Annotated in this window: 54 protein-coding genes, 1 tRNA gene, 1 riboswitch and 3 other annotated features (1 of these 59 cut by a window edge); of the genes, 5 read left to right on the forward strand and 50 right to left on the reverse strand. The window is 40.5% G+C overall.

The window, feature by feature from the left end; genetic code table 11:
• Positions 1-267: 267 nt before the first annotated feature.
• The 6 genes from hemL to hemA form a co-directional block, all read right to left on the reverse strand.
• Entirely contained in the window at positions 268-1,554 is a 1,287-nt protein-coding gene (gene hemL, locus IE222_RS03710) for a glutamate-1-semialdehyde 2,1-aminomutase (RefSeq protein ID WP_191269797.1), read from the reverse strand.
• A 21-nt stretch (positions 1,555-1,575) separates the two neighbouring features.
• Positions 1,576-2,553 carry a porphobilinogen synthase gene (hemB, locus tag IE222_RS03715; protein ID WP_191269799.1) on the reverse strand — a complete coding sequence of 326 codons (978 nt, stop codon included), beginning with the start codon at positions 2,551-2,553 and terminating at the stop codon, positions 1,576-1,578.
• Between the two features lie 191 nt (positions 2,554-2,744).
• Entirely contained in the window at positions 2,745-3,551 is an 807-nt protein-coding gene (locus tag IE222_RS03720) for a uroporphyrinogen-III synthase (RefSeq protein WP_191269801.1), read from the reverse strand.
• Positions 3,548-4,483, reverse strand: coding sequence for a hydroxymethylbilane synthase (hemC, locus tag IE222_RS03725; protein ID WP_191269803.1), 936 nt, complete (start codon positions 4,481-4,483; stop codon positions 3,548-3,550). Before hemC ends, IE222_RS03720 begins: the two co-directional genes overlap by 4 nt.
• A gap of 9 nt (positions 4,484-4,492) precedes the next feature.
• Positions 4,493-5,326: a cytochrome C assembly family protein gene (locus IE222_RS03730; protein ID WP_191269813.1), complete on the reverse strand. Its 834-nt coding sequence runs from the start codon at positions 5,324-5,326 to the stop codon at positions 4,493-4,495.
• A 14-nt stretch (positions 5,327-5,340) separates the two neighbouring features.
• Positions 5,341-6,684 (reverse strand): glutamyl-tRNA reductase, encoded by a 1,344-nt coding sequence (hemA, locus tag IE222_RS03735; protein ID WP_191269815.1) that lies wholly within the window; start codon positions 6,682-6,684, stop codon positions 5,341-5,343.
• Between the two features lie 214 nt (positions 6,685-6,898).
• Here hemA and IE222_RS03740 point away from each other — a divergent pair, with 214 nt between their 5' ends.
• Positions 6,899-7,387, forward strand: coding sequence for a LiaI-LiaF-like domain-containing protein (locus IE222_RS03740; RefSeq protein ID WP_191269817.1), 489 nt, complete (start codon positions 6,899-6,901; stop codon positions 7,385-7,387).
• Positions 7,388-7,455: 68 nt separating this feature from the next.
• Here IE222_RS03740 and yihA read toward each other — a convergent pair whose 3' ends face one another.
• The 17 genes from yihA to IE222_RS03825 form a co-directional block, all read right to left on the reverse strand.
• The gene (gene yihA, locus IE222_RS03745) at positions 7,456-8,037 is read right to left on the reverse strand and encodes a ribosome biogenesis GTP-binding protein YihA/YsxC (RefSeq protein ID WP_191269819.1); all 582 of its coding nucleotides are present in this window, start codon (positions 8,035-8,037) and stop codon (positions 7,456-7,458) included.
• Positions 8,034-10,343, reverse strand: a complete 2,310-nt coding sequence (gene lon / locus IE222_RS03750) for an endopeptidase La (RefSeq protein WP_191270213.1) — start codon at positions 10,341-10,343, stop codon at positions 8,034-8,036. Before lon ends, yihA begins: the two co-directional genes overlap by 4 nt.
• A 187-nt stretch (positions 10,344-10,530) precedes the next feature.
• Positions 10,531-12,198, reverse strand: a complete 1,668-nt coding sequence (lonB, locus tag IE222_RS03755; RefSeq protein ID WP_191269821.1) for an ATP-dependent protease LonB — start codon at positions 12,196-12,198, stop codon at positions 10,531-10,533.
• Positions 12,199-12,313: 115 nt separating this feature from the next.
• Entirely contained in the window at positions 12,314-13,573 is a 1,260-nt protein-coding gene (clpX, locus tag IE222_RS03760; protein WP_191269823.1) for an ATP-dependent protease ATP-binding subunit ClpX, read from the reverse strand.
• A 360-nt stretch (positions 13,574-13,933) separates the two neighbouring features.
• A complete protein-coding gene (tig, locus tag IE222_RS03765; protein ID WP_191269825.1) occupies positions 13,934-15,211 on the reverse strand; it encodes a trigger factor in 1,278 nt (425 codons plus the stop codon).
• Positions 15,212-15,376: 165 nt separating this feature from the next.
• Positions 15,377-16,402: a tetratricopeptide repeat protein gene (locus tag IE222_RS03770; protein WP_191269827.1), complete on the reverse strand. Its 1,026-nt coding sequence runs from the start codon at positions 16,400-16,402 to the stop codon at positions 15,377-15,379.
• A gap of 193 nt (positions 16,403-16,595) precedes the next feature.
• Positions 16,596-16,672, reverse strand: a tRNA-Arg gene (locus IE222_RS03775).
• 107 nt (positions 16,673-16,779) lie between these two features.
• Positions 16,780-17,295, reverse strand: a complete 516-nt coding sequence (locus IE222_RS03780; protein WP_191269829.1) for a metallophosphoesterase family protein — start codon at positions 17,293-17,295, stop codon at positions 16,780-16,782.
• Positions 17,292-17,903 carry an XTP/dITP diphosphatase gene (locus IE222_RS03785; RefSeq protein WP_191269831.1) on the reverse strand — a complete coding sequence of 204 codons (612 nt, stop codon included), beginning with the start codon at positions 17,901-17,903 and terminating at the stop codon, positions 17,292-17,294. Before IE222_RS03785 ends, IE222_RS03780 begins: the two co-directional genes overlap by 4 nt.
• A gap of 173 nt (positions 17,904-18,076) precedes the next feature.
• The gene (gene rph / locus IE222_RS03790; protein WP_191270214.1) at positions 18,077-18,832 is read right to left on the reverse strand and encodes a ribonuclease PH; all 756 of its coding nucleotides are present in this window, start codon (positions 18,830-18,832) and stop codon (positions 18,077-18,079) included.
• A 107-nt stretch (positions 18,833-18,939) separates the two neighbouring features.
• Entirely contained in the window at positions 18,940-19,980 is a 1,041-nt protein-coding gene (locus IE222_RS03795; RefSeq protein ID WP_191269833.1) for a GerMN domain-containing protein, read from the reverse strand.
• A gap of 132 nt (positions 19,981-20,112) precedes the next feature.
• Positions 20,113-20,916: a glutamate racemase gene (racE, locus tag IE222_RS03800; protein WP_275671431.1), complete on the reverse strand. Its 804-nt coding sequence runs from the start codon at positions 20,914-20,916 to the stop codon at positions 20,113-20,115.
• Between the two features lie 78 nt (positions 20,917-20,994).
• Positions 20,995-21,444 (reverse strand): MarR family winged helix-turn-helix transcriptional regulator, encoded by a 450-nt coding sequence (locus tag IE222_RS03805; RefSeq protein ID WP_191269837.1) that lies wholly within the window; start codon positions 21,442-21,444, stop codon positions 20,995-20,997.
• Positions 21,445-21,650: 206 nt separating this feature from the next.
• Positions 21,651-21,875 carry a spore germination transcription factor GerE gene (gene gerE, locus IE222_RS03810; protein ID WP_009796032.1) on the reverse strand — a complete coding sequence of 75 codons (225 nt, stop codon included), beginning with the start codon at positions 21,873-21,875 and terminating at the stop codon, positions 21,651-21,653.
• A 186-nt stretch (positions 21,876-22,061) separates the two neighbouring features.
• Positions 22,062-22,823, reverse strand: coding sequence for a succinate dehydrogenase iron-sulfur subunit (gene sdhB / locus IE222_RS03815; protein WP_191269839.1), 762 nt, complete (start codon positions 22,821-22,823; stop codon positions 22,062-22,064).
• A gap of 21 nt (positions 22,824-22,844) precedes the next feature.
• Entirely contained in the window at positions 22,845-24,596 is a 1,752-nt protein-coding gene (gene sdhA, locus IE222_RS03820) for a succinate dehydrogenase flavoprotein subunit (protein WP_191269840.1), read from the reverse strand.
• A 53-nt stretch (positions 24,597-24,649) separates the two neighbouring features.
• Positions 24,650-25,258: a succinate dehydrogenase cytochrome b558 subunit gene (locus tag IE222_RS03825; RefSeq protein ID WP_191269842.1), complete on the reverse strand. Its 609-nt coding sequence runs from the start codon at positions 25,256-25,258 to the stop codon at positions 24,650-24,652.
• Positions 25,259-25,691: 433 nt separating this feature from the next.
• Here IE222_RS03825 and IE222_RS03830 point away from each other — a divergent pair, with 433 nt between their 5' ends.
• A complete protein-coding gene (locus IE222_RS03830) occupies positions 25,692-26,156 on the forward strand; it encodes a YslB family protein (RefSeq protein ID WP_223282570.1) in 465 nt (154 codons plus the stop codon).
• A 45-nt stretch (positions 26,157-26,201) separates the two neighbouring features.
• On the opposite strand, the gene IE222_RS03835 is transcribed toward IE222_RS03830, so the two are convergent.
• The 13 genes from IE222_RS03835 to zapA all read right to left on the reverse strand — a co-directional run bounded on the left by IE222_RS03835 (position 26,202) and on the right by zapA (position 41,289).
• Positions 26,202-27,416 carry an aspartate kinase gene (locus tag IE222_RS03835; protein WP_191269844.1) on the reverse strand — a complete coding sequence of 405 codons (1,215 nt, stop codon included), beginning with the start codon at positions 27,414-27,416 and terminating at the stop codon, positions 26,202-26,204.
• Positions 27,417-27,529: 113 nt separating this feature from the next.
• Positions 27,530-27,707: riboswitch (Lysine riboswitch) on the reverse strand.
• A gap of 70 nt (positions 27,708-27,777) precedes the next feature.
• Complete coding sequence (gene uvrC, locus IE222_RS03840) at positions 27,778-29,550, reverse strand: excinuclease ABC subunit UvrC (RefSeq protein ID WP_191269846.1); 1,773 nt, start codon at positions 29,548-29,550, stop codon at positions 27,778-27,780.
• A gap of 136 nt (positions 29,551-29,686) precedes the next feature.
• Entirely contained in the window at positions 29,687-30,001 is a 315-nt protein-coding gene (trxA, locus tag IE222_RS03845; RefSeq protein WP_066386004.1) for a thioredoxin, read from the reverse strand.
• 162 nt (positions 30,002-30,163) lie between these two features.
• On the reverse strand, positions 30,164-31,141 hold the full coding sequence (locus IE222_RS03850) for an electron transfer flavoprotein subunit alpha/FixB family protein (RefSeq protein ID WP_191269848.1): 978 nt from the start codon (positions 31,139-31,141) through the stop codon (positions 30,164-30,166).
• 41 nt (positions 31,142-31,182) lie between these two features.
• The gene (locus IE222_RS03855; RefSeq protein WP_191269850.1) at positions 31,183-31,956 is read right to left on the reverse strand and encodes an electron transfer flavoprotein subunit beta/FixA family protein; all 774 of its coding nucleotides are present in this window, start codon (positions 31,954-31,956) and stop codon (positions 31,183-31,185) included.
• A 108-nt stretch (positions 31,957-32,064) separates the two neighbouring features.
• Entirely contained in the window at positions 32,065-32,838 is a 774-nt protein-coding gene (locus tag IE222_RS03860; protein WP_191269852.1) for an enoyl-CoA hydratase, read from the reverse strand.
• A 36-nt stretch (positions 32,839-32,874) separates the two neighbouring features.
• Complete coding sequence (gene fadR, locus IE222_RS03865; protein WP_191269854.1) at positions 32,875-33,459, reverse strand: fatty acid metabolism transcriptional regulator FadR; 585 nt, start codon at positions 33,457-33,459, stop codon at positions 32,875-32,877.
• 191 nt (positions 33,460-33,650) lie between these two features.
• Positions 33,651-35,357, reverse strand: coding sequence for an AMP-binding protein (locus IE222_RS03870; protein ID WP_191269856.1), 1,707 nt, complete (start codon positions 35,355-35,357; stop codon positions 33,651-33,653).
• Between the two features lie 392 nt (positions 35,358-35,749).
• Positions 35,750-36,157 (reverse strand): DUF350 domain-containing protein, encoded by a 408-nt coding sequence (locus IE222_RS03875; protein ID WP_191269858.1) that lies wholly within the window; start codon positions 36,155-36,157, stop codon positions 35,750-35,752.
• A gap of 19 nt (positions 36,158-36,176) precedes the next feature.
• Entirely contained in the window at positions 36,177-38,537 is a 2,361-nt protein-coding gene (locus IE222_RS03880; protein WP_191269860.1) for an endonuclease MutS2, read from the reverse strand.
• A 15-nt stretch (positions 38,538-38,552) separates the two neighbouring features.
• A complete protein-coding gene (gene polX, locus IE222_RS03885) occupies positions 38,553-40,277 on the reverse strand; it encodes a DNA polymerase/3'-5' exonuclease PolX (protein WP_191269862.1) in 1,725 nt (574 codons plus the stop codon).
• 202 nt (positions 40,278-40,479) lie between these two features.
• The gene (locus IE222_RS03890; RefSeq protein WP_191269864.1) at positions 40,480-41,022 is read right to left on the reverse strand and encodes a CvpA family protein; all 543 of its coding nucleotides are present in this window, start codon (positions 41,020-41,022) and stop codon (positions 40,480-40,482) included.
• Positions 41,023-41,025: 3 nt separating this feature from the next.
• On the reverse strand, positions 41,026-41,289 hold the full coding sequence (gene zapA, locus IE222_RS03895; RefSeq protein WP_191269866.1) for a cell division protein ZapA: 264 nt from the start codon (positions 41,287-41,289) through the stop codon (positions 41,026-41,028).
• An 89-nt stretch (positions 41,290-41,378) separates the two neighbouring features.
• Between zapA and rnhC the strand changes: the two genes are divergently transcribed.
• Both rnhC and IE222_RS03905 read left to right on the forward strand, forming a co-directional pair.
• Positions 41,379-42,338, forward strand: coding sequence for a ribonuclease HIII (gene rnhC, locus IE222_RS03900; RefSeq protein WP_191269868.1), 960 nt, complete (start codon positions 41,379-41,381; stop codon positions 42,336-42,338).
• A gap of 12 nt (positions 42,339-42,350) precedes the next feature.
• Positions 42,351-42,644 carry a 4a-hydroxytetrahydrobiopterin dehydratase gene (locus tag IE222_RS03905; protein WP_191269870.1) on the forward strand — a complete coding sequence of 98 codons (294 nt, stop codon included), beginning with the start codon at positions 42,351-42,353 and terminating at the stop codon, positions 42,642-42,644.
• A gap of 186 nt (positions 42,645-42,830) precedes the next feature.
• Here IE222_RS03905 and IE222_RS03910 read toward each other — a convergent pair whose 3' ends face one another.
• From IE222_RS03910 to IE222_RS03925, 4 genes are all read right to left on the reverse strand, one after another.
• The gene (locus IE222_RS03910; protein WP_191269872.1) at positions 42,831-43,805 is read right to left on the reverse strand and encodes a nuclease-related domain-containing protein; all 975 of its coding nucleotides are present in this window, start codon (positions 43,803-43,805) and stop codon (positions 42,831-42,833) included.
• Between the two features lie 275 nt (positions 43,806-44,080).
• Entirely contained in the window at positions 44,081-46,495 is a 2,415-nt protein-coding gene (pheT, locus tag IE222_RS03915) for a phenylalanine--tRNA ligase subunit beta (protein WP_191269874.1), read from the reverse strand.
• Between the two features lie 140 nt (positions 46,496-46,635).
• Positions 46,636-47,673 carry a phenylalanine--tRNA ligase subunit alpha gene (gene pheS / locus IE222_RS03920; RefSeq protein ID WP_191269876.1) on the reverse strand — a complete coding sequence of 346 codons (1,038 nt, stop codon included), beginning with the start codon at positions 47,671-47,673 and terminating at the stop codon, positions 46,636-46,638.
• A 106-nt stretch (positions 47,674-47,779) separates the two neighbouring features.
• Positions 47,780-48,028, reverse strand: a binding site (T-box leader).
• 61 nt (positions 48,029-48,089) lie between these two features.
• Positions 48,090-48,842 carry a TrmH family RNA methyltransferase gene (locus IE222_RS03925; RefSeq protein WP_191269878.1) on the reverse strand — a complete coding sequence of 251 codons (753 nt, stop codon included), beginning with the start codon at positions 48,840-48,842 and terminating at the stop codon, positions 48,090-48,092.
• 115 nt (positions 48,843-48,957) lie between these two features.
• Here IE222_RS03925 and sspI point away from each other — a divergent pair, with 115 nt between their 5' ends.
• Positions 48,958-49,167, forward strand: a complete 210-nt coding sequence (sspI, locus tag IE222_RS03930; RefSeq protein ID WP_191269880.1) for a small acid-soluble spore protein SspI — start codon at positions 48,958-48,960, stop codon at positions 49,165-49,167.
• A 152-nt stretch (positions 49,168-49,319) separates the two neighbouring features.
• Here sspI and IE222_RS03935 read toward each other — a convergent pair whose 3' ends face one another.
• From IE222_RS03935 to dnaI, 10 genes are all read right to left on the reverse strand, one after another.
• Entirely contained in the window at positions 49,320-50,405 is a 1,086-nt protein-coding gene (locus IE222_RS03935) for a M42 family metallopeptidase (RefSeq protein ID WP_191269882.1), read from the reverse strand.
• A 144-nt stretch (positions 50,406-50,549) separates the two neighbouring features.
• Complete coding sequence (locus tag IE222_RS03940) at positions 50,550-50,981, reverse strand: universal stress protein (RefSeq protein ID WP_191269884.1); 432 nt, start codon at positions 50,979-50,981, stop codon at positions 50,550-50,552.
• A 308-nt stretch (positions 50,982-51,289) separates the two neighbouring features.
• Positions 51,290-51,727, reverse strand: a complete 438-nt coding sequence (gene dut, locus IE222_RS03945) for a dUTP diphosphatase (protein ID WP_191269885.1) — start codon at positions 51,725-51,727, stop codon at positions 51,290-51,292.
• Positions 51,728-51,729: 2 nt separating this feature from the next.
• Positions 51,730-52,005, reverse strand: coding sequence for a DUF1294 domain-containing protein (locus IE222_RS03950; protein ID WP_191269887.1), 276 nt, complete (start codon positions 52,003-52,005; stop codon positions 51,730-51,732).
• An 87-nt stretch (positions 52,006-52,092) separates the two neighbouring features.
• A complete protein-coding gene (rplT, locus tag IE222_RS03955; protein WP_191269889.1) occupies positions 52,093-52,452 on the reverse strand; it encodes a 50S ribosomal protein L20 in 360 nt (119 codons plus the stop codon).
• Positions 52,453-52,486: 34 nt separating this feature from the next.
• Positions 52,487-52,687: a 50S ribosomal protein L35 gene (rpmI, locus tag IE222_RS03960; RefSeq protein ID WP_191269891.1), complete on the reverse strand. Its 201-nt coding sequence runs from the start codon at positions 52,685-52,687 to the stop codon at positions 52,487-52,489.
• A 16-nt stretch (positions 52,688-52,703) separates the two neighbouring features.
• Complete coding sequence (gene infC, locus IE222_RS03965; RefSeq protein ID WP_191269893.1) at positions 52,704-53,207, reverse strand: translation initiation factor IF-3; 504 nt, start codon at positions 53,205-53,207, stop codon at positions 52,704-52,706.
• Positions 53,208-53,357: 150 nt separating this feature from the next.
• Positions 53,358-53,490 (reverse strand) — a sequence feature (ribosomal protein L20 leader region).
• Between the two features lie 161 nt (positions 53,491-53,651).
• The gene (gene thrS, locus IE222_RS03970; protein ID WP_191269895.1) at positions 53,652-55,586 is read right to left on the reverse strand and encodes a threonine--tRNA ligase; all 1,935 of its coding nucleotides are present in this window, start codon (positions 55,584-55,586) and stop codon (positions 53,652-53,654) included.
• A 65-nt stretch (positions 55,587-55,651) separates the two neighbouring features.
• Positions 55,652-55,903 (reverse strand) — a binding site (T-box leader).
• Between the two features lie 96 nt (positions 55,904-55,999).
• On the reverse strand, positions 56,000-56,878 hold the full coding sequence (ytxC, locus tag IE222_RS03975; RefSeq protein ID WP_191269897.1) for a putative sporulation protein YtxC: 879 nt from the start codon (positions 56,876-56,878) through the stop codon (positions 56,000-56,002).
• A gap of 125 nt (positions 56,879-57,003) precedes the next feature.
• On the reverse strand, positions 57,004-57,671 hold the 3' portion of the coding sequence (gene dnaI, locus IE222_RS03980; RefSeq protein WP_191269899.1) for a primosomal protein DnaI. It continues 262 nt past the right edge of the window; the window shows 668 of its 930 coding nt (coding positions 263-930); its start codon lies beyond the right edge, outside the window; the stop codon is at positions 57,004-57,006.

Genomic DNA, 57,671 nt, shown 5'->3' on the forward strand with positions numbered 1-57,671 from the left:
TTGAATTTATTTCGCGGGTTTTAAAAATAATTCCGCCGACTTTCATGTTTTTTACCGCGACACATAATTCCTTCCGTAAAAAAATGCGTTTACCCGTCGAATTTGGGAATTTACCCGCCAAAACTCCACAATTACCAGTCACTTTTTTAAAATACCCGTAAAATTTTCTTAGTTACCCGTCAGTTTTCAAATTTTACCCGCTAAACGTTCAACCATCACAAAAAAATATAAAGACACCCGCCAAACATGACGGGTGCCGAATAAATATTATTTAAGCTTCGAGAACGCCACTTCTGCTGCTTTAATTGTCTTTTCAATATCCTCATCAGAGTGTTCTGTAGACAGGAATAACCCTTCGAACTGTGAAGGCGGCAGGAATACGCCTTGATCGGCCATTTGACGGTAGTACTCTGCAAAGAATTCTAAATTCGATGTTTTGGCTTTTTCATAGTTGATGACATCTTCGTTAGTGAAGAAGAAGCCAATCATAGAGCCTGCACGGTTAAAGGTAATTGGAATATCATACTTCTCAGCCGCAGCCTTATAGCCCTTTTCAAGGACATCGCCTTTGCGGATAAATTCCTCATAATGAGCTGGAGTAAGCTGGCTTAATGTTTCATAACCAGCAGTCATTGCAAGCGGGTTACCGGATAATGTACCAGCCTGATAGATTGGACCGCTTGGTGCAATGCGTTCCATGATTTCAGCCTTACCACCGTATGCTCCTACAGGAAGCCCGCCGCCGATTACTTTTCCAAGGCAAGTAATGTCAGGAGTGATACCGAAGTATCCTTGGGCACAGTTATAGCCTACACGGAAGCCTGTCATTACTTCATCAAAGATCAACAATGCCCCGTATTCGGTCGTAATATCACGAAGTCCTTGTAAGAAACCTGGCAGCGGCGGCACAAGACCCATGTTGCCTGCAACTGGTTCAACGATGATACATGCGATATCTTCACCAAATTGTTCAAACGCATATTTTACTCCTTCAAGGTCATTGTATTGTACCGTTATCGTATTAGAAGCAACGCCTTCAGGGACACCTGGGCTGTCAGGCAGTCCAAGTGTAGCGACGCCGGAACCAGCTTTAATTAATAACGAATCACCATGACCATGATAACAGCCTTCAAATTTTAAAATCTTGTTACGGCCTGTGTAGCCTCGTGCCAGCCTTAAGGCACTCATGGTTGCTTCAGTTCCTGAGTTGACCATTCTGACAATTTCAATCGATGGTACACGTTCTTGTACAAGCTTGGCTAATTTGTTTTCCATTAACGTTGGAGCACCGAAGCTTGTACCCTGCTCGGCAGTTTTTTTCAATCCCTCAACAACTTGATCATTGGAGTGGCCCAGAATCAGCGGACCCCAAGATAATACGTAGTCGATATATTCATTGCCATCAATATCATAGATTTTCGAGCCTTTTCCTCGCTCCATGAAGATTGGATCCATGTTGACTGACCTAAAGGCACGGACCGGGCTGTTTACACCGCCGGGCATTAGTTTTTGGGCTTCTTTAAATGCTTCAATCGATTTTGTATACGAACGCATCCTATTCCCTCATTTCAGAAATTATTGTTCATTAAGCCAGCGAATGGCATCTTTTGCATGATAAGTAATTATGAGATCCGCACCAGCACGCTTCATGCCTACCAGCATTTCAAGAACGGTGCTTTTTTCATCAATCCAGCCATTTTGAGCAGCCGCTTTAATCATCGAATATTCGCCGCTGACATTATAAATCACAACTGGCAGGTTGAAGTTATTTTTAATATCCCGAACGATATCAAGGTATGGCATTCCAGGCTTCACAATTAGGAAATCTGCGCCTTCTGCTGCATCAGATTCTGCTTCTCTAAATGCTTCCATACGGTTTGCCGGGTCCATTTGGTAGGTCTTGCGGTCACCGAATTGTGGTGCGCCTTCTGCTGCTTCACGGAATGGTCCGTAGAATGCGGAGGCGTATTTAACAGCATATGACATGATTGGAATCTCTTTAAAACCTGCTTCATCTAATCCTGCACGGATTGCTGTAACAAAGCCATCCATCATGTTGGAAGGTGCAATGATATCTGCGCCTGCTTTTGCTTGGCTTACGGCAGTTTTAACAAGCAGCTCAAGAGACTCGTCGTTTAAAACCTGCTCGCCTTCTACAACACCGCAGTGGCCATGGCTTGTGTATTCACATAAGCACGTGTCGGCCACTACAAGAATCTCTGGGAAGTGTTGTTTAATATAGCGAGTTGCTTCTTGGACGATCCCATGGTCATGGTATGCCTGACCGCCGCACTCATCTTTTGTGGCCGGGATGCCGAATAATAATACAGCTTTAATACCGTGCGCTTCGATGTCTTCCATTTCTGCTTGAAGATTGTCCATTGATACTTGGAATACTCCAGGCATGGATGATACTTCGTTGCGAATGTTTTCGCCTTCATAAATAAACAATGGATAAATAAAGTCTTCTGCTCTTAAGTGATTCTCTCTCACAAGTGCGCGCATACTGGCACTTGACCGCAGGCGGCGATGACGTGAAAATTGAAGTTCCATTTTTACATACCTCCAAGGTGATTTAACATGTATATTAAAAGCTTTTTAGCTTACTTATTTGACTGATTTCTAGTTGGTTTGATGGACGCCTTTTTAATTATAGGGTACTAACTTCTGCTCCAATGACCAAAGAAGTACTTTTTTCCTCTTTTCAGGCAATGAAATCTCGAACCACAGACCACAAAAGAAGTTTACCCCTGTTCTTCCTCTAGAAACCTCACCAGACTCGCCAGCATTGCCTTCACCGTATACTCTTCAGGCAATGCATGTATCGGCAGCCCAAACTCTCGCAGCCGATTCTCGGTAATCGGACCAATGCAGCCAATAATGCAGCCGCTTAGCCGATCAGCAAGGTCGTATTCACGAACCACGGCCATCAAATGGTCTACGGTCGACGGACTTGTAAACGTCAGGATATCCAACTGCCCGCTCCCTAGCATCTCCGCGAGCTGGCCCCTGCTTTCATCCGGCAGGTAATTTTCATAAATCACAACCTCATCAACCTCGGCACCTGCCTGAGCCAATGAGGAGGCGATATAATCGCGGGCAAGGTTTCCTTTAGGGATTAACACCCGGTCTCCTTTTTGAATATAAGGCAAGAATTCCTCAACAAACGCCTCAGCAACATACACAGTCGGTACAAACTCAACCGAAAGCCCTTTTTTCTTTAAAACCGCTTCCGTTCGTTTTCCAATCACCGCAATTTTCGGCAGCCTGGCAACTGCACCAGCATCAATACCTGGACCGCCACCAATCACAACAAATGAAAAAAACGTTTCAACCGTTACATTGCTCGTAAAAATAATCCAATCATATGTATCAAGTCTCGATAAGCATTCTTCGAGGCACTGATTATTTTCTATCGGGCGAAAGGCAATTAGAGGGATTTCAATAGGAATCCCTCCGTACTCCTCGACCAGCTTAGAGAAAGATGTTGCCTGATCCTTTCCTCTTGGGACGAGAACCCTTTTACCAAGTAGTGGAGGAGTCTCAATCATTTCCCCTCGAGCTCCCGCTTCACTCGATCGATCAGGTCTTTCGCTCCTTTTTCGATTAAGATATCAGCAGCTTTAATACCAAGCTCTTCTGGTTCTTGCCCTCTTACAACCTCTTTAAAAATTTCTTGTCCTTCCGGTGAGCCGACTAATACATTTAGGACAATCTCGTCATTATCTTCGACTTGCGCAAAGCCGGCAATCGGTACCTGGCAGCCTCCCTCCATTTTTTGAAGGAATGCACGTTCTGCACGGACGGCTTTATCCGTTTTCTTGCAAGTGAATTTCTCGAATAAATCGAGAAGCTCTTGATCATCTGCACGACATTCAATCGATAAAGCCCCTTGACCGACAGCAGGAATGCAAACATCCGTATCTAAAAACTCCGTAACCACATCAGATGTCCAGCCAAGGCGGGAAAGGCCTGCTGCAGCCAAAATAATAGCATCGTAATCTTCTGTTTCTAATTTTGCTAATCTTGTATCAACATTACCACGAATCCATTTAATTTCTATATCCGGACGCTGTGCCAGCAGCTGGGCACTTCGGCGCAGACTGCTTGTGCCAATGATTGCGCCCGGCTTAAGATCAGCTAATTTCACATGACCTTTTGAAATCAAGGCGTCACGATGGTCTTCACGGAACGGTACACACCCGATGGTCAGACCCTCTGGCAGAACAGCGGGCATATCCTTCATGCTATGTACCGCCATATCGATTTCTTTATCCAGCATTGCCTGTTCGATTTCTTTTACAAATAAACCTTTGCCGCCAACTTTTGAAAGGGTCACATCTAAGATTTTATCTCCTTTTGTGACGATTTCCTTTACCTCGAATTCCAAGCTTGGGTCAATTTTTTTCAGCTGGTCAATAACCCAGTTGGTTTGTGTTAATGCTAATTTGCTACGTCTAGAACCTACGATAATTTTTCGCATGACTGCCTCCTATGAATACCATAAATGAAAGGATGATAATTGCCCAAATAAGAAAAAGTTAATTAAAACAATTAGGAAAGATGCGACATTCCATAAGGCAAGCTTTTTCCCGGATATGTTTCTCACTGTCCGCATATATAAAAAGATGCTATAAGCCGTCAGCAGAATAAATGAACCGATAATTTTCGCATCATACCAAGCCATGCCTGGAAGCTTCAAGAAAGCCCACTGCAGGCCTAAGATTAAACCTAACAGAAGCATTGGAACACCGATGACAGCTAATATGTATGACAATCTTTCTAGTTTTTCCAAATCGGCAATCCGTAATAGTCTTGTACCCCATTTTTTCCTTTTTAATAAATCATATTGCAATAGGTATAAAACCGAAAAAACAAACGATAAAGAAAATGCCCCGTATGAGAGTATGGCCATTGTAATATGGATTAGCAATAATTCAGACACCAGCTGCTTGGCCATAACATGAGAATGGTATTGCATCGGTGCGAATGTATGGATTACCATGACAATGAAACCAAGTATATTGGTGAAAAAAACGATAAAATCTACTCGCAATAAACGATTTATCCCAAGTGACAATGTGATTAATACCCAGGCATAAAAATAAAGTCCCTCGAAAATCGTTAACACTGGGAACCTTCCTGTTTCTTTCATATAAACAATGAGGAAAACCGTTTGCAAAACCCATACAAATGCAAGTAACCAGAAGGCAATCCGATTTGCCTTCCGGTTATGATGAATAAAGTCGAAAAAATATAGCAATACGCTAAAGGCATAAAGAACAACCGTTACTTCGTGAACTCTCGTCATAAAGACGCTAAGCATTACGGATGGCCCCCTTATGACTGAAAGGAAGCCTGTGCTTCTGTTACCGGCCGTTTATTCGTTTCGGCTGAATTCGTATGCTGTTCTTTTACAAGCTCTTCAATATTAAAGATTTTCATAAAGAAATCCATTGCCTGTTCCCGATCTGGTCTTGCCGCCAATTCCTTCGCTTGTAAAATCGGATCTTTCAACATTTGATTAATAATGCTTTTTGTATGTTTACTTAATACCTTTCTATCGCGTTCTGATAGATTTGGCAGCTTGCGTTCCAAGCTTTCCATCGTTTCTGCCTGGATTGCCAATGCTTTTTCCCTAAGAGCCGAAATGACTGGGATGACCCCAAGCATGCCAAGCCACTGTTTGAAGTCAACGATCTCTTTTTCAATCATCAGCATGATTTTTTCAGCAGCCTTTTGGCGCTCCTTTAAGTTTGCTTCGACAATCCCTTCAAGATCGTCAATATCATATAAAAAGACATTTTCAAGCTCTGCAATCTGTGGATCCAAGTCACGCGGTACAGCAATATCCACCATAAATAATGGCTTGCCCTTCCGCTTCTTTTCAACAAATGACATCATGTCTTTTGTAATGACAAAATCCTTTGCACCAGTTGAACTGATAAGGATATCAGCCTCAATCAGCGATTTCTGCAGCTCATCGATAGATCTAGCTTCACCGCTAAAACGGCTGGCAAGGTCTTGCGCTTTATCGTAAGTACGGTTAATCACCGTAACCTTTTTCACACCATTACCGTGCAGATTCTGGGCAGCTAATTCGCCCATTTTTCCGGCACCAAAAATAAGAACATGTTTATTAGCAAGAGAGCCAAAGATTTTCTTAGCTAATTCGACAGCAGCATAGCTGACTGAAACGGCATTAGCGCCAATTTCAGTTTCGGAATGGGCCTTTTTCGCTAAAGTAATTGCTTGTTTAAATAAATGATTAAACACAGAGCCTGTTGCTCCCTGCTCTTGTGCATTGATAAAGCTTGTACGGACCTGTCCAAGAATTTGGGTTTCCCCTAAAACCATAGAATTGAGTCCGCAGGTAACGTTCAATAAATGTTCCACTGCACCGTCGTCTTCATAAATGAATAGGAAAGGTGAGAATTCCGCCAGCTCCATTCCAAACCAGTTTGCTAAAAATTCCTTCATGTAGTAGCGGCCAGTGTGTAATTGATCAACTACAGCGTAAATTTCCGTTCGATTACAAGTAGATAAGATGACATTTTCCAGGATGCTTTTTTTCGTTTTTAATTGTTTCATGGCATCCACAAGATCGGTTTCATTGAATGTCAACCGCTCACGGATTTCTACAGGGGCAGTTTTATAGTTAAGGCCGATCACTAAAATATGCATTTGTCCAAGACACCCCCAAAAATGATGACAGTAATAACTAGTATGATTATACCATGTCCTTTTTCGCTTTCTTCGTAAAAAATGTGAACATAAAATGAACTATATGTTAATATAGGAAATTGAATAGAACATATTTAAATATTTTATCTCCCTATGTACAGTATCAAAAAATTCGACAGGATTCAAGTGAACCTTTCTGGAAGCGGTGTTTACGATGAAAAACCAACGTATTTTTCCTGGTATTATTCTAATTGGCTTCGGTGCCTACTTTTTATTACAGCAGACAGGCATTGCTCTTTTCCAAGCATACTCGACTTGGCCAACCTTGATTATGATTGTCGGGGCCGCCTTTTTAGGGCAGGGTTATTGGGCAAATGATGCTGAGGCTGTTCTGCCCGGGGTTATCATGTTTGGCTTCGGGCTTCATTTCCAGCTGGTAGGAAGAATCGATTTCTGGCCGCATAACCATATCGGCATGCTAATTCTCATTATCTCAATAGGATTCTTTTTACGCTTTCAAAGAACAAACACTGGCCTATTTCAAGCATTCCTCTTTCTCATCATATCAGTGCTAATGCTGTTTTATGATCAGATTGCCGGCTATTTCGGATTATTGCAAAGCGGAATGAGTTTTATTTGGAAATTTTGGCCCGCCCTGCTAATCGTTGTTGGTATTTATTTTCTCTTAAAACGAAAAAAATAAACAAAAAATAAGGTGTCAGGCACCATGTGAATTTTTCACATGGTGCCTGACACCTTTACTTTTTGGTTCTACATATAACTTTCTAAAATCGACCACGCTTTGTCTTTTCCTTCACCTGTCTCGGATGAAAATATGACCATGTGATCGCCTTTTTCAAGATCTAGTGTCTCTTTCGTTACCTTTAAATGCTTTTGCCATTTCCCTTTTGGAATTTTATCGGCCTTCGTTGCAATTACGATGCAGGGGATTTCATAATGCTTTAGAAAATCATACATCATCACATCGTCCTCGGTTGGAGGATGGCGCAAATCAACAATCAGGACAACAGCCCGCAGCTGCTGGCGGGTCGTAAAGTATGTTTCAATCATCTTTCCCCAAGCAGCACGTTCTGTCTTCGATACCTTAGCATAACCATATCCAGGAACATCGACAAAATGCAGCACTTCATTAATCAGGAAAAAGTTTAAAGTTTGTGTTTTGCCGGGCTTGGAGGAAATTCTCGCAAGCCCTTTACGATTCAACATTTTATTAATAAACGACGACTTTCCGACATTTGAACGACCGGCTAGAGCAAATTCCGGTAAATCAGTCTCCGGGTACTGCTCCGGCTTTACCGCACTAATGACAATATCTGAACTTGTTACCTTCATCTTGCATCACCTTCTAAAAGGGCATGCTTCAACACTTCATCGACATGTGAAACGGGAACGAATTGTAATTCACTGCGGACACTTTCCGGAATATCCTCAATATCCACTTCGTTATCCTTAGGTAAAATGACTTTTGTTAGACCGGCACGGTGGGCACTTAGGGTTTTTTCTTTTAACCCGCCAATTGGCAGTACTCTGCCGCGTAATGTAATTTCCCCAGTCATTCCTACCTCACGTCGAATCGGCTTGCCAGTTAATGCTGAAACGAGTGCCGTAGCGATGGTAATTCCAGCTGATGGTCCATCTTTTGGTACTGCTCCTTCAGGTACGTGGATATGGATATCATATTTTTCATGAAAATTCTCATCAATGCCTAATTCCTTAGCTTTCGAACGAACATAGCTGAACGCAGCCTGAGCGGATTCCTTCATAACGTCGCCTAATTTACCGGTCAAAACAAGTTTTCCTTTACCTGGAGCAAGAGAAACCTCGATTTGCAGCGTGTCTCCGCCAACCGTTGTGTAAGCAAGACCAGTCGCAACGCCAACTTGGTCTTCCGTTTCTGCCTGGCCATAACGGAATTTTGGTTTTCCTAAAAATTCTTCGACCGTTTTTTCCGTTACTACAACACGTTTTTTCTCACCGGAAACGATAATTTTTGCTGTTTTCCGGCAGATTGTCGCCATTTGCCGCTCGAGATTTCGAACACCGGCTTCCCTTGTATAATAGCGGACAATTTTTAAAATCGCATCGTCCCGAACCTGCAATGTACTTTTTGACAGTCCATTTTCCTTAATCTGCTTTGGAAGTAAGTGGTCGCGTGTAATATGCACTTTCTCAAGCTCGGTATAGCCGGCAATTGAGATAATTTCCATTCGGTCTAACAGCGGACCAGGAATCGTTGCGAGATTATTTGCCGTAGCAATAAACATAACCTTTGATAAATCATATGTTTCTTCAATATAATGATCGCTGAAATTATGGTTTTGCTCCGGATCCAATACCTCTAGCAGCGCTGCAGACGGATCACCGCGGAAATCACTGGACATTTTATCAATTTCATCAAGTAAAAATACCGGGTTAATCGTTCTTGCTTTTTTCATCCCCTGGATGATTCTGCCCGGCATTGCTCCGACATAAGTCCTACGGTGACCGCGAATTTCAGATTCATCGCGGACGCCTCCAAGCGAAATGCGGACAAAATTACGATTAAGCGATGTTGCAATGGACCGGGCTAAGCTGGTTTTACCAACACCTGGAGGTCCGACAAGACAGAGAATCGGTCCTTTTAATGAATTCGTCAGTTTTTGGACTGCTAAATACTCAAGGACACGCTCTTTCACTTTTTCAAGACCATAGTGATCCTCATTTAAAATCTTTTCAGCTCGCTGGATGTTTATATCATCATCTGTCTTTTTAGACCATGGCAGTGAAATCAGCCATTCAAGATAATTTCGGATAACAGCACTTTCTGCTGAACTGGATGGGACCTTTTCATAACGGTCCAGCTCCTTCATTGCTGCTTGGAGAACATGTTCCGGCATGCCGGCCTCTTCTATTTTTTTCGTCAGATCTGCAATTTCACCTGTTTTTCCTTCTTTATCGCCCAATTCTTTCTGAATAGCCTTCATTTGTTCACGCAAGTAGTATTCCTTTTGCGTTCTTTCCATTGAGCGCTTTACCCGCTGGCCAATTTTCTTCTCAAGGTTTAGCACTTCTTTTTCATTATGAATAATATTAATGACATAGTTCATTCTTTGTTTAACATCGATTATTTCTAATATTTCCTGCTTTTCTTTCAGCTTAATTGGCAAATGGGAGGCGATAATATCCGCCATTCTGCCAGGTTCTTCAATATCAGCAACAGATGCAAAGGTTTCTGCTGATATTTTTTTTGATAATTTTATGTACTGTTCAAAATACTCAAGCATCGTCCTCATTAATGCTTGATCTTCAATATCCTTTGTTTCAGAGTCTTCATATGTGAGGATTTGAACGGAATAATACTCTTCTTCATCATAAAAAGTTTCAATTTCTGCCCGCTTTAGTCCCTCTACCAATACGCGAATAGTCCCATTTGGCAGCTTTAACATTTGCTTAACCTTTGTTAAGGTTCCATACCTGTAGATGTCCTCTTCTGAAGGGTCATCAATAGATACATCCTTTTGTGTTGTTAAAAAAATTAAATGGTCATCTACCATCGCTTTTTCAAGTGCCTGTACTGACCGGTCACGTCCGACATCTAGATGTAGGACCATCGTTGGATAAACAAGCAAGCCTCGAAGCGGCAGGAGGGGGACGATCATTTCGTTCTTATTCGTCAAAGTACTGCACCTCCAATAAATATAGTCTTTGTACAATTCTATCTTATTTGTTTTTTAGTGTCTAATTTAAACTGAGGACGACTATTTCACTATAATGTTATAATCCCCTTTTCACCAAATAAAAACTCCGGCTTGTTTCGTTAACAAACCGAAGTTTTTTCTTCCAGTTTTAGATGGATTCCTTTTTCGTTAATTCAATAGAGGCTGGAATAACATTATGTTTTGCCACGTTATTCACTAAGGCAGTTTCAAATACTTCATGCAGGTGCGTAACCGGAACTATATGAATACCTTCGATTTCATTTAAAATATTTTGCATATTTTCTTCCGGAATGATGACTGTTTGTGCCCCTGCTTTCTTCGCTGCCTTTACCTTTGGATACACGCCGCCAATAGGCTTCACGTTGCCGTGGATACTGATTTCACCTGTCATAGCCACCGTATTGTCGATTGGTATGTTATAGATGGCGGAGTAAATCCCTGTTGCCATTGCAATTCCTGCAGATGGCCCGTCAATTGGCACTCCTCCAGGGAAATTCACGTGAATATCATAGTCATTTGCTGGTACACCCATCGAACGTAAAACGGTGATAACATTTTCAATAGAACCTCGCGCCATACTCTTGCGGCGAATTGATTTCCCCTGTCCGCCAATACTTTCCTCTTCAACAATACCAGTAATGTTAATGGTTCCTTTTTCTTTTGCCGGGATCACAGTTACTTCAATTTCAAGCAGCGCTCCCGAATTCGGACCATAAACAGCTAGTCCATTCACAAGCCCAATTTGTGCATTTTCGTTGATCATCCGTTCCATACGCGGTGTCATCTGGCTGGAATGGATGACCCATTCAATATCTTCATCTTTGATAAAATTACGATCTTCCGTAATTGCCAAGCCTGCGGCAATTTGAATCATATTAACGGTTTCGCGGCCATTTCTTGCATATGTAGAAAGGGTATGGACACCAGATTCATTAATTTCCATATTGACCTTGGATGCGGCTTTTTTCGCTACCGTTACAATTTCCTCCTGTGTTAAATCACGGAAAAAGACTTCCATACAGCGGGAGCGAATTGCAGGCGGTATTTCACTTGGTGTCCTTGTCGTAGCCCCAATTAAGCGGAAATCAGCCGGCAGTCCATTTTTAAAAATATCATGGATATGCGTGGGAATTTGTGTATTCTCTTCGTGATAGTAAGCACTCTCTAAATATACTTTACGGTCCTCTAGAACTTTTAACAGCTTGTTCATTTGAATCGGATGCAGTTCCCCAATTTCATCGATGAATAAAACTCCGCCATGGGCATTTGTCACCGCCCCTTGTTTTGGCTGCGGAATCCCCGCCTGCCCCATCGCACCTGCTCCTTGATAAATTGGATCGTGCACAGAACCAATTAATGGGTCCGCGATTCCCCGCTCGTCAAACCGGGCAGTTGTCGCATCTAATTCGATGAAAACAGATTCCCGCTTAAAAGGTGATTTCGTATTCTTTTTCGCTTCTTCTAATACTAATCTTGCTGCAGCTGTTTTTCCCACTCCCGGAGGGCCATATATGATGACATGCTGCGGGTTCGGACCGCATAAAGCTGCTTTTAATGATTTAATGCCGTCCTCTTGACCAACGATATCTTGAAAGCTTGAAGGTCTAACTTTTTCCGAAAGTGGTTCGGTTAAGGAAATAGACCTCATCTTCCGGAGCTGTTCCATTTCTTTTCGTGATTCCCGGTCGATCGAAACCTTTTGGGTCCGTTGATTTTTTAACAGATTCCAAAAATATAGTCCAATAATTATTCCAAAAAAAAGCTGTATAAATAAGGCAATCCCCGTCCAACTCATCTCAATTCCTCCTGCGCCATACTCAATTGATAATAATAAGTATTTCCTGCAGGCTGGAGGAATAAACAAAAAAATTTAAAAGACCCGGCAAACTTTGCCGGGTCTTCCATATAAACTAAGCCGATTTTTCTTCTACAATCACGGTTCCATCTTCTAAAATAAGCTTCGGTACACTGTTATTTTCAACTGTCTCCTTTGTGATAATACATTTTGTAATATCCTCACGAGATGGCAGATCAAACATGACATCCAGCATAATGCCTTCAATAATCGAGCGTAAACCGCGGGCACCTGTTTTACGTTCAATTGCTTTTTTAGCAATCTCCTGCAATGCACCTTCTTCAAATTCCAGCTCAACATCATCGATTTCAAGCATTTTTTGATATTGTTTTACAAGCGCATTTTTTGGCTTTGTTAAAATTTCAATCAATGCTGATTCATCTAATTGCTCTAAGCTGGCAATTACCGGAAGACGACCGATAAATTCCGGAATTAAGCCAAAGCGTAATAAATCTTCAGGAAGCACTTTTGAAAGAAGCTCTTTTGAAGAAATTTCTACTTGCTTTGAATCAGAACCAAAACCAATAACCTTCTGACCTAAACGGCGTTTAATAATTGGCTCGATACCATCAAAGGCACCGCCGCAAATAAATAAGATGTTTGTTGTATCAATTTGGATAAATTCTTGGTGCGGGTGCTTTCTGCCGCCTTGCGGAGGAACACTGGCAACCGTACCTTCTAGAATTTTTAATAATGCCTGCTGAACGCCTTCACCGGAAACATCGCGTGTAATGGAAGGGTTCTCGGATTTACGGGCAATTTTATCGATTTCATCAATATAAATAATCCCTTTTTCCGCCTTTTCTACATCGTAATCAGCAGCTTGGATTAATTTTAATAAGATATTTTCGACATCTTCGCCAACATAACCAGCTTCTGTTAGGGAAGTCGCATCCGCAATCGCAAACGGAACATTCAGAATCCGCGCTAATGTTTGCGCTAATAATGTTTTACCGCTTCCTGTAGGTCCAATCATACAGATATTACTTTTTGAAAGCTCCACATCATCAATTTTGCTGTTAGAATTAATGCGTTTGTAGTGATTGTAAACGGCAACAGATAACGCCTTTTTAGCCTTATCCTGCCCAATTACATATTCATCGAGAATTTCGCAAATTTCCTTTGGCTTGGGAACATCTTTAAATTCTACTTCTTCTTCTGATCCAAGCTCTTCCTCAACGATTTCCGTACAAAGCTCGATACATTCGTCACATATATAAACTCCAGGTCCGGCTACTAATTTTCGGACTTGATCCTGGGTTTTACCACAGAACGAACATTTTAATTGTCCTTTTTCATCATTAAATTTAAACAAACCTTTCACCCCTTGAAACTAAGATCCCATTATTATAAATCGGTTTCACTAACAGAATATTGATTGAATAGTATGTATTTTGCATTGTATCACATTTAGTCAATAGACCGGAAATAAAAAGCTTTATTGTTATATGTTAGCGCTGTTTGTGAAAACTCGATTTAAAAATAATGTACTCATTAATCTTAGCCATATTTTTTAAAAATAAATCTTAAATTTCTTGGAATTATTAATTCGCTTTGGAATTTCATTTTTCCTGCCTATTGTTAAAAATGTTCCCTGATCTAATTATAATATGTAATTCAAAAAATGTATAAAACAAGGCACGACTAAATATCGTGCCTTGTGGGAATATAATCATTACTTCTTATTTGCGATAAGAAATTCTACTGCTTTTTGAAGTTTAAGATCGCCTTTGATACCTTCAGTACCGCCAAGAGCAGCTTTGATGTTATCAGCTGTCATGTTGTACATTGCAGCCATTTTTTCAAGTTCAGCATTAACATCTTCATCAGTAGCTTCAATGTTTTCTGCTTTTGCAATTGCTTCTAGAGTTAAGTTGATTTTCACACGCTTTCCAGCTTCTTCTTTCATTTGTTCACGAAGAGCCTTCTCATCTTGACCTGAGAATTGGAAGTAAAGCTCAAGGTTCATACCTTGCATTTGCAAGCGCTGTTCGAACTCTTGCATCATACGGTTTACTTCGTTTTCAATCATAACTTCCGGAATTTCAACTTCCGTATTGTCAGCAGCTTTTTCTACAAGTGAATCTCTTAGGTGGTGTTCTGCTTCATGCTTTTTGCTGTCTTCTAAACGAGTTTTGATTTTCTCTTTTAATGCATCTAATGTTTCCACTTCTTCGTCAACATCTTTTGCAAACTCGTCATCTAACGCTGGTAGTTCTTTTCCTTTAATTTCATGAACAGTAACCTTAAAGGTTGCTGGTTTGCCTGCAAGTTCAGCAGCATGATATTCTTCAGGGAATGATACTTCCACATCTTTAGATTCGCCAGCAGCTACGCCAACAAGCTGTTCTTCAAAGCCAGGGATGAATGAATTAGAACCAAGCTCAAGTGAATAATTTTCAGCTTTGCCGCCTTCAAATGCTTCGCCATCAACGAAACCTTCAAAGTCGATCACAACTGTATCACCGTTTTCAGCCGTTCCTTCTTCTTTTACTACAAGCTCAGCCTGACGACCTTGTAATGTTTCAAGCTCTTTTTGAACATCTTCATCTGTAACAGCAGAATCTATTTCTTCAATTTCAAGACCTTTGTACTCGCCTAATTTCACTTCAGGCTTAACAGTTACAGTTGCTTTGAAAATTAATTCTTTTCCTTTTTCCATTTGCTCAATGTCGATTTCAGGACGATCTACAGGCTCAATTCCTGTTTCTTCGATTGCATCGCCATATGCTTCTGGAAGAATAATATCAAGTGCATCTTGATAAAGTGATTCTACACCGAAACGCTGTTCAAACATTCCACGAGGTACTTTCCCTTTACGGAATCCTGGTACATTTACTTGTTTAACAACTTTTTGGAATGCCGCATCTAAGCCTTTGTTAACTGTTTCAGCGCTAACTTCAACTGTAAGAACGCCGCGGTTCCCTTCTAACTTTTCCCATTTTGCAGTCATACTGTTTCCCTCCAACATCTATTTCATTTCATTCGTTACGAATCAAATTCGTGGAAATGTCCTTGTCCAGCAAGTCATGTCCCATTTTTTAATGTAAAATATATATTTTTACACAATGCAACCCCTACATTATACCACAGGATTTGTTTCTTTCAACAGCCTAGGTTATAGATTGGGATAAGAAATTTTCTCAATTAATTCAATTTGGCTTTTCGCCTGCTCAACTTCTTCAGATTCAGCCTCGTATTCCTCAGCTAGTTCAGTTATATCCGATTCAATTCCATGGTAATCGTCAGCCAGTAAATGAAAGGCAGCAGCCCAGGCAGCAGCGCTTTCCGGCTCTAACTCCATCGGATAACTAATGAAAAAAGTGCGCTCTACTAACGACATGATATTTTCATAAAGGACTGGATTCGTGCTTTCAAGCCGATTCCCTATTGCCGCTTTTACCTTAAGCATTTTGGGCTGTTCCTTAATTTCCGGAAGCTCAGTTGGTACTACTTTTTGTACAGCAGCAAATTTTTTGAACGTAATAGTTCTGTCAATTTCTTGTTCTTTTAACAAGGTTAACAGAATTGTTTTGAGAAATGCATGCCCGGATTCCGCCTTTAAGTATTCTTCTATTTCATTAATAAAAGGACGGATATTTTTGTCAGCCAGGCTTGATATTAACATCATTTGTTCGTTAAGATTATTTTGCGAAAAAAGTCCAAGCTCTTGATCATTAATACTAGAATCTGTTGATTCGACTAGATCCTGATTATGATTTAACGTCATTTTTTGGCTGAATTGCAGGATGGTGAGAAAATGGTCATACTTTTCAGGCGGTACTTCTTTTTCATCCAGCAGGGCCTCTATTGTTGTTATAATTTCCTGATACTCGTGGAGCTGAATCAGTACCGTTAAATACAAATCGACCATTTGAAAATAGTCACCGATCCCTTTATGAAGTATCTCTCTTGCAAGTACCTTTGCCTTTTGGAAAGCCCCTGCTTCGAAATAAGCCATCACCAATCCTATTAAAATTTCTTCCTTGTCCGGGTCGTGTTCCCGTGCCTCCTCAAGGAGATAAATTGCATCATTAAATTTTTTATTATGAAGGCTTTCTATCCCTTTGTCTGTTAATCTTTTTTCGATTCCGGGGAAGAATACCACGTTATCTTTTCTCTTGACGCGTTCCCTTTTTTTCATAACATTAATCCGCCCTTTTGGCTATTTGATGAAATTTAGTTTAGCATTTTTGAGCGGAAAAGTGAAACCTGTATTGAGCGAGAATCGAGCTATGATGCTTGGGGACATGGGCATAGGAGCAGCTTGTCCTGTTTTTAAGGTCAATGAAAAAAACCCACCAACTATGGTGAGTTTAAAAGTCTGGTATGTAGTATGGCGTCCCAGGAGAGATTCGAACTCCCGACCGTACGCTTAGAAGGCGTATGCTCTATCCGGCTGAGCTACTGGGACATGGTAAGTTGTTTATCAAGGACAAGATTTATTATATTATCGCACTACCTAAAAGTCAACAGCTTTTTTATTATTTTTTTAAAACTAACGGGGGACGCTTCCCCCGTTCATTTTCTTAGTTCAAATTCGCTTGCCAAGCCTGCGATCTGCCGTCCGTTTGATTCATAAACTGACATTTTGACTACATTGTCCAGCAGCTCAAGAATAACATATGTTTTTTCAGCACGTCCTCGCGGCATACGGATGCTGCCGGGATTAACAAATAAAGTGCCGTCTACGACCTCTGCCCCTAATACATGTGAATGCCCGAAGCAAACGATATCAGCGCCGACTTCCTGTGCTTTATATTTTAAACTCATTAACGATGATTTCACAGACTGCCGATGCCCATGAGTAATATAGAATTTTTTACCGGCCACATCGGAAATCAGTTCATCTGGAAAACTTCCAAAATCACAATTCCCGGCTACAGTAAAATAACCAGATATGGCTTTATTATCTGGCATCAGCTGTGAATCACCGCAATGAATCAGTAAATCTACCTCTTGAAGATGCCTTTCTCTAATAGCTTCGAGTTCCTTCGTTAATCCATGACTATCACTGACAATAAGCACCTTACTCATGAGTTATCAGCTCTTTCCAGAAGGGAATCGAGCACTTCATCTAATTTCTTCAATGCATTGGCGCGGTGGCTGATTTTATTTTTATCATCAGAAGAAAGTTCGGCCATGGACGCACCTTTGTCTGGAACTAAAAATATCGGATCATAGCCAAATCCATTGGTTCCTCTTCGTTCCTCAAGAATCCGTCCCTCACAGGTGCCTGCCACCGTGAAAGTTTCCTGCCCTGGAACAGCAACTGCAAGGGCACAGTAGAACCTTGCCGTCCTATTCTCCTCTGGGACCCCATTTAGTTCTGTTAACACTTTATCTATATTTTTTTCGTCGTTTTTAGGTTCGCCTGCGTAACGGGCAGAATAAATACCAGGTCTGCCTTCTAAGGCGTCAATCATCAGCCCTGAATCATCACCAATGACCATTTTATGTAATGCTTTAGAAACTGCTTCTGCTTTTAACACAGCATTTTCCTCAAACGTTGATCCAGTCTCCTCTACCTCTGGAAATTCCGGAAAATCCAGCAAAGTTTTCACTGCAATTCCTCGCGGAGAAAAAATATGCTCAAATTCTCTCGCTTTTCCGGGATTTTTTGTAGCAATAATAACTTCTTTCATTGTAAACCCCTCTTTTTTTATTAAAATAGGATAATTTATATGCATTTTATAAAATATATCTGCGGGTTTAAGCTAGATATCTGCGAGTTTGACCAAGATATCTGCGACTTTGACAATATATCTGCGAGTTTTGCTATTTTATCTACAACTTTAAAATCTCTTATTTCACTACCCTATTTCTTCCTGCGCCCTTCAATCTTTTTCGTAATCTCTTCACCTAGGGCCGCCTTTTGTTGCTCAAATAGTTCCATAAGTCCTTCCTGGGCAGCATGCAATAAACCTTGCAGCTGTTCATAGGAAAATGTCGATTCTTCGCCCGTACCTTGTAATTCGACAAATTCACCACTGCCAGTCATCACCACGTTCATATCAACATGGGCTTTAGAGTCCTCAGCATAATTTAAATCTAAAACAGCTTGCTCATCCTTTAGAATTCCCACACTGGTTGCAGCTAAGTAATCAGTGATTGGGAATTTCGCTAGCGAGCGTTTTTCAGCCAGTCCGTTTAAAGCCAATGTCATGGCTACAAATGCACCCGTAATGGAGGCAGTTCTTGTGCCGCCGTCCGCTTGAATGACATCACAATCAATCCAGACAGTTCGTTCTCCAATTGCTCCTAGGTCGACTACTGCCCGTAACGAGCGGCCAATTAATCGCTGAATTTCCATTGTTCTGCCGGAAACCTTGCCTTTAGAGGATTCACGGATATTTCGCGTTTCAGTAGCCCGCGGGAGCATCGAATATTCAGCTGTAATCCAGCCTTTTCCCTCTCCTCTCATAAAAGGAGGGACTCGGTCCTCAATACTGGCCGAACAAATTACCTTCGTATTTCCTACCGATATGAGTACCGAGCCTTCCGGGTGCATTAAATAATTCGTTTCAATATGTATCGGTCTTAATTGCAGCGGTTCTCTTCCATCAACACGCACAATGTTTTCCTCCTTCATTCCAAAGCACTTTTTTTACTAAATAAGAAAGAGGCTGTGCAAAAGCCAACCTCTCTCAGTCCATTATATAGTATATCAAAAATACTTTTTTAAAAACTACCTGTATTGACTTTTTCTGGACGCGTTACAGGTTCAGAAAGCTTTTTCCCTTGTTCGTTCTTTATTTCAGCCTTGCCCTTCACCTGGACTGCTACTTTTTCAATTCCTTTTTGCTCAGTTAACGTGAGGACAAGAGCATCAAGCAGGTGCTGGGAAATCACTTTTTCCTCAAAACTGCCATAAACATTCTCATCAAAGTTTAATGTAACCTTGCCATCCTCGTATTTCGGTTGATTAAGCAGTTTTACATCTGGCATAAATTCAGAAACGAGGTTTGATTTTTCGCTTGGTCCTTTAATTAACTCATTAACAGCGGCAGCAACGTTATCTTTTTGGTTATTGCTGACCCTGCGGGTAACTGGAACGTAGTAATATGCATTCTCTTCGCCGCCAATGAAGTAAACAGTCACTTGCTTCGTATTGGTAATATCCGTAACATCTGCTGTATCAAAGTTAATCCCGGAAGCCCTTGAGAGGTTTTCGTTAATTGGGGTACCCTTGACAGGCATTTCTGTTAATTCATGACCATTCATTTTAAGTTTTACTGAGTTTACATTATCAAATTGAGTCAGTGTCCAAGTAACGGATTGAAGAATTCTCATCTCATCTTCAGGCTGGTAGTTTTTAAATTCCTTTGAAAAATTAACTGTTGCCACACCATCCTTAATATCTACAGAAAGGTCTGTGGACTCAGGTAAAACCGCCCTGAATCCATTTGGAATCATGTCCGTGACGGGACCACCTGCAACTAAATATTGGAGAGCTTGTGCTGCAACAGATTTAGTTCTTGGCAGGTTTAGTGTCTGCGGTACTACATAGCCGCTTTTATCAATCAGGTACAGTTCCGTTTTAATCGTTTTTTCAGCTTTTTCTGCCGGCTGCTTCTCGCTTTCTTTTTGATCAGTGACTGATATTGTTTTCGGCGGATCGATTTTCTGCTTTGTTTCACCGCCTAATAGACCGCATCCGGACAACATGATGGTCGAAGTAAGTACAGTGTATCCCAGGATTTTCCCCTTATGTTTAAACATATTTTTCCCCCCAAAGACAGTTTGTACTATCATATATACGAGCCTATGAAAAAAATTAGACCGCATTCAGAAAGAAAAATTGGACAAAACTATCATTTTTTTTAAAAAAATAACCTCCTTAATGAAAGGAGGTTATTGTAAATGAATTTTTTTCACTTGTATTTCCTGGCAAAGTTCTCCAAGCCATTGGGATGCAATTTTTGAAAAAATCCACGTTGAACCAGTGGTGTAAAATTCGTGTAAATGCTCCTTTTCACCCGTGTCCAGCCGTCCTTTATATTCTAAGATCGCACTGACCTCACGGGCTGTTTCGTCCCCCGAACTAATAACGTTCACGTCCGCACCCATTTCCTTTTTAATCAATGGTTCAAGTAAGGGGTAATGCGTGCAGCCTAATATTAATGTATCTAAATGTTGATCCAATAATGGCTTTAATGCCTCACTGACAATTTTCTCAGCGATTGGGCCATCATATTCGCCGCTCTCTACCACTGGGACAAATTTAGGGCAGGCCTGACTTTTAATAAACAGCCGGCTATTTAGCGACTTCAATGCCTTTTCATAAGCTCCGCTTTTCACCGTTCCTTCTGTACCGATAACACCAACGCGGTAATTCTTCGTTTTTTTGACCGCTGCCCGGGCTCCAGGATTAATAACCCCCAGGACAGGAATGGTAAGCTCTTTCCTGATATCATTTAATGCCGCAGCCGTTGCCGTATTACAGGCGATTACCAGCATTTTTATATTTTTTTCTAATAAAAAATTTGTCAATTCCCACGTGAACTTTTTTACTTCTTTTGTCGTTCTTGGACCATATGGGCAGCGTGCCGTGTCTCCTAAATAAATGATCTTTTCATTCGGAAGCTGCCTTATAATTTCCTTAGCAACTGTTAACCCGCCAACACCGGAATCGATCACACCGATTGCCTGCTTCAAACCTCTCGCCTCATTTTTATTCATAAAATCAACTCGCTTTCTGTCCCCTAACAAATTGGTTCCTAGCGAGTTTTCACGTTAACGCATAACTTGATGCAGTTTTTCAAGATTAGTTTGGAGAAGCTGAATCTCATCGCTTGAGAAGTCTTTTAGTACTTCCGCCAAATAAACCTGACGTTTCTTGATTACTTCATCGATAATTCTTTTGCCCTCGTCGAGCAAATGAATTTGAACAACCCGACGATCATGTGGATCTTTCACCCGTTCAACCAAAAGGTTTTTCTCCATTCTATCGACTAAATCGGTTGTTGTACTGCATGCCAAATACATTTTACCGGAAAGTTCACCGATCGTCATGTCACCCTCCTCAAAGAGCCATTGAAGTGCAACAAATTGCGGCGGAGTAATTTTATAATTGCTTAGCATTTCCCTGCCTTTTTGCTTGATAATCCCCGATATATAACGTAAATCCTTTTCAATATTGGCAACAATGTCTCCATTTATACTTTCGAAATTTTCGAGTTTCATGTATTTTTACACTCCTAAAATATGCTTCTCCTAAAAAACTATTGAATCTATCAGCTTGTCCTTATTTTCTACTTTTTCCGCAAAAAATTCAAGCAAAACTAAAGATTTTTCATTATCTTGCAAAAAGGCATGCATAAACTTATAAATCAGGAAATAAGTGTCTTTTAAAAAGCATGAACCGGCCTCCTTACGGAAGCCGGCCATGTTTAAAGTTCTAGTTCTCCCATACGAAGGAGTTCTACAACTGCTTGTGATCGCCCCTTAACACCAAGCTTTTGCATTGCATTCGAAATATGATTCCGAACCGTTTTCTCGCTTATAAATAATTCACCAGCGATTTCTTTTGTGGTTTTATCTTGTACTAACAGTTCGAATACTTCCCTTTCTCGTTTGGTGAGTAATGGCTTGTGAGTATATTCATTCTCCTTCAAGTATTGTAACCCTCCTTGCCTTCGCCAGTTATGCACCGGGGGTGGGTATATATTTAGTCACCATATCATATGTGCAGTGTGCATAGGGAGTGACTATATTTACTTGTTGGATAGTAATTTTTTATAGAAAAAAACAAAAAAACCTTCAAATCCAAAAGGTAGGATAAGAAGGCCTTTTTGTTATTATTAGACTCTATCGCTTCCGAAGAAATTTTTAAATGATTGAAGTGTTGCATCACGGTTAACGGCTGCGATAGAAGTTGTAATTGGAATCCCTTTAGGACATGATTGAACGCAGTTTTGTGAGTTACCACAGCCCTGCATTCCACCGTCTTCCATAAAAGCGTTAAGACGTTCAGCTTTATTCATGGCACCTGTTGGATGAGCATTAAATAAACGAACTTGGTTGAAGACAGCAGGTCCCATAAAGTTTGATTTACTATTCACATTTGGACATGCTTCTAAACATACACCGCAAGTCATACATTTAGATAATTCATATGCCCATTGACGTTTTGTTTCAGGCATACGAGGTCCAGGTCCAAGATCATATGTTCCATCAATTGGAATCCAGGCTTTTACTTTCTTTAAAGAATCAAACATTCTGCTGCGGTCAATTTGAAGGTCACGAACAACAGGGAATGTTTTCATTGGCGCCAAACGAATTGGCTGCTCCAGTTTGTCCACAAGTGCCGAACAAGCTTGACGCGGCTTCCCATTGATAATCATTGAGCAAGCACCGCAAACTTCTTCCAGACAGTTCATTTCCCAAGTAACAGGCGGTGTAGCTTGTCCTTTATTATTCACAGGATTTCTGCGAATTTCCATTAATGCTGAAATGACGTTCATATTCGGGCGATATGGAACTTCAAACGTCTCCTCGTAAGGAGCAGATTCTGGAGTATCTTGACGAGTTATGATAAATTTCACTGATTTTGTTTCTGCCATTGTTTCCTACTCCCCTTTCTCTTAGTGCTTTTTCGTGTAATCGCGCTCTCTCGGCTTAAGCAAGGAAATATCTATATCCTCGTAATGGAAAGCTGGAGCAGAACTAGAATCAACAAATTTCGCCATTGTTGTTTTCATGAAGTTTTCATCATCACGTTTAGGGAAATCAGGTTTATAGTGAGCACCACGGCTCTCGTTACGATTGTACGCACCAATTGTGATAACACGAGCTAATTGCAGCATATTTTCTAATTGACGAGTGAAAGCAGCTCCTTGGTTGCTCCATTTTGCCGTATCATTAATATTAATTTTCTTATATCGCTCTAATAACTCTTGAATTTTTTCGTCCGTTTTTAATAGCTTATCATTGTAACGAACAACGGTAACATTATCTGTCATCCATTCGCCAAGCTCTTTATGAAGAACGTACGCATTTTCAGTACCATCCATGGACATAATGCTATTCCATTTAACTTCCTGTTCTTTTACATGACGATCAAAAACAGAAGATGAAACAGCATCAGAGGTCTTTTCTAGTCCTGAAATATAATTTACTGCATTTGGTCCTGCCACCATTCCACCGTAAACAGCAGATAGCAAGGAGTTCGCACCTAAACGGTTTGCACCGTGCTGTGAATAATCACACTCGCCCGCAGCAAATAAACCAGGAATGTTTGTCATTTGATCATAATCAACCCATAAACCGCCCATTGAATAGTGAACAGCAGGGAAAATCTTCATTGGAACTTTGCGTGGGTCATCGCCAGCAAATTTTTCATAAATCTCAATGATACCGCCCAGCTTAACATCCAATTCATGCGGATCTTTATGTGATAAATCAAGGTATACCATGTTTTCACCGTTAATTCCTAATTTGTCATTAACGCAGACATGGAAAATTTCACGTGTTGCAATATCACGTGGTACAAGGTTTCCGTATGCTGGATACTTCTCTTCTAAGAAGTACCATGGCTTACCATCTTTATATGTCCAAACACGTCCGCCTTCCCCACGAGCAGATTCACTCATTAGACGAAGTTTGTCATCACCAGGAATCGCTGTTGGGTGAATTTGGATCATCTCACCGTTCGCGTAATAAGCACCTTGCTGGTACACAATAGATGCTGCTGAACCGGTGTTGATAACGGAGTTTGTAGATTTACCAAAAATGATTCCAGGGCCGCCAGTAGCCATAATTACTGCATCAGCGCTAAATGATTTGATTTCCATTGTTTTCAAATCTTGCCCAACAACACCGCGGCAGACACCATCATCATCTACTACTGCACCTAAGAATTCCCAGCCTTCGTACTTTGTTACAAGACCAGCTACTTCGTGGCGGCGAACCTGCTCGTCCAATGCATATAATAGCTGCTGCCCTGTTGTTGCCCCAGCGAATGCAGTACGGTGATGCTGTGTTCCGCCAAAGCGCCGGAAATCGAGTAACCCTTCTGGGGTACGGTTAAACATAACTCCCATACGGTCAAATAGATTAATAATTCCAGGTGCTGCCTCACACATTGCTTTAACCGGAGGCTGGTTTGCTAAGAAATCTCCGCCATAAATTGTATCGTCAAAGTGGATCCATGGTGAATCCCCTTCACCTTTTGTATTTACTGCTCCATTAATACCACCTTGGGCACAAACAGAGTGAGAGCGTTTAACCGGAACAAGTGAAAATAATTCTACAGGTGTTCCATGTTCTGCAACTTTAATCGTTGCCATCAAGCCAGCCAAACCACCGCCGACTACGATCACCTTGCCTTTACTCATATCGTAACTCACTCCTATATCTTAAATCCAATATTTTTCCGTTCATAACCTTTTTAAACAAAAGCAAATACAGCTTGCATTCCTACAATGGCCAGAACTACGAAAATAATCATAGTTACATAGGTAGAAATCACTTGTGAGCGTGGAGTTACAGTAATACCCCAGCTAACCATAAATGACCATAATCCATTTGCAAAATGGAAAACCGCTGAAATAATTCCAACAACATAAAAAACTATCATAAATGGTGAAGAAAAAATATCCTCCATCATTTGATAATTAAGCGGTGTTCCAAACATCATAGCGATACGTGTTTCCCAAACGTGCCATGCAATGAAAATAAGAGTCAGCACACCAGTGATCCTCTGCAAAAGATACATCCAGTTTCTAAAAAAGCCAAATCTTCCAGTGTTACCACTGCTTGTAAAAGCAATGTAAAGACCATAAATCGCATGGTATAATAATGGTAAGAAGATTAATAAAATTTCGAGGACCTGCAGAAATGGCAAACTTTCCATAAAATTTGCTGCTTTGTTAAATGATTCCGCTCCTCCTGTTGCTTGGTGATTGACTGTGAGATGCACAATTAAAAATAAACCGATAGGAATAACTCCTAATAATGAATGCAATCTCCGATTAAAGAACTCGCGACTACTCGTCATTAATCAAACGTACCCCCTTTAAATTTTTCCATGACGCTAAGTTTGTTCCCAATATTTACCCCCAAAACTTAGCATCACTGTGACAATTATGTGACATGTCCATTGTACTCCCATCATCTTAGAGCGTCAAGGAAACGGATACATAAATCTTCATGTTTAAATAAAATATTTTAAATATATTGATAGTGTAATAGCGGCAAAAAATATACTTTCCAGGGTCATTATTTTTGCGGTTTCCGCAATCATCCACTAATATTTTTCCAATATCTTACGGAAGAAATTCAACCTCATTTGGGAATGATAAATTATCATAGTGATTAAGATAAAAATATTGGAAAATAATGATCCCCCTAATCAAAACCCTTTTTAAAAAAACTGTACTGATACTTAAGCCAATTTGTATATAATAGAATGGTAGAAAGAGGGGAAACATGTGAAAGAAAGCACAGCTGCTAATCAATTAGTACATTCTAATGAACCAAGGTCTATTTCCATGTTCGGTTATGAATTAATCCGGGAAATTCTCTTACCTGAAATATTAGGGAAAGATACTCCCGAGATTTTATATTGGGCAGGTAAACTCCTTGGAAGAAAATATCCGTTAGATCATTACGACCAAATTGTTGAATTTTTTGAACAAGCCTCGTGGGGCCATCTTGAAATCAAAAAAGAAACGAAAAACGAGATGGAATTTGAGCTGAACAGTCCGCTTATTGTGTCACGCGTAAAATCAAAAGCAGAACAATTCTTCCAGCTCGAAGCCGGCTTCCTCGCCCAGCAAATCGAACTGCAAAAACAAGTCATCACCGAAACCTTTGAACATCCAGTAAAAAAATCCAACAAAGTCCGCTTCACCGTCAAATGGGATCAAAAAGACGCGGTGTCAGGCACCATGTGAAAAATTCACATGGTGCCTGACACCGGTTTTTCTTTTTATTATGTTTTATTCTCCAAGATTAAAGGCTTCGTGTAATACTTCTACTGCTTTGTGCATATGCTTTTCTTCCACGACTGCTGATACTTTGATTTCTGATGTGCTGACCATTTTAATGGCGATGTTGTTTGCGGCAAGTACTTCAAACATTTGAGCTGCTACGCCTGGGTTTGAGACCATTCCAGAACCGACAATGGATACTTTGGCCAATTTATTTTCCGCATCAAGCTGCTCATAGCCTAAGACGGCCTTGTTGTCTTCTAAAACATTCAATGTCTCAAGCCAATCATTTGTATGAATCGAGAATGACAAGTTTGATGCTCCCGTTTCTGTTGTACTTTGGATAATAATATCCACATTAATATGATTATTAGCTAATGTTGTAAAAATAGTCGACAGGCTCGTTAAAGAATTGCTAAGACCAATTACCGTTACCCGGGTAATTTCATCCTCAAATGCAACACCTCTTACCACTAAATTCTGTTCCATAGTAGCTTCCCCCTCAATAATTGTTCCTTCTACTTTTTCCATACTTGAACGGACCTCAAGGCGAACCTTGTAGTTCTTCGCAAATTCCACAGCTCTTGGATGGAGTACCCCTGCCCCAAGATTGGCAAGCTCTAACATCTCGTCATAGGAAACTGATAATAACTTCCTGGCGCTTTGAATATATCTTGGGTCAGTGGTGAATACCCCCGTTACATCCGTATAAATATCACACTTATCGGCATTTAAAGCGGCAGCAAGCGCTACGGCTGTTGTATCTGATCCGCCGCGTCCAAGAGTTGTAATTTCTCCGGTTTCGGTTACTCCTTGGAACCCGGCCACAATTACAACTTTTCCATTCTCAAGCTCTTCCTCAATTGCCTTAGTTTTGATGTTGGTAATTCGTGCATTTCCGTGAACAGACTCGGTGACAATTCCCGCCTGCCAGCCGGTGAAAGAAACAGCATCCAGTCCCTTTTCCTTTAATGCCATCGCTAATAATGAAATGGTCACCTGTTCACCAGTTGAAAGGAGCATATCCATTTCACGTTTACTTGGCTGCACTGAAATCTCCTTTGCCATGTTCACAAGCTGGTCGGTTGTTTTCCCCATTGCGGAGACAACTACAACTACCTGGTTGCCTCTTTCGGTTTCCTCTTTTACACACCCTGCTACATTTAAAATTCGTTCAACATTCCCAACGGAAGTGCCGCCAAATTTTTGGACAATTAATCCCATCTCTTCCCCTACTTTCAGTTAATGATGCTGAACTATCTTTTCACAATAAAAAAAGCAATGAGAGATTATCCCATTGCTTTGATAAACACGAAGAAAAAGTTCTTGTGCAGACAATGAAAGATAGCTCTCCAAGACATTAGTCTTGACAATCCGGTATTTATTCAACACAGGACCAGCAAAGAAAGCAATGAGTCTTTCTCCGCTTCGGCGAACATACCCTTTCAAAGTTCTTCCTCGAAGCTCATCCCTCTCAGAACCTTTACTATTGAAGCTCGCACCTCTACCTTCACTTTAGCTTTTAAAAGTGATAGTAATTAAATTTTCATCAATTATAGCATAGGCAAAACTATCTGACAATCATCTATGACTGTAATTTTTTTATTAATTCTTCTGCAACTTGATGCGGCAGTCCTAATGCCGTAAATTCTTCTTTAGTTGCTTCCTTCATTTTTTTAACAGAGCCGAAATGCTTCAACAATATTTTTTTTCGTTTTTCACCAATCCCTGGAATATCATCCAACATCGATTGGAATGCGCTTTTCCCTCGTGTTTCCCTGTGAAAGGTGATCGCAAAACGGTGGACTTCATCTTGAATTCTTTGCAATAAATAAAATTCCTGGCTATTTCGTGGAAGCGGGATTATTTCTAGTGGATTTCCATATAAAAGCTGTGATGTTCTATGTTTTTCATCCTTCACAAGTCCTGCTAATGGAATATCCATGCCAAGTTCATTTTCAAGCACATCTCTGACCGCCTCCACATGCCCTTTGCCGCCGTCAATGATGATCAAATCAGGCAGTGGAAGATTTTCCTTCAGCGCCCTGGTGTATCTTCTTCTGGTAACTTCCCTCATTGATTCATAATCATCAGGGCCTTGAACCGACTTAATTTTATACTTCCGATATTCTCGTTTATTTGCCTTTCCATCAATAAAGACAACCATTGCCGAGACCGGATCAGTACCTTGAATATTGGAATTGTCAAAGGATTCGATACGGTGCGGTGTGTAGATTCTAAGAAGTTCTCCTAAATTTTCAACGGCCTTGACCGTCCGCTCCTCATCTTTTTCAATGAGTGAAAACTTTTCATTCAACGCAATGTTAGCATTTTTGATGGCCATTTTGACAAGATCCTTCTTTTGACCACGCTGTGGCTGCAAAACTTTTACCGCAAGCAGCTGTTCAGCCATCTGCAAATCTACATCATCCTGGATGAGAATTTCTTTTGGTTTAAAATGATTTGCCTGCTGGTAAAACTGGCCAAGGAACGTTAGAATTTCTTCCTCCGGCTCATTATAAATTGGGAACATAGAGACATCCCGTTCAATCATTTTCCCCTGACGAACAAAAAAGACCTGAACACACATCCATCCCTTATCCACCGCATAGCCAAATACATCACGGTCGGTAAAGTCGGTCATGGTGATTTTTTGTTTTTCCATGATTGTTTCAATATGAATAATTTTATCGCGATATTCCTTTGCCCGTTCAAAATCCAAATCTTCAGCAGCAGCCGTCATTTTTTCCGTCAGTTCTTTTTTAATTTCCTTATAACCGCCATTTAAAAAACGGGTAATTTCATCTGTCATTTGTTTATACTGCTCTTCACTTACCTCATTCACACACGGTGCCAGGCACTGTCCTAAATGATAGTATAAACAAACCCGGTCAGGCAGCGTTGAGCATTTTCGCAGCGGGTAAATCCTATCTAAAAGTTTTTTTGTTTCATTTGCTGCACCAACATTTGGATATGGCCCAAAGTATTTTCCTTTATCCTTTTTCACTTTTCTTGTGATGATGAGCTTTGGATGTCTTTCAGCTGTCAGCTTAATAAATGGATAGGTTTTATCATCCTTAAGCATGACATTGTATTTCGGGTCATACTTTTTAATTAAATTAAGTTCAAGGAGCAACGCTTCAATATTTGAAGAGGTAACAATATATTCAAAATCCTCAATCTCCTGAACAAGCCGTTGTGTTTTTCCGTCATGCGATCCTGTAAAATATGAGCGAACCCGGTTCTTAAGCACCTTGGCTTTACCAACATAAATGATCGTTCCTTGACGGTCTTTCATTAAGTAGCAGCCAGGCTGGTCAGGCAGCAGTGTCAATTTTTGCTTAATCGTTTCATTCATTCCGGCCACTCCTCCCCGTCACTCTTTTCTATAAATATTAATGCAAACCTTCATTAAATGAAAGTGGATTCCCTTGGGAAAAATAAAAAACCTTTGCCAGATAAATTTCCAGCAAAGGCTTTTTAAGAAATTGAGATTAAATGTGTTTTTCAAGTACACTTGCTAGTGCTTCTTTTGGCTGGAAGCCGACAACTTTGTCAACTACTTCGCCATTTTTGAACACCATTAGAGTCGGAATGCTCATAACGCCAAAGTTAGAAGCAGTTTGTGGATTGTCATCCACATCAAGTTTAGCGATTTTTACTTTATCGCCCATTTCTGCATCAAGTTCTTCTAGAACTGGTGCAATCATTTTACAAGGTCCGCACCATGGTGCCCAGAAATCAACAAGCACTAAGCCAGAGCCTGTTTCAGCAGTAAAATTTTGATCTGTTACGTGTGAAATAGCCATTTTAGTAACCTCCTATATGTTTCTTCAAATACTAACGAAAGTATAACATCGTTTAAAAAATCACGCTAATAATATGATTCGAAAGTATTTTCCCCTGTTTTAATGGAGCTATACAAAAAACGAGCGATCGCCTCTGCGCGCCGCTCGCCCCAAATTTTGTTATTATTGATGAACCTTTAATTTCTTAAACTCTTCCGTTAACATTGGAACAACTTCAAATAGGTCCCCGACAATGCCGTAGTCTGCTACTTTGAAGATATTTGCTTCAGGGTCTTTATTAATTGCAACGATCACTTTAGAATTGGACATACCAGCAAGGTGTTGAATTGCGCCGGAAATTCCGCAAGCAATGTAAAGGTCTGGCGTAACAACTTTTCCCGTTTGTCCAATTTGCAGTGAGTAGTCACAATATTCAGCGTCACATGCACCACGGGAAGCTCCTACTGCTCCTCCCAATACATCCGCTAATTCTTTTAACGGCTTAAAACCGTCTGCGCTTTTTACTCCGCGTCCTCCGGAAATGACTACTTTTGCTTCACTTAAGTCAACACCTTCAGCTGCTTTTCTTACTACCTCTTTAATGATAGCGCGAAGGTCTTTAATTTCAACAGAAAGGGAAGAAACTTCACCGCTTCTTGATTCATCTTTTTCTAATGGAGCGATGTTGTTGGGACGTACTGTTGCAAAAATTAAGCCATCCGTTACAACTTTCTTCTCAAACGCTTTACCAGAATAGATTGGTCTAGTAAACACGATATTTCCACCTGCTGCTTCAACAGCAGTGGCATCAGAAACGAGACCGGAAGAAAGCTTCGCTGCAATTCTTGGAGAAAGGTCTTTTCCAAGAGCTGTGTGTCCAAACACTAAACCTTCTGGCTGTTCTTGATCAATAACAGCTAATAATGCTTGTGAAAAACCGTCAGAAGTATACTTTGACAGCTTTGCATCTTCAACCACCACTACACGGTCGGCACCATAGCTTATCAACTCCGCTCCTAAAGCGCTTACAGCTTCACCGGCTAAAACCCCAACAACTTCTCCGCCTTCAGCCACAGTTTTTGCCGCAGCAATTGCTTCAAACGATACATTTCGTAATGAACCGTCACGAACTTCTCCTAATACTAATACCTTTCTAGACATATGAGTTTACCTCCTGTATACAAGTTTTATGAAATGAACGATTAAATTACTTTAGCTTCAGTGTGAAGAAGATTGACAAGTTCTTTTACCTGGTCAGACAGTTCGCCAGATAAAACTTTCCCTGCTTCTTTTTTAGGCGGCAAATAGATTTCGATTGTCTTTGTTTTCGCTTCAACATCATCTTCATCAAGATCAAGGTCATCCAATTCTAATTCTTCAAGCGGTTTCTTCTTCGCCTTCATTATCCCTGGAAGTGAAGGATAACGCGGCTCATTAAGACCTTGCTGCGCTGTAACTAAAAGCGGCAGGCTTGTCTCGATAATTTCTGAGTCCCCTTCGACATCACGCGTTACAGTAACATCGCTGCCGTCAATTTCTAATTTAGTAATAGTAGTTACATAAGGAATACGAAGTAATTCAGCAACCCGAGGACCTACTTGACCAGACCCGCCGTCAATTGCAACGTTGCCGCCTAAAATTAAATCAGCTTCTTTATCCTTTAAGTATTCAGCAAGAATTTTCGCAGTTGTAAACTGGTCGCCATTTTCAACATCGTCCTCTGTATTAATTAGGACTGCTTTATCAGCACCCATTGCAAGCGCAGTACGTAATTGTTTTTCAGCTTCTTCATTACCCACAGAAATAACGGTTACTTCGCCGCAATTAGCATCACGGACTTGAATCGCTTCTTCAATTGCATACTCGTCATATGGATTGATGATGAACTCTGCACCATCTTCGTTGATTCTTCCGCCGCTTAAGGCAATCTTTTCTTCGGTATCAAAAGTTCTTTTCATTAGCACATAAATGTTCATGGTCTCGCTCCCTCCTAGAAATAAAAACATTCGTTTAGTTTTAAAGATTTTGAAAATTGGTTGTAAAAATTATATGAAATTAACATAAATCCAATTATACAGGTAAGTTTACTCACCTTTGAAATGCGGCTCCCTTTTTTCAATAAAGGCCTGGATGCCCTCTTTAGCGTCATTGGACACAAAGACTTTTCCAAATAACTCAGCTTCTTTTTTCATTCCCTCATAAAACTCTTCTGTCTTGGCATAGTTTAAAAGTTTAATAGCTGCATGAACAGAAACAGGACTTTTCTTTGAAATTTTTCTTGCCAGCTTATATGCCTGCTCCAAAACTTCCGCTTCAGGATAGGCATGGTTTGCCAAACCATATTGAACTGCCTCTCGACCGGTAATCGGATCAGAAGTAAACATCATTTCTGCTGCTCTTGCAGTTCCGACATACCTTGGCAGGCGTTGTGTCCCGGCAAACCCTGGAATCAATCCAAGCTGAAGCTCCGGAAGTCCTAGTTTCGCCGATTCACTTACCAAGCGGATATGACAGGCCATTGCCAGCTCTAGGCCGCCGCCAAGTGCCGCCCCATGAATCGCTGCAATAATCGGTTTAGGGAACTTTTCCATTCGGTCGAATAAATCTTGTCCGAATTTTCCAAGATCAGAAAATCCTTCAGCATTGTTGACCGTGGTAAATTCCTTAATATCCGCACCTGCTGAGAAAAAGCGTCCCTCGCCATGGATAACGATTACCCTGATATCACGATTTGGTTCGATTTCATCAAGCACTGCAGACAATTCTTGCAAAAGACCAGATGAAAGCGCATTTGCCGGGGGACGCTGAATCGTGATGGTGGCAATACTGTCTTCACTAGACCACTTTAAATATTCCATTCTAGAGAATCCCCTCCCTTAAATAAGAACTGTGCTCTAGCGGCCTCCGAATCCATTAATTAGCAGCTGGTGGACTGGGGGTGCCAGGGCCTTTAGGTCATACTTTTCTTCATTCATCACCCATGACGTAACAGTTTCGTCAATTGTGCCGAAAACCATTTGCCGGGCAAGACGAACGTCGAGATTGCTTGAAAACTCACCCTTTTCTTTGCCTTCAATAAGAATTTTATCAATCACCTTTAAGTAACCTTTTAGAATCTCATTAATTTTCATTCGCAAATCTTTATTTGATTGGCGCAATTCCAGCTGTGTTACGATGGCAAGATGATGATCTTTAGACAGCAAATCAAAATGAGCTTCAATCATCATTAATAACTTCTCCGTCGAAGTCTGTTTTCCTGCTATTAATTTATCTATTTCTTCAATGTAACTTCCCATTTTTTCTTTAAAGAGAGAAATAAGGATGTCTTCTTTATTTTTAAAATAAAGATATATAGTCCCATCCGCAACTCCCGCCTGCTTCGCGATTTTTGATACCTGCGCCTGATGATAGCCATTTTCTGCAATGGCAATCACTGCTGCATCAATAATCTGCATATATTTTGGTCTAGACTTATTCATTGACTAAATCCCCTTTAAGGAATAATATTAATTTAATAAATATAAAAATATGAATGAATCATCATTCATATTTTTATAATAGTTAGTATATCTATTTCTGTCAAGAAATACAAGGTGAATTTTTTCAGAATTTTTATAAAAAGGAGGAGGACAAGCATTTCTTTCAAAAAAAAAATAAGTGAATCATCTGTTCAAGCATGCTTTTTATTCTCTTCGTCTATTCTTTTCTTTTCTTCTTCAATTAGCGTTCTTCTTAAAATTTTTCCAACGGCTGTTTTTGGCAGTTCTTTTCTAAATTCGTAAATTCTCGGTGCTTTATAGGCAGCCAGAAACTTTCGTGCAAATTGGTTCATTTCCTCCGAAGTAACTGTTGAGCCTTCTTTTAAGACAATATAGGCTTTTACTGTTTCACCTCGGTATGGATCCGGAACTCCGGCAGCAACTGCTTCAAGTACGTCTGGATGTTCGTACAAAACCTCCTCAATTTCTCTTGGATAAATATTGAACCCCCCGGCAATAATCATATCTTTCTTTCGGTCAACAACGTAAAAATAGCCTTTGTCATCCATATAGCCTAAGTCACCTGTGTACAACCATCCATCCTTTAACACCTCTTCAGTTTCCTCCGGACGATTCCAATACCCCTTCATAATTTGCGGACCTTTAACAACGATTTCACCGATTTCACCAGGAGGCATGGTTTCACCGGTTTCTAAGGATATTATCTTCGCATCTGTATCGGGGTATGGAACACCTATACTGCCTTTCACTCTTTCAACATCCCATAAAAAGTTTGAATGAGTTACCGGTGAGGCCTCTGTTAGACCGTACCCTTCCACGAGCTTGCCGTTTGTAATTTCCTCGAATTTTTGCTGGACCTCTACCGGCAGCGGTGCCGATCCGCTAATACAAGCATCAATAGAGGACAGATCATACTTTTTTAAATCTGGGTGATTGAGCAGCCCAATATAAATTGTCGGTGCTCCCGGAAAAAGAGTTGGACGCTGTTTATGAATCAGCTTTAACGTGTCCAGTGCATCAAATTTTGGCATGATGAGCATTTTACAGGCCATTTTCACCGATAGCAGCATGCAAACCGTCATTCCGTAAACATGGAAGAATGGGACAATACTTAAAATGGTTTCCTTACCTGGTTTACATTTAAAAATCCATTTTTCGCTCATTATGGTATTCGCCATTAAATTTTTATGAGTCAGCATCACACCTTTTGGAAAACCGGTCGTTCCGCCTGTGTATTGCAATAAAGCCAAATCTTCGGCGGGATTGATCTCATATTTTGTTAATTCTATTGGTTTCATTTTTAAAATTTCAGAAAGAAGATGAGAATTACCGTCATGCTTTACTTTTACAACAATTCCATATTGTTTTTTCTGAATGAAGGGATAAACAAGATTTTTTGGAAACGGCAAGTAGTCTTTAATAGTAGTTACGATGATGTGTTTTAATTCTGTTTGCGGCATCACTTTAGTAACTCGTGGATAGAGGATGTCAAGAGTAACGATTGCTTTTGCTTTCGAATCCTTCATTTGGTATTCAAGCTCGCGTTCCGTATACAATGGGTTTGTTTGAACGACAATCCCGCCAGCTAGGAGGATGGCAAAATAACTAATTACAGCCTGAGGAGTATTCGGAAGCATGATGGCAACACGGTCGCCTTTTTCAATACCTAAATGTTTTTGCAGATAACCAGCAACATTCACAGCATCTTCATATAATTGCTTAAAGGTTATTTCTTTACCCATAAAATGAATGGCAATTTTGTCCGGGAAATTCTCAGCTGAATTTTCTAGATGCTGTTGGATTGGATCTAAAGTGTAGTCAATTGAGGCAGGAATTTCTTTAGGATACAATTTCAACCACGGTTTGGACTCCGTCATTCATAAACCTCCTCTTTAATTAACTATCAGTTGATTTTTGCTCCAGGCACTCCGCTTTCCGAGGGCATTCCAGGGAGTCACATGCCTTCCGCTCTAACCAACAATTACCTTTATTAACTTTTAAAAAATTCCAATTTCTATTTCTATTATAGTACAGTACCTCCTAATTAACAATTAAACGTTCAGATAATTCCCGCAATTACCTCACTTCGTTTTCACAAAAAAACATCACTGGAAAGACCATGTCCAGCGATGTTTTTAATGAATGCAGCTCATTCCCGCAGCATTATTTCTCAAGCAAAAAACACAAGATAAATAATTCCGATCAGCAAAAATAAGCCGCATAATCCAATCAATACTTTAGCTAAAGTTTCCACTTTTTCATTCTCTCCTTAAGAAATCCCTGCCCCAATCACATAAGATAATCCAACTGAAATGATCATTGAAATCATTCCTACAGCCCGATTATCGTTTTGAATTTCTTCGTCAATATGAAATTTTGGTGTTAAAAATTCAAAGATAAAATAGCCGACTAATAATAAGAAAAATCCATAAATCCCCCAGCCAACCATCGAAACCAGGGAAGTGTGCTCTTCAATCGTATGACGAAAGATATTGGCAACACCGAATATTTTTCCGCCAGTTGCCATGGCGACGGCAACATTGCCCCTCTTAATTTCTTCCCAATTTTTATACTTTGTGACTAATTCAAAGACTGCCAAAAAAACAATTATGCATAAAATAACCACACTGTAATAGGCTGCGATTTGAATATACTCATTTTCCCAAAACTGGTTCATTGAAAAGTCTCCCCGGACATTATTTAAATTCAACTACCGTCACACCCGTTCCGCCTTCACCTGCCTCGCCAAAGCGGATTTTCTTAACTGAACGATGGTTTTTCAAATACTCCTGAACTCCCTGTCTTAAGGCACCTGTTCCCTTGCCATGGATAATCGATACACGGGGATAACTTGCCAGGAGCGCGTCATCGATATATTTTTCTACCTTTAACAGCGCATCCTCATAGCGTTCCCCGCGCAGGTCTAATTCTAGTTTAACATGAGAATCGCTTCCTTTAACAATTGCAAGCGGTCTTGTCTCCTTAACCACGGCGGGTGCGCCGAGATATTCCATATCCTTTTCTTTGACCTTCATTTTTAAAATCCCAATCTGAACCTGCCACTCATTATCAGATACTTGATCCACTAAGGTCCCTTTTTGGTCAAATGTAAGAACCTTTACCTCATCCCCCGGCATGTACTTATGCTTCTTATTTTTCTTATCCGCTAACTTAGCAGATTTCGTTACCTCCGGGGCAGCTTTTTCTAAACGCCTTTTTGCATCAATTAGTTCATGTTCTTTAATTTCAGCATGCTTTTCCGTTCTCATCTTGCGAAGGTCGCGAATCACCTGCTCGGCTTCTTTTTTCGCTTCATCGACCATTTCTTCAGCCTTCTCAGCCGCTTTTTCAAGCATGGAATCTTTCTTCTCGTAAAATTCAATCATCTGATTTTGCAAATCTTTATGAAGTTTTTCTGCCTGCTTTAAATAATCCCGCGCTTCCTGCTGCTCGATTTCTGCCTGCCGTTTACTTTCTTCAAGTGAAGCAATCATTTTATCAATTTGATTGGTATCTTCGCTGACATGTGACCGTGCATTGGTAATAACCCGGTCGTTTAGGCCAAGGCGTTTCGAAATTTCAAAGGCATTACTGCGGCCGGGTACGCCAAGCAATAGTTTATAGGTTGGACTTAATGTCTCAACATCGAACTCAACACTGGCATTCAACACACCTTCACGGTTATAGCCGTAGGCTTTTAATTCAGGGTAGTGAGTAGTGGCAACCACCCTCGCTCCCATCCGGTGAACTTCATCCAATATCGAAATCGCCAGTGCTGCACCTTCTTGCGGATCGGTACCAGCACCAAGCTCGTCAAACAAGACAAGGCTGTTATAATCCACTCTATCTAAAATATCCACAATATTCACCATATGGGACGAAAACGTACTTAAGCTTTGCTCAATCGATTGTTCATCACCTATATCAGCATAGACAGCATCAAAGACGGCAAGCTCTGAACCATCCTGTGCCGGCACCTGCAAGCCGGCCTGGGCCATAAGTGAACATAAGCCAAGGGTTTTTAACGTAACAGTCTTTCCGCCCGTATTCGGTCCGGTAATCACAATAGTTGTATAATCTTGGCCCAGCATAATATCATTTGCCACGACCTCATCAATCGGTATTAATGGGTGCCTTGCTTTATATAAGGAAATGCGGCCTTGATCGTTCATCGCAGGCATAGTTGCTTTGATTTTTTTTCCATATCTCGCCTTTGCAAAAACAAAATCTAAATTTGCCAGGACCCTCACAATTATTTGCAGTTCGTTCTCATACTCTGCTGCTTTAGCCGATAATTCCATAAGAATCCGTTCAATTTCTAACTGTTCTTTCACTCTAATATCCTGCAGCTGATTATTTAATTGAACGATGACCTGCGGTTCGATAAATAAGGTTTGCCCTGAAGAACTTTGATCGTGAATGACCCCGCCGTAATGTCCGCGGTATTCCTGCTTAACCGGAATAACAAAACGGTCATTACGAATTGTAATTATGGTATCAGACAACATTTTTTGAGCATTCGAAGAACGAATCATACTTTCTAATTTCTCGCGTACTCGGGCTTCATTTGATCGAAGCTGGTGCCTTAAGGAACGGAGGATTTCGCTTGCCCCATCTAAAACCTCGCCGCTTTCATCGATTGCTTGCTTAATATCCTGCTCAAGATTAGTTAATGGAATAATCTGGTCAACCTGCCCCTTTAAAATGGGGATTTCCGTGCGGTCTTCGTTGATTTCCTCAATAAAACGCTTCATCTGCCTGCTCGTATGAATCGTGCTGGCAATTTGCATCAGCTCATGAGGACTTAAAACACCGCCAATGACAGAGCGCTTAATATGCGGTCTAATATCATGAATACCCGATAGCGGGATATTCCCTTTAATTCGAAAAACAGTAGCAGCCTCATCTGTTTCTGCCTGCAGTTTCACAACCTCTGTGAAATCCGTGGACGGCACTAAATTTGTTATTTTTTCTTTCCCAAGCGGTGAAGCTGCATGCTCAAGAAGCTGTTCTCTTACTTTAGTAAATTCTAACACCTTTAAAACTCTATCTTGCATGAGGTTAACCCTCCTCTATTGGTCATGTCGATTATGCAAAAAATCAAGCAATTCATGCGGTTCCAGTGTGTTAAGGACCGTTGATTTTTTTATCCAGCCTTTCTTTGCCGTTGAGACACCTATTTCCATATGGTTTAATGTTTCCTTTCGATGGGCATCGGTATTAATAAAAATTTTCACCCCTGCCTCCTGAGCTTTCCGTAAATATTCCGCCTTTAAGTCAAGTCTATTCGGATTGGCATTCAGTTCTAAGGCCGTATTCGTTTCCTTTGCCAGTTCAATCAGTAAATCAAGATCGACATCATAGCCATCACGGCGGCCAATTTTTCGTCCGGTTGGATGGGCAATTAAATCAACATGCGGATTCCTTAGGGCTGTCTTTAACCGCTCCATAATTTTATCCTTTGACTGAGTAAAAGCAGAGTGAATCGAGGCAATGACAAAATCCATCTCCGCTAACACATCATCCTCATAATCTAATGTGCCGTCTGGCAGGATGTCCATTTCCACCCCTGATAAAATCAGGATATCATCATATTTTTCATTTAACCTCTTAATTTCATCATTTTGCTTTAACAGCCTCTCAGGGGTCAGTCCGTTTGCCACCTTTAAATAGTGCGAATGGTCTGTAATCGCCATATAGCGGTAGCCTCTTGCCCGGCATGCTTCCACCATCTCTTCGATTGAATGGCCCCCATCACTCCATGTTGTATGCATATGAAGATCGCCCTTTATATCGGATAATTCGATTAATCCTTCTTCAGCGGAAAACGTATCCACCTCATTCCCATCCTCGCGAATTTCAGGTGGAATAAACGGCAAATTAAAATGTTTGAAAAATTCCTCTTCGGAAGTAAATGTTAATATTTTTCCCGTTTCGCTGTTTTCAACGCCATATTCACTTATTTTTTCACCGCGTTCCTTTGCCAGCTGGCGCATGCGGACATTATGATCCTTTGACCCGGTAAAATGGTGCAGTGTGGTAATAAATTCTTCCGGTTTTACTAAACGGAAGTCAACAGAAACATCATAATCCAGCTCAAATACTAATGAAACCTTCGTGTCACCGGCTCCAATAACCTCTTTTATGTTTGGCCATGTTAATAAATGCTCACGTACCGTTTCCGGCGCGGTGGTCGCAATGATAAAATCCAAGTCCTTTATCGTCTCCCGCATCCGTCTTAAACTTCCAGCCCGGGAATATCGATCAATTTCTTTAATTGCGGCCAGGCTTGCTTCAATTTGTTCTGCGACAGGGAGCATATACGCCAGCGGCAGCCGTTCCGGTCTTGTTCCGACATTGGCAATCGCTGCTAAAATCTTTTCTTCTGTCTTTTTTCCAAAACCAGCAAGTCCTTGAACCTTCTCTGCTTCGCATGCTTCCTTTAAACTCGTAACATCTGTAATGCCTAATTCCTTATACAGTTTTGCGATCTTCTTACCGCCTAGCCCCGGCAGCTGCAAAAGCGGAATTAAGCCTGCGGGCACCTGTTCTTTAAGCTCCTTTAATACTAATGAAGTACCTTCACTTATGTATTCATCAATAACAGCAGCGGTACCTTTGCCAATCCCGGGTATTGCGGTAAAATCCTCAATTTCCGATAAACTTCGGTCATCCGCTTCTAAAGCGTTTGCCGCTTTTCTAAAAGCTGATACCTTAAAGGGATTCTCCCCTTTTAATTCCATATAAATCGCAATCATCTCTAAAAGATGTACTAATTCTTTTTTATTCACTTTCATGATATCCACCTGCCTCCATCACATTTTATTTTGCCCGTTAAAAGAAAAGCATAAGCGCCTTCATTAGTCTCAGGCATAGCACAAGGCGAGCCAGCCGAAAGGTTGCTTTTTACCTTTTCGATGGTTTGGCTTGTGACCTAGAGGCGAGAGGGGCTGGGCGCTGGAGCTAGACAATAGAAAAACTTCTCTGCTACAGAGAAGTTCACGCAGCTGTATAATTGATCCACCAGCCTTTAATCTGTTCGGATAGGACCGGAGTGTAGTTCACGATTGCCTTTGCTAGAGACGATTGATCTAATATTGTTTGGAACTGTTCAATCGGTATGAGGGCAGCTATATATAATAAAATAAATATAATTAAATAGACTTCTAAAAAGCCGAAAACCCCGCCAGCCCAAACATTTAATTGCTTAAGAACTGGTAAATGAGCAACGAAATCAAGCATTGAACCAATAATTTGCAAGATGATTTTTACAGCAAAAAAGATAATCACAAAAGCAATCGCCCGGTAAAAAGCCGTTTCCATATCGCTGGAGTCTGTTAAAATTTTTAATGTTGGATCATCCCCAAAGGAAGGATATGGAATCCAAAGTGTTAATTTCGGGGCAAACTCATCATAGTACAAATAGGCAACTACATATGCGATAATAAAACTTGTTAAATGAACAAGCTGTAAAATGAAGCCTCTTTTTAGGCCAACAAGAAAACCAATAACAAGAAAAATGATAATAGCTAAATCTAACATGTTTTATAATTCCTTTTCCGTTTGTTGTTCTGTTTGCAGTCGTTCTAGTTCTTCTTTCATTTTAAGATAATCATTGACTGCATTTACCGCTGTTAAAACAGCCAGTTTGTTTACGTCTAACCCCGGATTCTTGGAACTGATTTCGCGCATTTTATTGTCAACTAATGATGCGACATGACGAATGTGATCTTTACTTTCTGTTCCCAATATGACGTATTGAGTTCCAAAAATATCAATGGATATTCTGTTTTTCTGTATATTCGACAACGTTAATGCCTCCAATCAAAGAATCCTACACTATATCATAACACGAATAGACAGAACAGGAAAAGTCAAAAGAAATGTGGTGTTAAATTATGGGACAAGTTGTATTAATTTGTGAAAAAAATACGATTAATGAAATGAAAAAATTTTATGAAAAACAGGTTTTAGGAAAGAATCCCCCTGGCAGTGTGTTTGCAGCTAAAACCTCCGGCTGTGCCATTACAGCTTATCAATCTGGAAAGGTGCTTTTTCAAGGGAATGATTGTGAGAAGGAAGCTGAAAGGTGGCGGGGAGCGGGAACTCAGAGTGCTGTGTCGGCAGGCAAAACACGGGCTGCCGGAAAGCAGTCGGCCGCCAAAGGCGATGTTCCTGCAAATATTGGACAAATGTCTGTAATAGGTTCCGATGAGGTAGGTACTGGAGACTTTTTTGGACCAATAACGGTAGTAGCCGCTTACGTGAAGAAAGAACATATTCCGCTATTAAAAGAATTAGGAGTTCGTGATTCAAAGGATTTGAATGACGAGAAAATCATTGAGATTGCCAAGGTCATCAAGGATGTTGTTCCATTTAGCCTAATGACATTAAAGAATGAAAAATATAATCAGGTGCAGGCATCCGGGATGTCGCAAGGAAAAATGAAGGCCCTGCTTCATAATCAAGCGATCTTAAAGGTTTTGGAGAAAATTACTCCCGAAAAACCAGATGCCATTTTAATTGACCAATTTGTCCAGCCAAGCACGTATTTTCAGCATATAAAAGGGCAGAGGGCTATGGCAAGGGAAAATGTTTATTTTAGTACGAAAGCAGAAGGGATCCATCTGGCAGTGGCGGCTGCCAGTATACTAGCACGGTACGCGTTTATTCAATATATCGATAAGCTTAGCGAAGCCGCTGGTTTCCGGATTCCTAAAGGGGCCGGTTCTCTCGTTGATGAAGCCGCAGCAAAGCTTATTTTGAAAAAGGGCCGCGACAGCCTTGGTTCATTTGTAAAGCTGCATTTTGCGAATACAGATAAAGCAATGGCGCTTGTTCGTAAGAAGAGGAGCTAGGAGGGTTTTTGAATGCGGAGATTAACGGACGATGAAATTACTGAATCGGTTGCCGGTATAGACGGCTGGAATTTAGATGAGAAATTTATTGTAAAAAGGTACCTTTTTCGGGAATTTTTAAAAGGAATTGCCTTTGTGAATGAAATTGCCCAGTTGTCGGAGGAACAACAGCATCATCCGTTTATATCAATAGACTATAAATTAGTAACTTTGCGGATAACCTCTTGGAGCGCTGGCGGATTAACGGATTTAGACTTTGATTTGGCAAAAAAATATGATGAAATCTTTGAGAAATATACGAAATAGAGAAATCTGCCCCAGCATGGTATTGTGGGGCAGATTTTTTTATTATTTTAACTAATATTATTTAAATAATTTACAAATTTAATTATCGGCGAAATTTAGAGATTTATCGGCGAATCTCGCACAGTTATCGGCGATTTGGATACATTTATCAGCGAAATTTAAATTTTATCGGCGAATCTGATTTTCTCACCATGGAAATACTCTCGGATAGTAAACTCGGCCCTTTTTCGTCCCGTAATAATTAAGTTTTTCATTATGAAGTGACCTTTTGGCGGTATCTTCTGAATCTAATCGTGCAAACTCTCGAAACTGCTTATTCGTAATTTTCATCTCATACAATAGAAAATAGTCCATTAATGCTCCTAAATGGGCATCTACAGAATAAAAATCGCAGCGTGTACAGTACCATTTGTGTTTTTTACGAATCATTGGAAGATGCTTGCATTTGGGGCAGTGGACGCCAGGAAGTATTTCGGACCGATCAATCCTATATTTAGATAGAAGAAAGTTTGTCGGCGGGGTATTCAATTTAATAAGGAGTCGGCAAAGCTTTCGAAGGTCTTTTTCACTGAGGACTGGGTCGGGATACATTTTTTCAAAAACTTGCATTTTACTGAGAAATGCATCGGCCTTGCATACACGCGGCTTCACTTTACGGGCGTTTGGGACGGTTATTACGTATGTAGTATAAGGATTGGCGATGATCACTAGATAATCTATTGGAACTGGTGGGAACCCATTAGCTGCAAGCCATTTTCGAATATATTCTTTATGCCTCTCAGCTTGCGCGATTGGATCAGGATAACCTTTTTCTTTATCGTTATTGATTTGAATAAACTGCTGATTGTCGGTGTCAAAAATTAATTTGCCGGTCATATTCTTTACATCGACAATTAGAATGGATTCTGGAGTAGCTAGAAGTGTGTCGATTTGGCAGTTGTAATCACCGTCTGGGAGGTTTAAATCGTGGAGAATTCTGTATTTTTGGGGTGGCAGATATCGGTAGTAGTAATCGAGTGATACCTCCCCTTGGTATCCTGCCTCTCTCCTCTTGAATTCCTCTAAAATTGCCTGATATTTTTCGTGACTCAGCGGAAGCCGCCGTAAAATAGCTGCCAAAATGAGAAGTTTTAATGGAATTGTCCTTGCTTTTACGATCAAAACAATCACTCCTTTCGATAATGCTTATAAAATTCTAGTAATTTAAGTAAAAACCCTGCTGAATTTTGACGAAATTTGTTAAAATATTGTGTCAGCAAATTGGATCTGTTGTTTTCGTTCTTACTTCAAAAACTTATCGGCGAAATTTAGAGGTTTATCGGCGAATCCAGCAGAGTTATCGGCGATTTGGATTCATTTATCGGCGAAAATTAAATTTTATCGGCGAATCGAAAATCTAATCAAAAAAGCCAGCTTGAAAGCTGGCTTTTTCATAATTATCCCCGTAATACTGCTCCACTTTTTTCTTCCAACGCTGAAAGCACTTTTTCATGAACCTTTGTTACTTCTTCGTCTGTAAGTGTTCGCTCTGGGTCAGCATATTTCAATGAGAAAGCAATTGATTTCTTGCCTTCTTCCATTTTATCACCTTCATATAAATCAAACACCTGTGCTTCCTTAAGAAGCGGAGCGCCTGCCTCAAGAATGATATTCTTCAAGGCACCTGACACCGTTTCTTTGTTTGCCACAAGGGCAATGTCTCTTGTGATGGATGGGAAGCGTGGAATCGCAACATAATGTAAGTCTTCGGTTTCCTCTTCCAATATAGCTTTTAAGGAAAGCTCAAATACGTACGTGTCTTTTAGATCTAAGTCCTTTTGAACACTAGGGTGAACTTGGCCGATAAAACCAATCACAGAACCGTTGAGTTTGATTTCTGCTGTTCTTCCCGGGTGCAAGCCGTCAACCTGTGCTTGGACATAGTCTACTTTTTCAGTTATACCTAGCTTTGCAAACAGTCCTTCTAAAATTCCTTTTAAAACGAAGAAGTCAACAGGCTTCTTCTCGCCTTGCCAGGAATGATTCGTCCATAGCCCGGTAATTGCCGCTGCCATATGCTCTTTTTCATCCGGAAGAGCATCAGCACCATTTGCTAAAAAGACGTTGCCTGTTTCATAAACGGCTAAGCTGTCATTTTGACGGGCGCTATTATACTTAACAACCTCTAATAGCTGCGGCAATATGCTTAGACGGAGCACACTGCGGTCCTCACTCATTGGCATTGCTAAACGAATCGCTTCACGCTTCTCCAGCGCATATTGTGCAGCTTTATCTTCACTCGTTAAAGAATACGTTACTGCCTGATAAAGACCCGCTCCTTCAAGATATTGACGGACAATACGGCGTTTCTTTTGGTACGCTGATAACTTTCCTGGTGTTGAGGAGCCAACTGGTAATGTCATTGGTATATTATCGTAACCAAAAAGACGGGCTACTTCCTCCACCAAATCTTCCTCGATTCTAATATCACCTCGGCGAGTCGGAGCTGTGACAGTAATGGTATTTCCATCGACTGAAGCCTCAAATTGAAGGCGGTCGAAAATTTCTTTCACTTGGCTCATTTCAAGTTCTGTGCCAAGCACGCGGTTGATTTTTTCAAGAGTAATTGAAACAACAGCTGGTTCAACAGTTAGTGTATCGACTTCAGCAGCACCTTCTAACACTTTTCCGCCGGCATATTTAGCCATTAGATATGCTGCCCGTTCGCCTGCAATGCGCACGCGGTTTGGATCCACACCTTTTTCAAAACGGGCGCTGGCTTCACTGCGTAATCCATGGTCTTTCGATGCTTTTCTTACTGTCTGACCATTAAAATAAGCTGCTTCTAATAATACGGTTGTCGTATCCTCGGTAACCTCTGAATTGGCACCGCCCATGACACCAGCAAGGGCAACAGGTTCTGTTCCATTTGTAATCACAAGATGGTCCGATGTTAATGTACGTTCAACATCATCCAGCGTTGTAAATTTCTCGCCATCTTGTGCACGGCGGACAAGGATTTCTTTTGATCCAAGACGATCGTAGTCAAACGCATGAAGCGGCTGGCCGTATTCCAGCAAAATGTAGTTTGTAATATCCACCACATTGTTATGCGGGCGAATTCCCGCAGACATCAAACGAGTCTGCATCCATAACGGTGACGGTGCAATTTTTACATTTTTAATAATTTTAGCCACATATAATGGATTATCTTCTCGCGCTTCCACGACAACCTTTACATAATCAGACGCCTTTTCATTTGAAGGTTCAAGACTTGTTTCCGGAAGCTTTACTTCTCTTCCTAAAATCGCTGCCACTTCATAAGCAACGCCAAGCATGCTTAAGCAATCTGATCTGTTAGGCGTAAGTCCGAGCTCAAGGACTTCATCATCCCGATTTAATAGAGCTAGGGCATTTGTACCGACTTCTGCATCAGCTGGAAAAACAAAAATCCCTTCCACGTACTCCTTAGGAACAATTTTCCCTTCCATACCAAGCTCTTGAAGAGAACAGATCATTCCGTTTGATTCTTCACCGCGGAGCTTTGCTTTTTTTATTTTAAAATTGCCCGGCAATTTCGCTCCGACAGTAGCGACGGCGACCTTTTGTCCTTTATCAACATTTGGTGCACCGCAGATAATTTGTACCGGCTCTTCAGCACCAATATCTACAAGACATTTATTTAATTTATCGGCATTAGGGTGCTGCTCACGTTCAAGCACATGACCAACAACAACTCCTTTAATACCTTCATTTAAAATTTCCACACCTTCTACTTCAATCCCGCTTTTGGTAATTTTTTCAGCAAGTTCACTAGCTGATACTCCAGTTAAATCAATATAATCCTGGAGCCATTTATATGAAACGAACATATATTTCTACCTCCTATTATCCAGGCCCAACGCCTAGGGGCTCGAGGTCACAAGCCAATCCGTTAAGAAGGCTAAAGAACAGCCTTCTCTCCGGCTCGTCTTGTGCTTGTCGCCCCTGGGCAAAGCGCTTCAGCATTTAATTATTCTTCGACCGCGAACTGTTTTAAGAAACGTACATCATTTGTATAGAAATGACGGATATCATCTATACCGTATTTCAACATGGCAATCCGTTCTGGACCCATTCCAAAGGCAAAGCCATTGTATTTTTTCGAATCATAGCCAGCCATTTCCAGCACGTTCGGATGTACCATGCCTGCACCAAGGATTTCAATCCAGCCAGTTTGTTTACAAACGTTACAGCCGTGGCCGCCGCACATTTTACAAGAAATGTCCATTTCAACAGATGGTTCTGTAAATGGGAAAAAGCTTGGACGCAGTCTGATTTCACGGTCTTCCCCAAACATTTTCTTAGCAAATACTTCTAATGTCCCTTTCAGGTCGCTCATGCGGATGTTTTCACCGACAACTAACCCTTCAATTTGCATGAATTGGTGGGAGTGTGTTGCATCGTCATTATCGCGGCGATACACTTTACCAGGGCAAATAATCTTGATTGGCCCCTTCCCTTCATGCTTTTCCATCGTCCGTGCCTGTACTGGAGATGTATGAGTACGCAATAATATTTCTTCCGTAATATAGAAAGAATCCTGCATGTCGCGGGCTGGGTGTCCTTTAGGCAGGTTAAGTGCTTCGAAATTGTAATAGTCCTGCTCCACCTCCGGACCTTCTGCTACCTCATAGCCCATGCCGATAAATAAGTCTTCAATTTCTTCAATAATCTTTGTTAACGGGTGATGGTTTCCTACTTTTACTGGGCGTCCTGGCAATGTAACATCAATGGTTTCGGATGCCAGCTTCGCTTGAACCGCTGCTTCCTCAAGATCAGCTTGTTTGGCCTCAATTTTTACCGCTATCGCCTCGCGTACTTCGTTGGCAAGTGCCCCCATTACTGGGCGCTCCTCCGCTGACAGCTTACCCATTCCTCTTAATACTTCGGTGATTGGACCTTTTTTTCCTAAGTAAGCAACGCGGATATCATTCAATTCCTTTAAGCTTGCAGACTGTTCAACCTTTTGAATCGCTTCTGCCTGCAGCTCCTTTAAACGCTCTTGCATGTCTATTCCTCCTTATAATTTGGTGTCAGGCACCGCCAAAAGCGGAAGCGCCTTGGTCAGGCACTGTAGCTGGACAATGTAAAAAAACAAAAAAACCCCATCCCCAAAAAGGGACGAGGTTTACAGTCGCGGTACCACCCTTATAAACACCGATGTATGACACTAGTGTTCACTTCATTTGGATAACGGCTTTTCGCCGATGCATCTTTACACGAAAAGCGGAAGCGCCGTGGTCCCGATGCCAACTCTGGAGGTGAACTTCTCATACCGTTTCCATAAAAGTGCTTCCAGTCGCGGCACTTTCTCCCTAGATGGTCAGACAAGGTATGGTACTTTTCTCCGTCATCGTCTTTTATATTCATTAACATTGTTAATTATTATATAATAATTTTTCGAACCTTTCAAACAAGTTTCGCCTATTTTTTCAAATAATATAACAAGATTCCTGTAGCAACAGCGACATTCAGTGATTCGCTCTTGCCGTATATCGGAATATAAAGATTTCCTGTGGTCATGGAAAGCAAATCTTTATTTACACCGCTGCCTTCATTACCTACCATTAAGCCAAATGCTTCACTTTGTAAAATATCAGTATATGTGGACGCCCCTTCAAGTGCTGTTCCATAAACAGGAATATTTTTTCCTTTTAGCTCCTGAATCCAATCCTCCAAATCACCTCTGATAATCGGCAGGTGAAAATGGCTTCCTTGTGCTGACCTCAATACTTTAGAATTATATATATCAACACTTCCCCGGCCGACTATAACAGCATCTATTCCGGCAGCATCCGCGGTCCGAATCATCGTTCCTAAATTACCGGGGTCTTGAACAGCATCTATCAGTAGAAATGTCTTCGCAGCCGAAAGCCCGCTCCCCGGCTTTGGCTGACGACAGATTGCATAGATGCCTTGCGGTGTTTCTGTTTCCGACAGCGAATTAGCTATTTCCTCGGTAACCATAATAACTTCTGTAGATCCCATCTCTAAACGCGGAGGAAGCCCAATTTTCTCCGACACGATTATCTCTAAAACTTGCTCTTCTTTAAGCGCCTCCTCGACCAAATGAAAGCCTTCGATTAGAAATGTACCGGAACGATCACGTTCTTTTTTGGTTAATAGCTTTTTCCATTGCTTTACTTGTGGATTTTGTAACGATTGGATGTATTTCAATGTTTTTTCCCCTTTAATATGCTTTTGATTTTAATATTATATCTAAAATACATAATAACAACAAAAATAGAAAATCATATTATTGAAATGCAGGTTAATAAAGGAGTGTGTTGAGATGAATTTAAATTTGCGAAATGCCGTAATTCACAATGTTTCCGGTAATACGCAGGATCAATTAGAAGATACAATTGTTGATGCAATTCAAAGCGGTGAGGAGAAAATGCTGCCTGGCCTTGGGGTTCTATTTGAAGTTATTTGGCAAAACTCCTCCGAAACTGATAAAAAAGAAATGCTTACAACCCTTGAAAATGGGTTAAAGCGATAATTTTATTGAAACTGTCGATCATTACATCGGCAGTTTTTATTTTTAAAAAGCTTGGGCTATTTTTCCAAGCGTTTTAGCTTAAAAGACATTTATCTCCTATAAAAAAGTAAAAATCCCCGGCACCAAGGAGGTATCGGAGATTCAAAAGCTTTTTATTCAAACGTAATCTTATCAACCGTCTCACGGTCAAGTCGTTTAATCACTTCTACAATTAACTTCACGGCATTTTCAAAATCATCACGGTGAAGCATGGCTGCATGTGAGTGAATATAACGGGTTGCAATCGTAATCGCAAGAGCTGGTACACCGTTATGAGTTAAATGAATGGATCCAGCATCTGTCCCGCCGCCTGGGATAGATTCGAATTGATAAGGAATATTCAACTCATCCGCAACATTGGTTACAAAATCTCTCAAACCTTTGTGGGATACCATCGAAGCATCGTAGACCACAATTTGCGGGCCTTTGCCCATTTTACTCATTGCTTCTTTTTCAGAAATCCCCGGCGTATCACCAGCAATACCAACGTCAACTGCAAAGCCGATATCAGGCTCAATTTTGTAAGTAGCTGTTTTCGCACCGCGAAGACCTACTTCCTCCTGTACAGCCCCAACACCATAAACAACATTCGGATGGTCAACACCTTCCAGCTGTTTCAAGACATCAATTGCAATCGCACAGCCGATGCGGTTATCCCATGCTTTTGCTAGCAGCATCTTCTCATTATTCATGACTGTAAATTCGAAGTAAGGCACAACCATATCGCCAGGGCGAACACCCCATCCTTCAGCTTCTTCACGGCTGGCCGCACCGATATCAATAAACATATCTTTAATCTCTACTGGCTTCTTGCGTGCTTCTGGTGATAATATATGCGGTGGTTTTGAGCCAATCACACCGGTTACATCGCCTTTTCTAGTTACAATTGTCACACGCTGTGCGAGCATTACCTGCCCCCACCATCCGCCAACAGGCTGGAAGCGTAAGAATCCTTTATCATCAATTTTCGTTACCATAAAGCCGACTTCATCCAAGTGGCCGGCCACCATAATTTTTGGGCCACCTTCTTTTCCAACCTTCTTAGCAATCAAGCTGCCAAGGCCGTCAGTTGAGATTTCATCTGCAAATGGCTCTATGTACTTCTTCATAACGTCGCGTACTTCACGCTCATTGCCGGGTATTCCTTTTGCATCGGTTAAATCCTTCAGCATCGATAATGTTTCATCTAACTTTGCCATTTATTTGCCCCCTTTTTCTATTTTTGTAACCGTATTAATTATATCGAAGTTCAAAATAGTTTTACAAATTTTTGCATAAATACTTATTTTGTTATCTTTGATAATTTACTTCATTTTGTTGAAAATATGACTTTGACCTTAAGGTTATTTTACAATTAATACCGGACATGCGGCCTTTTGCACAACGTGATGGCTGACACTTCCCAAATATAATTCCTTTAGCCCGCTTAACCCCCTGCTCCCCATGATAATAAGGTCTGAATTATTTTCCTTGGCAAATTCCAAAATCATTTTCGACGGATCCCCATCTAATACAATGGTTCGCGTTCTATTTGGAAGTAATGCTAATTTTTCCTTTATTGTGGTTTGTAATTCCGCTGCAGCTCTCCGTTGAGATTCCTGCTGAAGTTCAACATTATAAACGGGTTTTCCAGTAATTTCATTATTAACAACTGTGAGCACATCTAATTCAATTCTTTTATCCTGTTCTATAAGCTTTATAGCCATTTCCAAGGCTTTTTGACTCAATACAGAACCGTCAAAAGGCACTACTATTCTCGAATAAATAGTTAACATAACTACCAACTCCTTGTAAACTTTTATCATTACTACTATTATTATACATAAGGAAGCTTTTACTTCAGTTACAAAAATTTACTCAAAATGGTCAATCTGGTGACAAATTCATCCTAAGAAGGATACACTTCAAACAGTAATCCTTACAACCTGTGCAATTAATTACTTCATTTTAAAACTATCTACACCATACTTTCCACATGAATCGACTGTATAAAATATTACTTAAACATATTTGAAAACATTTCCACTTTCTATTCCCGCAAGCAAGTATCTTAGCTTTTTAAAAGAACAGGATAATTTTCTTATTATTTAATACCTGAAGACCCAAAGCCCCCCGCACCTCTTTCGGAATCAGATAACTCTTCAACTTGTGTGATATGTACTGTTGCAACTGGGGCAATTACCATTTGAGCGATTCTCATTTGCTTTTCTACTTTAAACTCTTTTTTACCATGGTTGATTAATATGACATTGATTTCCCCCCTGTAACCCTCATCAATCGTACCAGGACTATTTAGTACAGTTACTGAATGTTTTAATGCTAAGCCGCTTCTCGGTCTTACCTGCGCTTCAGTCCCTTCAGGCAGTTCTATAATAATCCCTGTACTAATCAGTTCTGCTTCTCCAGGCTTAATTAGTTTTTCCTCTACTGAAAATAAATCCAACCCAGCATCTCCTGGATTAGCTTGGTAGGGTAAAGCAGCATCCTTATGTGTTAATTTGACCTTTAAGTTATAATCCAACGTTAAAACACTCCTTTTATTTTTAAAAAAACAATTATTTCAATAAGTGCAAGGATCGGAAAACCAATTTTAAAGCCAAAATGCTTAGTTTTATGCCGGAAAAATTGCATCCCTGCCGATGTTCCAACAGCGCCGCCAAACAGCGCAACAAGCCATAATGTCCTTTCAGATATTCGGTATTGATGCTTCTTAGCACGGCTTTTATCCTCTCCCATGATCCAAAAACCAGCAATATTCATGATTAAAAGAGCCGCGGATAGTAAAGTTTGTCCATCCATTCCCAGGGGAACCCCCTCTCCCTTATAGAAAAAGCCATCCTCGTCATAGAGAATGGCCTTTATATGCAGCGCCTAGGCGCTTTTGCTTTATTTGTTTATTTGTGCTTTTGCAGCATCTGCTAATTGGTTGAATGCATTTGCATCGCTTACTGCTAATTCAGCAAGCATTTTGCGGTTTACTTCGATACCAGCAAGCTTTAAGCCATGCATTAAACGGCTGTAAGAAAGACCGTTCATACGAGCAGCTGCATTGATACGAGTAATCCAAAGTTTACGGAAATCGCGCTTTTTCTGACGACGGTCACGATAAGCGTAGTTTAATGATTTCATAACCTGTTGGTTAGCAACTTTATATAATGTATGTTTCGAACCGAAATAACCTTTAGCTAATTTAAGAACTTTTTTACGACGTCTGCGAGTAACTGTACCGCCTTTTACACGTGGCATTGATTTTCCCTCCTAATAAATCGAAACTCTCGAATTACTTCATGTTAGTTAATAAAGAACGAATGCGCTTGTAATCACCAGTTGAAACAACAGCTGATTTACGTAGTTTACGTTTTGCTTTTGTAGATTTATTTGCGAATAAGTGGCTAGTATAAGCGTGATCACGCTTTAATTTACCAGATCCAGTCTTTTTGAAACGCTTTGCAGCGCCGCGGTGTGTTTTCATTTTTGGCATTGGGATATCCTCCTTATTACTTTTCGATTTTCGGTGCTAAAACGAGGAACATGCTGCGGCCATCCATTTTAGGATGTGACTCAATTGCAGCTACTTCCTTGCACTCTTGGGCAAACCGGTCTAGTACCTTCTGACCGATTTCTTTATGGGTAATCGCACGACCCTTGAAACGGATAGAAGCTTTTACCTTATCGCCTTTTTCCAAAAACTTAATTGCATTGCGAAGCTTTGTATTAAAATCGTGCTCATCAATTGTTGGACTTAAACGCACTTCTTTAGTGGTGATGATCTTTTGATTTTTACGAGCTTCTTTTTCTTTCTTTTGCTGCTCGAATTTGAATTTGCCGTAGTCCATAATCCGGGCTACCGGAGGCTTTGCATTTGCTGCCACAAGCACTAAATCAAGATTCACTCTTCCGGCAATCTCCAGCGCTTCGTTTTTAGATTTAATTCCTAATTGTTCGCCGTTTTGATCAATTAGGCGAACTTCACGAGCGCGAATACCCTCATTTAACAACATGTCTTTGCTAATAGTTAGCCACCTCCAAGGTTTAATCACGAATACAGCTTGGGTCAAGAATCTCTCAGGCCGACGCTTCCAACCTGACTAATGACACTATATTGTTTGAACAGGCTGATTATGTTTTTTTGCAATCTAGTAAGAAGAATGGCAAATAAAAAAGTGCGGATGTTTGCACCCACACTTAACGAACATAGTTAATAAAACTAAAAGTCCTTGTTAAACCTGGCAACTGCTCTACTAGCGTCAATCAGGTGAGAAGCGGGTGCTTCTTCTTTTCCCAAAAATTCGTATTCAATTTTTGTACCTTGTAACTATACCATATTAAAAGACATAATGTCAAATGAACTTAAGTACGACAACGAGATTTATTTTAACAAGAAACTAAAAATTATTCAACAGTTTTTTAAACAAAAGGGAGGAATGAATCCTCCCTTCTAATTGTTATGCTTTCTTAACTTCCGCTTTAAGTGCTGCTGTAAAGTCTGCAAAGGCCATTGTTTCTGAGTTTTGTTCGCCATATTTACGGACGTTGACTGCATTTTCGGCGACTTCTTTATCACCGACAACAAGCATATATGGAATTTTTTGCATTTGTGCTTCACGAATCTTATAGCCGATTTTTTCATTACGGCCATCTAATTCAACACGGAAACCTGCAGCTTTTAGCAGCTCTTGAACTTTTCTAGCATAATCATAATGGGCATCCAGTGAAACTGGGATCACCTGAACTTGAACTGGTGCAAGCCATGTTGGGAACGCGCCTTTATATTCTTCAATCAGGTAGGCTACAAAACGTTCCATTGTGGAAACTACACCCCGGTGGATAACAACCGGACGATGCTGCTTACCATCTTCACCGACATAAGTTAAGTCGAAGCGTTCAGGCAGCAAGAAATCCAACTGGACAGTTGAAAGTGTCTCATCTTTTCCTAAAGCTGTTCTTACTTGAACATCGAGCTTAGGACCATAGAATGCTGCTTCTCCCTCGGCTTCAAAATAGTCAAGACCAAGGTCATCCATTGCTTCCTTCAGCATGCTTTGCGCTTTTTCCCACATCGCATCATCGTTAAAGTATTTCTCCGTATCCTGCGGGTCGCGATAGGATAAACGGAAGGAATAATCCTTGATATTAAAATCTTTATAAACTTCCATAATCAATTGAACAACGCGTTGGAATTCTTCCTTAATCTGATCCGGACGGACAAAGATATGAGCATCGTTCAGTGTCATACCGCGAACACGCTGTAAACCAGATAAGGCTCCAGACATTTCATAGCGGTGCATTGTGCCGAGCTCTGCAATACGGATTGGTAGCTCGCGATAACTGTGAATCGCATTTTTATAGATCATCATGTGGTGAGGACAATTCATTGGGCGTAATACCAATTGCTCATTATCCATTTCCATTACCGGGAACATATCTTCATGGTAATGATCCCAATGGCCGGAGGTTTTATAAAGCTCCACATTGGCCATGATAGGTGTATATACATGGTCATATCCTAAGCTGACTTCTTTATCCACAATGTAACGTTCAACAATACGGCGAATTGTTGAACCCTTTGGAAGCCATAACGGCAGCCCTTGCCCCACTTTTTGTGAAGTAGTAAACAAGTCAAGCTCTTTACCTAGTTTTCGATGATCACGCTCTTTTGCCTCTTCAAGCAAACGAAGATGCTCATCTAAATCCTCTTTTTTGAAGAAGGCTGTGCCGTATACACGCTGCAGCATTTTATTATCGCTGTCACCGCGCCAATAGGCACCAGCAATATTCAATAATTTAAATACTTTAATTTTCCCAGTTGAAGGAACGTGTACGCCGCGGCATAGGTCAAAGAATTCTCCCAGCTCATAAATTGTTACTGTTTCCTCATCAGGAATAGCTTCAATTAGTTCAAGTTTATATTCATCGCAAATTTCCTTAAACAATTGAACTGCTTCGGAACGGCTTACCTCTTTACGAACAACCTCAAGATTCTCACCAGCGATTTTCGCCATTTCTTTTTCAATTTTAGGAAGGTCCTCAGGTGTTAGTGACTCTTCCAAATCCATATCATAATAGAAGCCGCCTTCGATTACTGGTCCTACACCAAACTTCGTATTTGGATACAATCTTTTTACCGCTTGGGCCATTAAATGAGCTGTACTGTGACGAAGTACCTCAAGAGCATCTGGGGAATCTTGAGTTACAATTTCTATTGCTCCGTCTTCAAGAATTGGACGGCGAAGATCATACATGTTTCCATTCCATTTACCGGCAATTGCCTTTTTCTTTAGTCCCGGGCTAATGGATGCAGCAATATCTTCCGTTGTTGTTCCTTTTGGAAACTCCTTTACTGCTCCATCAGGAAACGTAATTTTTACAACGTCTGACATCATAATTCCTCCCTTTTCAATTTAGCGTTAGAAACGCTGAAAAAATAAAAAACCCGTCCCTCTAGAATAGGGACGAGTTATTATAAACACGTGGTTCCACCCAAATTTTTCAATTCCAACAAGCACGCGCTAGTGAAATTAACTTTAGGACAGGATAACGGCTAGGGCCGTCAACAATTACAGACTTCTTTAACAGAAGTGTTCACTGCTGAAGTTCAAAGGTGGTAAGTATTTCTTTCGTGTTAGGAGATTTTCAGCCATGACCTCCCTCTCTATGAACCGTAAAAAAATACTGTTATCCTTATCAATACTTTTGAACATGATTTTTACTATGTACGTTATTATAATCACTCTACTATAAAAAATCAAGTCCACTAGTCCAATAAAACAAATAATTACAACAATTTTCTTGTTTACGCATGCCCTTCAAAGGACGTATCGCCAAATTCCTTATACTTTAGCTCCCTAAGTGCCTGATAGGATTTAATAATCACTCTTTCCTCAAAAATATTTTTGATCGTCCGAACCAATGGGGCTTCGGGATTTTTCGTATAAAGAAAAATCTTCGTAGGCGCCAGTGACAATAACGGTGCTATAGAGGCAGAATCAATATAGACAGGATGATTCACCAACAGCTTCCGATCAATCATTTTTGCTAATTCTCCCCGTTTGATTTCTACATATTGCTCATCATAAAAAGTAATATCATCATCTAGCAGCAAATGTAAGAGATTCATTTTCGGGTTGCGGTCTGCCAAAAACTCCCGCAACATGTGGACAAACATTTGGTACTCCTGCTCCATTTTATATTCATCAATTGAAATCTCGACATAGTTTTCAAGCTGCTGCAAATACGGGCGCAGCCGGAATTTCAATAAAGAATCAAATGAAAACGATACATTGTCATGAAGGACGTGGCCAATGGCCTCTCTGATAATTGGTTCTAGATTGGTTTCTTTTAGAAAAACGGATAGGTCTTCCCTCTGTCCATCAAGTACAGAATAAATAATGTCCAGGATTTGCTGCTGCTCATAGGCGTCCTCGTAATAATATTGATTTTCCAAAATCCCCCTTAGCCAATCATCGCGTTTAATCGTTGTTATAAATTCATAGAAAGCATTTTTAATCACCTCAAGAATATCATTGGTGAAAGAATCCTTTACTATTTTAACTATATGTCGATCTTCAATTAGAAGAATATTTTCATAGTCTGGATTATTATTTAACCACTTCTGCAAATAGTTAAAAAACCTAATTGCATCCAACCTATTTTGGAAGATGATTTCAACCAACCAAATCCCCCCTTTTCCCAAAATCTCTGTGTTAAATATATATGGGGGACTTGGCAAAATTAGACTACAATAGAAAAAGGACTGCCTGAAAACTCTGGCAATCCTCATAAAAATAATTATTTTATTTAGTTGCGGCGGTTTGGCCCATCGACAAGGACCGGATCACTGATGGCACGAATTCTTTCCATCAATCTCCGCGCCTTCATTTTCTCCTCTTCACCGCGCTGGCTATGAGCCAAATGATGCTCTAATCCTTGTAAATCAAAATTAGAAGTAAAAAAGGTCGGCAGGTTTTCCAGCATTCGGAACTGCAAAATCGGCCCTAAAACTTCATCCCTGGTCCAGCTCGACACAGCCTCAGCACCAATATCATCAAGCATAAGAATAGGTTCTTTCTTTAATGCCTCAATTTTATTATTTAATGTGGCATCGGCAATGGAGCTCTTCATCTCTCTAAATAATTCTGGAACATACACAATCATCGATGAAATTTGTTTCTTGGCTAATCTATTGGCAATTGCTCCTAACAAATATGATTTTCCAACACCAAATTTTCCGTAAAAATACAAGCCTTTTGTTGGTTTTCCCAGTTCATAATTCATTAAAAAAGCAGCTGCTTTTTTGACAGCATCAATTCTTTCAGCATCATGTTCAAAATCCTCAAATGTTGCTGCCAGGATATCCTTTGGAACATGTAAACTTTTGATAAGCTTTTCATTCTTTTTCTTTTCGTCATCCATTATTTTTCTTGGACAGCGGTCATAGCGGAGATCAATGGAGTTTCTTATTAGCA

Origin of the sequence: Neobacillus kokaensis (assembly GCF_014656545.1) — a bacterium.
In the GTDB taxonomy this organism is placed as follows: Bacteria; Bacillota; Bacilli; order Bacillales; family Cytobacillaceae; genus Neobacillus; species Neobacillus kokaensis.

Coding starts and splice junctions, on each gene's coding strand:
- infC (WP_191269893.1), bottom strand. CDS start 53,207: ATGTTGTTAAATGAGGGTATTCGCGCTCGTGAAGTTCGCCTAATTGAT.
- IE222_RS03950 (WP_191269887.1), bottom strand. CDS start 52,005: ATGGATGGACAAACTTTACTATCCGCGGCTCTTTTAATCATGAATATT.
- IE222_RS03850 (WP_191269848.1), bottom strand. CDS start 31,141: ATGTCTAGAAAGGTATTAGTATTAGGAGAAGTTCGTGACGGTTCATTA.
- trxA (WP_066386004.1), bottom strand. CDS start 30,001: ATGGCTATTTCACACGTAACAGATCAAAATTTTACTGCTGAAACAGGC.
- hemB (WP_191269799.1), bottom strand. CDS start 2,553: ATGGAACTTCAATTTTCACGTCATCGCCGCCTGCGGTCAAGTGCCAGT.
- IE222_RS03730 (WP_191269813.1), bottom strand. CDS start 5,326: ATGCTTAGCGTCTTTATGACGAGAGTTCACGAAGTAACGGTTGTTCTT.
- polX (WP_191269862.1), bottom strand. CDS start 40,277: ATGAAAGTGAATAAAAAAGAATTAGTACATCTTTTAGAGATGATTGCG.
- IE222_RS03935 (WP_191269882.1), bottom strand. CDS start 50,405: ATGGCAAAGTTAGATGAAACATTATCGATGCTGAAGGATTTAACCGAT.
- fadR (WP_191269854.1), bottom strand. CDS start 33,459: ATGAATAAGTCTAGACCAAAATATATGCAGATTATTGATGCAGCAGTG.
- IE222_RS03890 (WP_191269864.1), bottom strand. CDS start 41,022: ATGTTAGATTTAGCTATTATCATTTTTCTTGTTATTGGTTTTCTTGTT.
- IE222_RS03805 (WP_191269837.1), bottom strand. CDS start 21,444: ATGAAACTCGAAAATTTCGAAAGTATAAATGGAGACATTGTTGCCAAT.
- IE222_RS03880 (WP_191269860.1), bottom strand. CDS start 38,537: ATGCAAGATAGAGTTTTAAAGGTGTTAGAATTTACTAAAGTAAGAGAA.
- IE222_RS03875 (WP_191269858.1), bottom strand. CDS start 36,157: ATGAACCAGTTTTGGGAAAATGAGTATATTCAAATCGCAGCCTATTAC.
- IE222_RS03740 (WP_191269817.1), top strand. CDS start 6,899: ATGAAAAACCAACGTATTTTTCCTGGTATTATTCTAATTGGCTTCGGT.
- sdhB (WP_191269839.1), bottom strand. CDS start 22,823: ATGGCAGAAACAAAATCAGTGAAATTTATCATAACTCGTCAAGATACT.
- IE222_RS03870 (WP_191269856.1), bottom strand. CDS start 35,357: ATGACGGAGTCCAAACCGTGGTTGAAATTGTATCCTAAAGAAATTCCT.
- IE222_RS03905 (WP_191269870.1), top strand. CDS start 42,351: ATGCGGAGATTAACGGACGATGAAATTACTGAATCGGTTGCCGGTATA.
- IE222_RS03795 (WP_191269833.1), bottom strand. CDS start 19,980: ATGTTTAAACATAAGGGGAAAATCCTGGGATACACTGTACTTACTTCG.
- IE222_RS03855 (WP_191269850.1), bottom strand. CDS start 31,956: ATGAACATTTATGTGCTAATGAAAAGAACTTTTGATACCGAAGAAAAG.
- rpmI (WP_191269891.1), bottom strand. CDS start 52,687: ATGCCAAAAATGAAAACACACCGCGGCGCTGCAAAGCGTTTCAAAAAG.
- lon (WP_191270213.1), bottom strand. CDS start 10,343: ATGATCGTCCCCCTCCTGCCGCTTCGAGGCTTGCTTGTTTATCCAACG.
- hemL (WP_191269797.1), bottom strand. CDS start 1,554: ATGCGTTCGTATACAAAATCGATTGAAGCATTTAAAGAAGCCCAAAAA.
- pheT (WP_191269874.1), bottom strand. CDS start 46,495: ATGTTCGTTTCATATAAATGGCTCCAGGATTATATTGATTTAACTGGA.
- hemC (WP_191269803.1), bottom strand. CDS start 4,483: ATGCGAAAAATTATCGTAGGTTCTAGACGTAGCAAATTAGCATTAACA.
- IE222_RS03720 (WP_191269801.1), bottom strand. CDS start 3,551: ATGATTGAGACTCCTCCACTACTTGGTAAAAGGGTTCTCGTCCCAAGA.
- IE222_RS03940 (WP_191269884.1), bottom strand. CDS start 50,981: ATGTTAACTATTTATTCGAGAATAGTAGTGCCTTTTGACGGTTCTGTA.
- IE222_RS03825 (WP_191269842.1), bottom strand. CDS start 25,258: ATGACGAGTAGTCGCGAGTTCTTTAATCGGAGATTGCATTCATTATTA.
- hemA (WP_191269815.1), bottom strand. CDS start 6,684: ATGCATATTTTAGTGATCGGCCTTAACTATAAAACTGCCCCTGTAGAA.
- rplT (WP_191269889.1), bottom strand. CDS start 52,452: ATGCCACGTGTAAAAGGCGGTACAGTTACTCGCAGACGTCGTAAAAAA.
- yihA (WP_191269819.1), bottom strand. CDS start 8,037: ATGAAGGTAACAAGTTCAGATATTGTCATTAGTGCGGTAAAGCCGGAG.
- IE222_RS03770 (WP_191269827.1), bottom strand. CDS start 16,402: ATGAAAAAAAGGGAACGCGTCAAGAGAAAAGATAACGTGGTATTCTTC.
- thrS (WP_191269895.1), bottom strand. CDS start 55,586: ATGTCAGACGTTGTAAAAATTACGTTTCCTGATGGAGCAGTAAAGGAG.
- IE222_RS03780 (WP_191269829.1), bottom strand. CDS start 17,295: ATGAGTAAGGTGCTTATTGTCAGTGATAGTCATGGATTAACGAAGGAA.
- tig (WP_191269825.1), bottom strand. CDS start 15,211: ATGACTGCAAAATGGGAAAAGTTAGAAGGGAACCGCGGCGTTCTTACA.
- IE222_RS03835 (WP_191269844.1), bottom strand. CDS start 27,416: ATGGGATTAATTGTCCAAAAATTTGGCGGCACTTCCGTTGGGAATGTT.
- rnhC (WP_191269868.1), top strand. CDS start 41,379: ATGGGACAAGTTGTATTAATTTGTGAAAAAAATACGATTAATGAAATG.
- sdhA (WP_191269840.1), bottom strand. CDS start 24,596: ATGAGTAAAGGCAAGGTGATCGTAGTCGGCGGTGGTTTGGCTGGCTTG.
- lonB (WP_191269821.1), bottom strand. CDS start 12,198: ATGAGTTGGACGGGGATTGCCTTATTTATACAGCTTTTTTTTGGAATA.
- uvrC (WP_191269846.1), bottom strand. CDS start 29,550: ATGAATGAAACGATTAAGCAAAAATTGACACTGCTGCCTGACCAGCCT.
- IE222_RS03785 (WP_191269831.1), bottom strand. CDS start 17,903: ATGAAAGAAGTTATTATTGCTACAAAAAATCCCGGAAAAGCGAGAGAA.
- IE222_RS03860 (WP_191269852.1), bottom strand. CDS start 32,838: ATGGAATATTTAAAGTGGTCTAGTGAAGACAGTATTGCCACCATCACG.
- sspI (WP_191269880.1), top strand. CDS start 48,958: ATGAATTTAAATTTGCGAAATGCCGTAATTCACAATGTTTCCGGTAAT.
- pheS (WP_191269876.1), bottom strand. CDS start 47,673: ATGCAAGAGCGTTTAAAGGAGCTGCAGGCAGAAGCGATTCAAAAGGTT.